Origin of the sequence: Marinitoga hydrogenitolerans DSM 16785, from assembly GCF_900129175.1 — a bacterium.
Taxonomy (GTDB): Bacteria; Thermotogota; Thermotogae; order Petrotogales; family Petrotogaceae; genus Marinitoga; species Marinitoga hydrogenitolerans.
In genome coordinates this window covers 1-57,671 of record NZ_FQUI01000004.1, presented here as the reverse complement: position 1 = coordinate 57,671, position 57,671 = coordinate 1, and the positions used below count along the sequence as shown (strand labels likewise).

Genomic DNA, 57,671 nt, shown 5'->3' with positions numbered 1-57,671 from the left:
TCAGGAGTATGTGCATAATCATCAACAACAAAAATATGACTGTTTTTAAATAATACATTAAAACGTCTATTAACCGAATTAAAAGTTTCAAATGCAAATTTAATTTTATCGAAGGAAATTCCAGCTTCTAAAGCATATGCAATTGCAGCAATTGCATCATATGCATAATGAACACCTGGTAAATTCATTTTAATTTGCCCAATAAATTTGTTTTTATAATTTACATCAAAGGTTTGGTAATATCCATAAGGGGTCCTGTTTGTAAAATAATATTCTGAACTATTTGTAGAACCAAATTTTATAACTAAATTATCATAAAAAGTATTTAATATAGAATCATCGCCATTTAATAATACAAAGTCTCTTGCATGAGAAGCATGTGTATATATTGAATCAATAAGATTTTCAAAAGAATTATTATAATGTTCCAAATGATCAGGTCTTAAATTTGTTATTATTGAAACATCTGAAATTGTATCTTTTATAAAACCATCACTTTCATCAACTTCGCTAATTATAGGGCCTGAGCCAACTCTGAAATTACCATCTTCTAAACTATCATGAATACCTCCTAAAAATACAGTTGGATCACATTTTGCAGTTTTTAATATATGAGATATCATAGCAGTAGTGGTTGTTTTGCCATCAGTTCCAGTAATTCCAACACTATAATTGCTCTTTAAGATATAATTCAAATATTCCATTCTATTTAAAATAGGTATATTCAAATCTTTAGCATGTTGAATTTCTGGATTTGAATCTTTTATAGCAGTACTTTTAATTATTAAATCGGCATTTGCGATGTTTTCCTTATTATGACCAATTTTAACATCTATATTTTTTGATTTTAAATATTTTGTTCTTTCTGATTCCAGGTTGTTTGATCCAATTACGTCAAAACCTTTATATTTTGTATAAAGTGCTAAGGAACTCATACCTATTCCGCCAATTCCGGAAAAAAAGTATTTCATTTTAGGCGCCTCCTAATGAGTCTAAAATTGTTTTTACAATAAATTTTGAAGGATTTTGTTTTTTTATAGTATAATTATTTTTTTTCTTTACATTATATATTATATCAATTATACTTTGTGGTTTTACGTCATTTTCGGTAAATATATGTATATTTTCTTTATTAATACCTTTTGCATTTAAAAATTGTTGATTTTCTGCAGAATTTCCCCATGGTATAATTATAGCAGGTATTTCAAAAAAATCAATCTCTGATAAACTTGTCGCACCTCCACGGCTAATAACCATATCGCTAATAGCGAGGTATTCTGTTAGATTGTCCAAATAATCAAATATTTTCACATTTTCCCATTTTGATTTTAGTTTTTTTGATATATGGATAAAATTGATATTTGTAATCTTATTATATACGTCTATCATTAAATTATCAATAAATTCAGAGCCAAGACTTCCGCCAAATATAGTAATCAAAGGCAAAGATTCATTAAAATCCAAATCATTCAATAATTTATTTCTATTTATATTTGAAGGTATTCTTAGAGGATTACCACTTGTTATACTTTTTTCAGGATATTTATTTCCTATTGTATTATTATACGTAAGAAAGATTTTTTTCGCATATTTGCTAAGAACTCTGTTGGCAACACCCATTATTTTATTTTGTTCAAGAATAAAAATAGGAATATTTAAATCTTTTGCTGCTAATCCCACAGGTACTGTCACATAGCCTCCTGTTAATATAATAAAGTTTGGAGTAATTTGTTTAAGAATTTTTTTAACCTTGATATAATTTATATATGTATTAATTAACACATTGATATTTTTTATTGAATACAAGGGTCTTATTAATCCTTTAACCTTTAATGGGATATGTTGAGCGTCAGGGAAATCTTTTGGCACCTTAAAATAATCTAATCTATTATATATAGTAAAATATGTTAATTCAACATCTATATTTTTTTCTAATTCTTTAATAACAGCGTAAGCTGGATAATAATGACCTCCAGTTCCACCGCCAGATACAACAATTTTATATTTCATCTGTGCTTTCCACCTTTTGTTCTATTTTGTCTATAACTTTTTCTTCAATTATTTCATAATAGATCATTCCCATAATATACCCAATAGAAATTAGTGTAATTAATAAAGATGAGTTTCCATAACTCATTAAAGGGAGAGTTACACCTGTTGTAGGCAACATACCAACAGAAACTCCGATATTAATAAAACTTTGAAAAAAAATCCAGAATGCAAATACAACCATAAAATTACGTGCAGCTGAATTTTTAATATAATTTGAAATTAAAATTAGCTCCCTAGATATTAAAAAATATAGAGTAATAACCATGAGAATTCCAAATTTTCCCCATTCTTCACCAATTACAGCTATAATGAAATCGCTATATGAATATGGAACCGTGTATTTTTCTTCACCAATAAATGTGCCAGATCCAAACAAACCTCCGCTTGTTATAGCGTCTAACGATTGTTGCAATTGATAGTTTTCTTCTTTATTTGAAAATTGTTCTAATCGTGATCTTTGATAATCTTGAAGGAAATTGGTATTTGCTATAATAAATAGTCCTGTTATTATTATCAAGATTATGGTTAAGTAAAAATGTATATTTTTTACTCCGTTAACATAGATAGTCAATATTGCAAGTATAAATATTAAGATTGATGAACTTAAGTCTGGTTCTAAAAATATTAAAGATATTTCTAGAAATATGATTATTAAAGGAATCACTATACCAAATGTAAATGTTGATTTTTTTTCTTTAATTTTATAATAATACCATGATAAATATAAAGGTAAAAATAATTTTATGAACTCTGATGGTTGTATTTGAATCCCCAAAATAGAAATCCATCGTTTAGTACCATTAATAGGTGATTGAGTTAGAGCTAAGACAAGCAATACTGTAAAAAACACAAAAAGTATATTCATAAAATGCCGGCTTTTTGTAATGCGTTTAGATAAGAAAAAAGCAATAAATCCTAAAAAAGAAGAAAATAAAATTGTGAATATGTGTTTTTGAAACATTTTATCTATTTGTACAGTTGAAAATGTATATTCCATAGCTTTTAAAGAACTATATACAAAAAATGTTCCAAGGATTAAAGCCATACCAACAGCACTTATAAATAAAATAGCCCTATTTCTTAAGATTTGAGACTTTTTCACTATACCATCTCCATAAGTTTATATACTTCTTTTTTAAATATTTTTCCGCGCTCTTTGTAATTTTTAAATAAATCGTAGCTTGCACCTGCAGGTGAAAATATAATATAGTAATTCTTTTTTGCCAGAGAAACAGCCTTTCTAATAGCTAATTCTAAATTTTCCTCTATAATGTAATTAGTAAAAAAGGGATATTTTTTTATTTCGTTAGCCATTTCTCCGAAAACAAGGGTCTTTTGTGCATTATTTTGTAATTCAATTAAAAAATCAGTCATATCTTCATTTTTAGGTCGGCCTGATAATAGAGCAATATATTTTTTCCCTTTAAAGGATTTATAAGCGGAAAATGCAGCGTGAACATTGGTTGCTTTTGAATCATTAAAAAATTTAATACCCCTATACTCACCGATATATTCTAATCTATGTTCTAGTGATTTAAATGATTTTATCTTTTTTTCAATTAATTCTTTAGATATATCAAGGTTTAATGCAACGGCAACTGCAGCTAATATATCTTCTCTGTATAAGTCTAAACTTAAAACTTCATTTTCTACTTTTATATTAATATTATTTTTTGTTTCTATCATGTTATTTTTCCACAAATAATCACCATTTTCCCCGAAAAAGAATAAATTTTTATTGTTGGAATTAATGTAGGATTTCAAATTTGAATTAACAAATCCAATACCTTTATTATCAATACTTTTAAGTATTAAATTTATTTTTGTATAATAATATTCATCAAGGGATGAATGCCAATCAAGGTGATCAGGCATTAGATTAATCAAAACAGAAAGCTCTGGGATAAACTTATTCCCCCAAAACAATTGAAAACTCGAAACTTCAGTGACATAAATTTCTTTGTTAAAATTAGCATTAGAAAGAGGTGTTCCAAGATTTCCACCTACAAAAATATTATAAGAATCTTCTAAGAGGTGGCCTATTAATTTTGTTGTTGTGGATTTACCATTTGTTCCTGTGATTGCTATGAACATTGCCTGAGGATTTTCTTTTTTGATTTTTTTCCATGTATATGCAATTTCTGTAGTATAAGGTATATTTTTTTCTTTTATTATTTGAATGGGTAAACTTGTTGGAGGAATGCCTGGGCTGATAATTGCTAAATCAGTATTTTTTAATAAATCTCCATGTCTGTCCTCATATAAAATACCATTATTTTCAAAAAAGATAATATCCTTGTTGGAAAAAGGCTTATTATTACTTACACTTATTTCAACATTTTCTTTAATTAAGATATTTTTAAGTAGCGCTTCATTGCTTAAACCATAACCTACAAGACAGATTTTCATAATATACCCCCAAGACCTATTAATGAAAATATAATATTGATTATAATAAACCTGAAAGTAATATTTTCTTCAGGCCACTTTTTTAATTCATAATGATGATGTATTGGAGACATTAAAAAGACCCTTTTACCTCTTAATTTAAAAGAAGAAACCTGAATAATAACACTAAGTGTTTCAACTACAAATATAAATCCTGTAAAAATTAAAAACAATTCTATATGATAATAAGAAGTTAAAGCAGCTAATATAGCTCCCAATGCAAGAGAGCCAGTATCTCCCATAAAAACTTTTGCTGGTTTGGCATTAAATAAAAGAAAAATAGAGACGGGTAATGTAATAGTAAACAATAAAAATACTGGTGTATGAAAAAATAATACACCAATTAATATTGTAAATATTGAGGATATTACAAATGTTCCGCCTGCTAAACCATCTAAACCATCTGTTAGGTTAGTGGCATTTGAAAAACCTGTGAAAAAGAAAATATAAAATAAAAAATATAATTTTACATTTACAGATAAAGCTGATTTAATAAATGGAATATAGAGATTAATATTATTATTTTCTTTAAAAAACGAAAAAAATAAAATCATTGAAAATAATATTTGAAGGAGTAATTTTCTTTTTGGAGTTAAACCCATAGCATCTTTTTTTAGAATAGAGCTAAAATCATCAAAAAAGCCTATAAATCCAAATAACAATGAGGAAATTGAAATGTATAAAAAAATAATATCTTTTAAAAAGAAATAAGCAACAATATTCATAACAACAATAGTCGGGATAAAAATGATTCCACCAGCAGTAGGAGTTCCCTGTTTATATCCGTGAAGATCTGGACCTTCTGGGCGAATATATTGACCGAATTGACGCTTTTTAGCCCACTTGATATATTTTGGATACAATAAAAATTCAGAAAAAATAATAATTAAAGAAAATAATAATAACATTTCTTCCTCCTTTTTCCAACCTATAAAAATCAAAATATGGTGAAAATTCATTTAGATGATTCTATAAATTCTTCAACAATTTTCCAGAGCCCAGTTCCATTTGACCCTTTTACGTAAATCAAAGAATTTTCTGATTTTAAAATTTTTATAATGTCATTTTTTTTATTTAAAAAAATAATATCTTTGAAATCAAATTTATTTTGAGGGTCATAAAAGTATATTTTATCAAAAATTTCACACGCTTTGTTGACAATTTCCTGATGATATTTTTGGGCAATATCACCAATTTCAAGAACCTCGGACATTAATAATATCTTTTTTTTGTTTATATTCATTTTTTTGATACTTTCAAAAGCACTAAAAAATGATTCTTTTGATGCGTTATAAGCATCATTTATAATTATACTCGATCCGACCTCTTTTAATTCAAAACGCTTTTCTGGTAAAGAAAAATTTGAAATGTAAAATGGGTCAAGTGGAATTTCAAAATACAATGAAACCATTAATGAGGCTAAAACATCAATTAATTGTCCTTTATTCCAAATTCCAGGTAAAGTAAGCATTAGATTTTCATTATAAATATTATAATAAACTCGTGTATTACCCTTTAAATATTCAAAATCCAATAAATAGCCATCATTATCGTTTTTTTCACCAAATCTAAAAACTTTAATATCTTTTGGATATTCTATATTTAACAATGGTTCATCACCATTAATGAATAATAATCCTGGTTTTTCAGCATATGAAATAATTTTTAATTTTTCTTCAGCGATCTTTTTTCTTGTTTTAAAAAATTCTATATGTGCTGTTCCAATATTAAGAATAATAGAAATATTTGGATTATAATATTTTGAAAGATATTCAATATCATTTTCTTTTCTAAGTCCCATTTCTAAAACAGAAACAGGTTGATTTTTAAAATTGTTTAATATACTTAAAGGGAGACCTATTTCAGTATTATAATTCTTTTCTGTTGTGAAAACATTAAACCCATATGATAATAAATGAAATAAAAAAAATTTTGTAGTGGTTTTTCCGTTTGATCCTGTTATACCTATTCTAATCTTTGATCTTTCTTTTAGCAGTTTAGAGGCTTTTTCATTTATATAGTCAATAACATTGTTTACCAAAATAACCTCTTTAATGTAATTTCTTTTTTCTTCAACAATAGCAGTTTTAGCGCCTTTCTTTAAAGCGTCATTTACAAAATCATGGCCATTGTTTTTTTCTCCTTTAATTGCGATAAAAATATCATTTTCTTTTATTTTTCTGGAATCTATCTCATAATGTGAGATATTCATCTTTTCAACACCTTTCTAAACTTTTGAACTATATCATATGCAATTTCATAGTCATTGAAAGGTATTTTTTTGCCATTTTCATATAATTGAAATTTTTCATGACCTCTACCAGCAATAATAACAATATCATCTCTTGAAGCAAAGCTAACAGCAGCTTTTATAGCAGTTTTTCTGTTTCTGATAACAATAAAGGTTTTTTCTTTATCTATACCTTCTAAAATATGTTCTATTATTTCTTCTGGGTCATCATCTTTTGGATCATCATCTGTTATGACTATTAAATCACTATATTTTGAAGCTATTTCACCCATTATTTTTCTTTTTCCTATATCAGCGGCTCCACCTGCACCAAAAACTAAAATTATCCTGCCTTTAGTAATTTTTCTTGCGCTTTTTAACACTTTTTCAAGTGCGTCTGGAGTGTGTGCGAAGTCTATATAAACCTTGTATTCAATATCTTTGGTGTTTTCAACAAGTTGGAAACGACCTGGGACACCATTGAAAGTTAAAAGACCATGTCTGATAATTTCATTGTCAATATTTAAGACTTTTAAAGCAATAAATGCAGCTGTTATATTTTGTGCATTATACTCACCTATTAAAAGTGTATGGATTTTATTTTCTGTACCATCAGGTTCGGTAATAATAAAACTCATTTGGGCATTGTTGTATTCAACATTCGAAATTACATAATCTGAATTTTCATTAAAACCGTATGTAATTATTTTATCTTTTTCTAATGGAACTTCTTTTATATTTATGCAGTCTAAATTTATGATTCCATATCCAGTCTTTTTTAATTGTTTAAATAATGAAAATTTGATTTGTTTGTATTCTTCAAATGATTTGTGATAATCAAGATGGTCACGAGTAATATTTGTTAAAATAGCAATTGAAAATGGGATTTTGTATACTCTTTTTTGATCCAGAGCATGTGAAGACACTTCAAGACATATATTTTTAATAGACCTTTCTTTTGAAAGGCTTAATATTTTTGCAATTTCATCTACACCTGGCGTAGTATTGTATGGTTCATAAAGAAGTTCATCATTTAGTTTAATACCAACAGTACTAATTAAAGAACTATTTTTTTCTCCTTGCGTCAAAATGTAGTGGATTAAAGAAATTACAGTGGTTTTTCCATTTGTTCCAGTAACACCTATGAAATTAAAATCATCAAAATTTATGTTATAATATGCATAATTGAGCAAAGCATAAGCTTTTTTTGTGTCGCTCACAAGAATGTAAGGGTGAGATAACGGGATTTTTTTGGGGTTTTCTCCAATGATTAAAGAAGCTTTAAACTCTATTGCTGTTTTTACAAAATCATGGCCATCGAAATAAGCACCTTTTATACAAACAAAAACCGATTCCGGTTTTATTTTGTTTGTATTATTTGTAAAGAATGTATAATTTTTTTCCAAAGGAAAATCATATTCAATTATCAAGTCCTTTAAAATTTCAATAATTTCATGGCCAGTCATAATATCACGCTCCCATATATCATTTCTTAACTAATTTTACACCAATAATTAATTTTTTACAACCCTTTTTTTATGTTATCATATAATTAGCACTCAAAAAAAAGGAGTGATAAAATGCCAAAAGAATTAAGTAATAGACAAAAGAAAATTTTATTTTCAATTATAGAAAATTTTATCAAAGAAAAAAAACCTATAAGTTCATCTGAAATATTAAGAAAGTCTAATTTAAATGTTAGTTCTGCAACTATAAGAAATGATATGCAGAAATTGCAACATTTAGACTTAATATTTCAACCGCATTCAAGTGCGGGAAGAATTCCAACAGATAAAGCTTTAAGATTATATTTTGAGGCTATAAAGGAAAGCTTTTCTGTAAAAGGTAAAAATATAGAATTACCGCAAGAATATAAATTTTATGATATAAATATTATGTTTGATAAATTTTCAAAAATGCTTGCAGAATTAACCGACAGCATTGTAATTTTAGAACTCCCGGATTCAAGATATATATTTATTACCAGGGCAGTTGTTGCAGATTTAACAAATAATTTTTATCAAATAACATTAATGACCAATCTTGGATTATCTATAACAAGGACTGTTGAAAAGTTTGGGTTTCCTTCACCTAAAGAGCTTGAAAAGATTTTAAATGAAGGGCTTGTTGGTAAAACCATGCATGAAATTATTAATTTAATAAAAACAAAAAGTATTGAAAAAGAACAGGATATTAGATTAATGAATTTATATAATCTGGTTTATTTATTAGCTGAAGAATTTTTTAGAAATAAATTTATTGTAAATGGTTTAGCGAGAATTATATCTCTAGGATATTTTAACACAAAAGAGATACTTTTCCTATCAAAGATTGTAGAAGAAGATAAAATAAAGGTTCAATTGCTTTCATTAAAATCTTTTGATATTGGTATAAAAGCTACTATTGGTAATGAATTTGGTATGAATGAATTAAAAAATTTTATTATGATTGAAACTTCATATTGCCATAATGCGAATCCTTTAGGAAAGGTTGTTTTGCTAACATTTAAATATAGTGATTATAAAAAAATATATTCGATTTTAAATGAATATACTTCTAGATTATCTAAAATCATATCAAAAAATTTGTAAGGAGGGATTTTAATGCCACAAAAGAAAAAACAAGAAAAAATAAAAGGAATAAAAAATAAAGAAAAGGCATTAGATAAAGATATGGAAGCTTTAAAAAAGGAAATAGAAGAATTAAAAAAAGAATTAGAAAGTCAAAAAGTTGAAAAAGAAAAGTTGATGGAAGAATATGAAAAAATAAAGAATTATGCAATTACATTAAAAATTGATTTTGAAAATTATAAAGATATAGTTCAAAAAGAAAAAATGAGAATAAAAAAAGAAACTAAAGAAGGAGTTATAAAGCAGTTATTACCAATATATAAGAACTTTTCAATCGTGATGAAAAATCAAGAAAATCTTAATATATTTGCAAAAGGTGTTGAAATGATTTATAAATCATTTGTAAAAACAATAGAAGATATTGGTATTGAATTTATTATGCCAGATAAAAATGATAAATTTGATCCGTTTGAACATGATGCAATAGAAAAAGTTGAAACAGATGAAGTTGAAGAGTATCATGTATATAGTTTGGAATCACCAGGAATAAAATTGGAAGGCAAAATAATTGAACCGGCAAAAGTAAAAGTAGCAATAAAACCGCAAAAAAAACAGGAAGAAGATAAAAAAGAAGATGAAAAAAAAGATGCAGAAAGGGGTGAATAATATTGAATCAAAGAAAAGATTATTATGAAATATTAGGAGTTTCAAGAAATGCAACACCAGAGGAAATTAAAAAGGCATATAGACAATTAGTTAAAAAATGGCATCCAGATAGACATCAAGAAAATAAAAATATAGCAGAGGAAAAATTTAAAGAAATACAGGAAGCTTATGAAGTATTAAGCGATCCTCAAAAGAAAGCATTATATGACAGATTTGGATTTGTTCCAGAAAACGGAATGCCACCACCTAATCAAGGTGGAGGAAGAGGAGGATTCGAAGATTTATTCGAAGATTTATTCGGCAATTTTGGTAATTTTGGAGGAACATTTTCTGATATTTTTGATATGTTTATGGGTGGAGGAAGCACGACATCACAAAGAAGACAGAGAACCTCTAAACCTCCTATTAAAGGAGAAGATAAGTTTTTCTCTATTTCTGTTGATTTAAAAGAAGTTTTAAATGATATAAAGAAACATATAGAATATGATAGATATGTGACATGTAAAGCATGTAATGGAACCGGAGCAAAAAACGGAACAAGTTTCACAACATGTCCAAGATGTAATGGCTCAGGGACTATAAAAGAAGAAGAAAGGACCTTCTTTGGTGTATTTGTAAGAAATTATCAATGTCCAACATGTCATGGCGAAGGTAAAATAATTAATGAGAGATGTAATGTTTGTCATGGAAGTGGGAAAAATATAGTTAGAGAAAAAATAGATATAACAATACCCGCAGGTGTGGAAGATGGTTATACTTTCAGAATTCCAAATAAAGGAAATGATGGTAAAAATGGGGGTTCTGCTGGAGATTTAATTATAAAAGTAAATGTTAGAAGGAATCCTAAATTCATCAGAAATGGTAATAATTTAGAAACAAGTATAGATATTGATTATGTTCAGGCTTTATTAGGTAGTACTGTTGAATTAGAATTACTAAATGGTAAGACTACAGTTAAAATTCCAGAAGGTACCAATCCCGGAACTGTGTTAGTTTTAAAAGGTCATGGTTTACCAGACTTTAGAACGGGGAAATACGGTGATTTATATGTTAAAATAAATGTGAAGTTTAAAAAACCAGGATTGAGGGAGAAAAGATTATTAAAAGAGATAGCAAAATTAAAAAAATTGGGGGAATAAGAATTGGAAAGACTTAAAAAAGAAAGTATTAATTATATACTAATAACAATAGGGACAATACTAACTGCCTTAGGAATAGTTCTTTTTCTTGACCCGTTTTCAATAGTTGCAGGTGGAGTTAGTGGATTAGCTATAGTTTTGAAAAATCTTTTTGGTTGGTGGTTAGGGTTACAAATGTTGATTTATAATGTAGTTTTATTTGCATTGGGATTCTGGCTTTTGGGTGTTGGATTTGGATTTAAAAGCATCTATGCCGCTTTATTGTTATCTTTTCTAATTGATTATTTTGAACAGGTATTGCATTTAGATACAATGATGAAAAATATTTTATTAAATACACAAATTCAAATAGATCCTTTGCTAATAAGTGCTATATATGGAGGAGTTTTAGCAGGAATTGGAATTGGATTAGTTATATGGCGTAATGCCTCGACAGGTGGAACAGACATTATAGCGATGATTATAAATAAATATTTTCATATTTCTACGGGAAAAGGACTTTTATTAGTAGATACATTAGTTACAATGTCAGCATTTTTGATTAATCCAATAGTTCCTATGTTTGGGGTTATAACCATTTTTGTTACATCTAAAATGATAGATACAGTTGTTGAAGGATTTGAAGCGACGAGAACGGTATTGGTAATAAGTGAAAAATATGATAAAATTAAAAAGGAAGTTTTTGAAAAGTTAGATAGAGGCGTAACTCTTCTAAATGGAAAAGGTGGGTATACATTAGAGGAGAAAAATATTTTAATGATTGTATTAACAAGAAGAGAAATAGGAGAACTCAGAAGAATTATAAAAAATATTGATGATAAAGCTTTCATAAGTATAATCCCAAATTCAGAAACACTTGGGTATGGATTTAAAAGGTTGAGATAGGAGGACTTAAAAGTGGAAGACCCCAGTAGTTATAAGCAAGTAATTATTATGATTTTACAAATAATATCTTTGTTGTTTTTATCAGCTTTTTTTTCGGCTTCTGAAACAGCATTAACATCAATGAGTCGATTAAAGGTTAAAGATTTAATTGAAAATGAGGATGATGAAAATACAAAAGAAAAATTGCATCACTTTCTTCATCATCCCAATCAACTATTAACCACAATCCTTGTAATGAATAATTTAGTAAATATATTGGTATCATCTTTAACTACAGCTTTTATTATTGAGCTTATTCCAGGAAATCCCGGAAGAGTAGTTGGAATCGTAACGGGAATATTAACTTTAATGATTTTAATCTTTGGTGAAATAACTCCAAAAGTTTATGCTAGAGAAAATACAGAGAAATTTTTTAATATAATATTTCCAGTTATTTCATTTTTAACATATATATTAAGACCTATAATTTGGTTGCTGGTAAATATTTCAAATTTTTTCATTAAACTTTTTGGTGGAGAAAAAATAAGCGAGGCACCATTTATTACAGAAGATGAAATAATGAATTATCTTGATATAGGCCATGAAGAAGGGGTAATCGAAAAAGATGAAAAATTTATAATGAAAAGAGGATTAGAATTAAAAGAAATTGCTGTTAAAGAAATAATGACACCAAGGGTTGATATTGTTGGCATTTCTGATGAAGATACATTGGAAAAATTAATCAAAATTATTAATGAAGAAGGATATTCCAGAATACCAATATATAAAGAATCAATAGATAATATTATAGGAGTATGTTATGCAAAAGATGTTTTTAAAATAATTGAAAAAGAAGGCATGAACAAATCAATTTTAGAAATAAACATAAAAAATTTAATGCATAAAGTTGAATACATACCGTTAACAATGAAGGTTAGAGATGTTTTAAAACTTTTTTTAGAAAAGCATACGCATATGGCAATTGTCGTTGATGAGTATGGTGGAACTGCAGGGTTGGTTACATTAGAAGATATATTAGAAGAATTAACTGGAGAAATATTGGATGAATATGACATTGTTTCTGAAGAAATAAACATTGTAAAACTCGGTAAAAACACATATTTGGTAAATGGAACGACACCATTAAATGATATTGAAAGAGAATTGGATTTAGAATTACCAGAAACAGATTTTGAAACTATAGGAGGTTTGTTGTTAGAAGAGTTTGAGAGATTCCCGAAAGCGGGAGAGAAGATTACATTAGAAGGAGTTATATTTGAAATTGTATCAGTATCGAAAAATAAAATAGATAAAGTTAAGATAACAGTTAAGGGGGAATTTAATGAAAACAAATCAGGAGAAAATTGAATTATTATACGGAAAAGCAAAAGAAGCTATGAAAAATTCATATTCACCATATTCCAAATTTAAAGTTGGAGCAGCATTGTTAACTAAAAGTGGGAAAATATATACAGGAACTAATATAGAAAATGCCTCATATGGATTGTCTATGTGTGCAGAAAGAATAGCTATATTTAAAGCTGTTTCTGAAGGTGAAACCGAATTTGAAACGTTGGTTGTAATAGGAGATACAGAAACTCCTATAAGTCCATGTGGAGCATGTAGGCAGGTAATTGCAGAATTTGGTGTTAATGAAGTTGTTTTAACAAATTTAAAAAAAGATTTAAAAAAAATGAGTGTTAAAGAGTTGCTTCCATATGGTTTTTCTGGAGAAGAATTAGATGGTAAAGATTCTAATAATAGATGAGAATGAAGATCATAGATTTTTTATAAAGTATATTTTTTCTAATGAGAATAAAGTTTTAAAAGATTTAGAATTTGATGAAAAATTTAAAATTTATGAGGCAAGAGATGGAATTGAGGGAGTGAAGATGGCTCAGTTATATGAGCCAAATATTGTTATACTGGAAGAAAATCTTCAGGAAATAGATGGAATTGTAGTTTGTGAAAAGATAAAAGCATTAAAACCAGATACTCCCATTATATTTTTAACTACGGTAAATGTATTAGAAATTAAAGAAAAGGCATTTCAAGTTGGAGCATCTGATTATATAATAAAACCTGCACACCCCTATGAAATCATAATGAGGATAAAAAAACATTTGGATTTTTATAATGCCCAGAAAAAATTAAAAAAAACTTTAGAAAGTTATGAAAAGGATTTAAAAATTGCTCGGAATGTTCAAAAAAATTTATTACCAAAAATAAAAAAAATTAATAATGTTATGTTTGATTATATATATATATCTTCACATAATACGTCTGGAGATATGATAGGTGTAGTCCCTATAGGTGATAATAGAGTTTTTGCGTATGAATATGATATATCTGGTCATGGCGTTACTTCGGCGCTTTTATCTATAATAGTACGTCAAGAAATTGAGCAGATAGTACAGGGTAATGAAATAATAGATTTAAAAGAAATAATATTAAAATTGGAAGAAAATACAAAAGAATATTTTTTTGATGGGATGTATTTTACTGGTATTTTCTCAATAATTTCAAAAGATAAAATAGAATATGCAAATTTAGCCCATAGAGAAATAATTTTTTTGAAAAAAGATAAAAAAATAGAATATGATTCAAGAACAGAATTTCCTATGGGAGTCGGTTTGATTGACAGAAACAATTTGAATATATATAATAAAACTATAGATAAAGATTCTTTTATAATTTATTATACAGATGGGATTTTGGAAATAGATAATTTTTCTGAAAAAAGATTATATGAATTTTTAACGTCAAAAAAATATAATCATCCTCAAGAAATTATAAATGACTTTAAAAAGAAGTTTGAAACATTATTGGATTTTAATTTTCCAGATGATGATATAACAGTGTTAGTGTTAAAACAGGAGGAATAAATATGAATTTTGAAGAGAGAGAATTGAATGAAGAACAGATTTTTAAAGGAGTATTATTGGATGTAAGAAAAAGTATTGTGGAACTACCAAATGGAAAAAAATCAACACGTGAATTTGTTGTACATCCTGGTGCTGTTGCAATACTTCCAGTTGAAGATGATTATGTATATTTAGTTGAGCAATATAGATTTCCTATCAAAAGGCATTTGTTAGAAATACCAGCAGGAAAATTTGACGAAATAGGTGAAGAGCCATTAGAATGTGGAAAAAGAGAATTAGAAGAAGAAATAGGAAAAAAAGCAAAAACATGGATCTATCTTGGATATATACACACAACACCGGGTTTTTCAAATGAATTAATTCATTTATATTTAGTTAAAGATTTTGAGGAATCAGAAATGAATTTAGATGAAGATGAATTTTTAGAAGTAAAAAAAATTAATATTAAAGAGTTTGAAAAAATGATTTTGAATAATGAAATAACAGATGCAAAAACCATAGCAGCATATACAAGAGCAAAACTAATAGGAGGGATATAGAAATGAGTGTTAGAGTAAGATTTGCACCAAGTCCAACAGGATTTTTACATGTGGGAGGTGCAAGAACAGCTTTATACAATTATCTTTTTGCAAAAAAACATAATGGAGTTTTTGTATTGAGAATTGAAGATACTGATATTGAAAGATCAACAAAAGAATCAGAAGATCAATTGATAGATGCTTTAACATGGTTGGGTTTAGACTGGGATGAAGGCCCGAATGTAAAAGGGGAATATGGACCATATAGGCAAAGTGAAAGAAAATATATATATAAAAAAATGGCAGAGAAATTGATAAATGAAGGTAAAGCATATTATTCTTATGTTTATCCTGAAGAAATGGAAGCGATAAAAGAAAAATTATCAAAAGAGGGAAAACCACCACATTATTCATATGAGTTATTAGAACCATATAACACAGAAGAAAGAAAAAAGGAATTTGAAGAAAAAGGATTAAAACCTGTAGTATTTTTTAAAATGCCAAGAAAAGCATTTTCTATTAACGATTTAATAAAAGGGCCCGTTACATTTGGCGAAGGAGCTATAGGAGATTTTATAATTATGCGAAGCAATGGATTACCAACATATAATTATGCAGTTGTAATTGATGATATGACAATGGAAATTACTCATGTGATAAGAGGAGATGATCATTTATCAAATACATTAAGACAGGTAGCATTATATGAGGCTTTTGGAGTAAAAATTCCAGAATTTGCACATGTTTCAATGATTTTAGGGCCGGATGGAAAAAAATTATCAAAAAGACATGGAGCAACATCTGTAGAAGAGTTTAGAAATAAAGGATATCTTCCAGAGGCTTTAGTTAATTATTTGGCATTATTGGGTTGGTCACATCCAGAAGGAAAAGAAATATTGACTTTAAACGAAATGATAGAAAATTTTGATTTAAACAGGGTAAATTCCAGTCCAGCAATATTTGATAATGAAAAATTAAAATGGATGAATGGTGTATATATAAGACAAGCAAATCTCGAAAGAATTGTAAAGCTTTCAAAACCTTTTATTCTTGAAAAAGGTTTGTTAACTGAAGAGCAATTTGAAAATAATAAAAAATGGGTAACTGAAGCTATAGATATAGTAAGAGAATCAGTAGAAGATTTGTCTCAAATTCCAGATAAATTAGAGACATTCTTGAAGGATTTTGAAGTAGATCTTGATAATGAAGAATTAACAGATTTCTTAAAGGCAGATGGAGTAAAATCAACAATAAAATTAATATACGAAAAAGTTTTAAATGACCCAGATTGGAAAGTAGAAACAATATTAAAAAATATAAAAGAAGCTATGAAAGAATCAAAACCAAAGAAAAAACCTTTTTATATGTCATTAAGAAAAATATTAACAGATTCTTTTGAAGGCCCAGATTTAGTAAAAACTATTCATTTAATTGGAAGGAGCAGAGTCCTTCAGAGATTGGAAAGAGTGGTGGCAAAATGGTAAAGGTAAAAATTTTTGACACGCTTAAAGGTGGATTAGTAGATTTTGAACCAATTGAAAAAAATCATGTTAGAATGTATGTATGTGGCCCAACTATATATAATCTAATTCATGTTGGTAATGCAAGACCTATGATAGTTTTTGATGCATTTAGAAGATTTTTAGAGTATATAGGGTATAAAGTAACAATGGTTCAAAACTTTACAGATATTGACGATAAAATTATAAATAAAGCTAACGAAGAAGGAGTTCCTTTTGAAGAAGTAGCAGAAAGATATATAGTAGAATATTGGAAAGATTCTTATTATTTAAGAATCAGACCAGCAAATTATCATCCAAAAACATCCAATTATGTTTCTGAAATAATTGAATTTATAGAAGATTTAATAAAAAAAGGTTTTGCATATGAATCACAAGGTGATGTGTATTTTGATGTAACAAGATTCGAAAAATATGGAGAATTGTCCCATAGAAATCCAAAGGACATGATTGCAGGATCAAGAATTGAAATATCTGAAAAGAAAAGAAATCCTTTGGATTTCACACTTTGGAAAAAGGCTAAAGAAGGAGAACCATATTGGGAAAGTCCATGGGGAAATGGAAGACCAGGATGGCATATTGAATGTTCTGTTATGTCCAATTGCCTTTTGGGGGATTCTTTTGATATACATGCAGGAGGAAATGATTTAGTATTTCCACATCATGAAAATGAAAAGGCACAATCTGAAGCAAGACATGGAAAAACATTTGCAAAGTATTGGATGCATAATGGAATGATAAAATTTTCTGGGGAAAAAATGTCGAAATCTATAGGTAATATATGGCTTGTAAGAGAATTAGTTAAGTCATATGATCCTGATACAATAAAAACATTTATTTTGTCTAAACATTATAGAACACCGCTTGACTTTACAGAAGAAGGGTTGAATGCACAGAAAAAATCTGTAAAAAGGGTTAATGAGGCATTGAAAAGAGTAGAAGAAAAATATAACGATCATGTTCCATATGTACCAAAATCAGAATATATGGAAGATAAGATTAATGAATTTATAGAAAATTTAGCTTTGGACTTTAATACTCCAAAAGCAATAGCGTTAATTTTTGAATTAACAAATGAATTGAATAAATCATTTGATGAAAATAATGAAAAAAGAGTTTTAGAAACATATCATTTAATTAGAAATGAGTTTGGTCCAATATTAGGAATATTTGAATTACCCACGAAAGAGGAAAAAACATTAAAAACAAAAGAATTGATGAATTTGATAATAAGTGTAAGAAATTCATTAAGGAAAGAGAAAAATTTTCAATTAAGTGATTATATTAGAGATACACTGAAAAATATAGGAATAGTACTAAAAGATACACCAGATGGAACAAAATACATAATAGAATAAAAAAACCGGGAAAAATCCCGGTTTTTTTATTATGAAAAATTCTTCATTTTATATTTGACAAGTGTAAAAAATGTGTTATAATTGTAAAGAAAAAGAAAAATGGAGGTAGGGTGATGAATTGCGAAAACGATATTTTATCTAATTTTGAACTAATGGCAGAACTTTCTTCTAGATTTACAGGGGAAGAAAACGAAAAGGAATTTATGGAGAAATTATTATCAGTTGCAATTGAAAGTATTCCAGAAGCAGAAGCTGGGTCAATTTGGTTGATAGACAATACTTTGTATAGGGCAGTAGCAGGATATAATTATAAAGAAGGAATTATTGAAAATCTTGTTGTTCCGTTGGAAGATGCTTATATACATAAATATCTTGATTCTATGGATATAATTGAGATAAATTCTTTTGAGGAATTTACAAGTCCATCAAAGTTATTTCAAGATAATGTAAAACTTATTCATGCGAAACACGAAACAATGATAACTTTGGCATATCCTTTAAAAGTTGGAAACAAAGTAAAAGGGCATATTTATATTGATAATTTCAAATTAAAAAGATTTAGTGAGACAGCAAAAAAATCATTAAAGATTTTTGGTAGTTTTGCATCAACATTTTTAACTTTGAAATCACTAAGAGATGAAGAAAAAAATGCAAATGAATTAAATAGTATATATTTAAGTTTTATAACGCATGAAGTTAGAACACCGTTAACGGCAATATTAGGATATGCAGAAAGTATTTTAAGAGGCAATAAAGATTTGACAAAGGATGAAATAATAGATTTGGTAAAAAGAATATATATGAGTTCAAGACATATGAACTCATTAATTACTGATCTTTCAACATTTAATAAGCTAAATAGAGAAGAAGAACTTAATATTTCAGAAGTTCATTTGAAATTTCTTATTTATGAATCAATTTCTATTGTTGAACCACAGTTATCTCCTGAAGTTGAATTAAATATCAAATTTGGAGAGAATATTCCTGAAATGATAGAAACAGATCCGATTAAAATGAAACAAATTTTGGTTAATATAGTTGGTAATGCTATAAAATATACAGATCAAGGGTATGTAAATGTCAGCATAGATTTTGATGAAAAAACAAAAGAATATATAATTATTGTAAAAGATAGTGGTCCAGGAATGCCTGAAGATAAGTTGGAAGATGTATTTAAGCCCTTTGTTAGATTAGCGAAAAATAAGCCTGGAAGCGGTTTGGGTTTAGCTATAGTAAAGAAATTAATAGAAAAGCTAAAAGGTAGAATACGTATCGATTCTAAAGTCGGAGAAGGGACAACTGTAGAGCTTAGATTTCCTCAAAAAATACATTAATAATAACAAAACTCCCCCATTTTTGGGGGAGTTTTGTTATTAATATTACCATTATGTTGTGGATTTGCAGAGTAAAAAGTAGAACGTTTAATGTTTTAACGATTAAGCAAATAATATAAAGATAAGCTAGGATATGGATTTTGCTATATCCAACATTTTATTAGTTATATTAAGTAATAATTTATAGATAAATTTAATTTTATATATAAAATATGAATAAAAATTTCAAATTTGACATTTAAAATATTATGGTATATAATTTTAGTATAATAAATTGTTAGAAATATTTATACTTGTGAGGTGTTATTATGTTAGTAGATTTTAGTTTTTACAATTTTAAATCCTTTGCAAAGAAAACGGAATTTTCAATGATAGCAGATGATAAAGAATCGAAACATTTTTTTAAAGCTGAAAAATTCAGATTATTAAAAACTGCAGCAATATATGGTCCAAATGCAGGAGGAAAAAGTAATTTACTTAAAGCTTTTAAATTTTATATATATCTTATTTTAAATTCAGCGATTTTTGGGTTTGAAATTCCTGATGAAAGGTTTAAGTTGAGTGAAAAGCTCGTAAATGAGCCTATGATATTTGAAGGAAGATTTATTATAAATAATGTTTATTATAGATATGGATTTTCAATAAAAGATAGTAAAATTGAAAGCGAGTGGCTTTATCACAGACCTAAAGGGCGTGAAGCAAGGATATTTGAAAGGGATTGGCAAGAATTCAAAAGAGGAAAATTTTCTGAAGGAAAAGGTGTTGAAGAAAAAACGAAAGAAAATACACTTTTTCTATCTTCTTTAGCTCAATGGAACAGCCAAATTGCAACTAGAATAGTGGAGTTTTTTAAAAATATAAACTTTATTACTCCGGATTTTCCTCCAGGAGTTACTTTAGATTTAATAGAAAAGGGTATAATTGATAAGGAAGAATTTTTAAATATATTAAAAAATGCCGATATAGGAATAAACGATTTTAAAAACGAAAGAATAGCATTAAAAATAGATGAAGAGTCTTCATTAAGTTCAAGAGATATTGGAATTATATCTATAAAAGATAAAAAGTTTTATTTGAATAAACTTGTGACATATCATCCATTTTTTGATGATGAAGATAATTATATAAAGAATGTTGAATTTAATTTTTTAAAGGAAGAATCGGATGGAACAAAAAAATATTTTAATATTTTAGGACCTGTATTAGCGACCCTAAAAAACGGGACTGTTTTATTTATAGATGAACTTGATACAAGAATTCATCCATTATTATTAAGAACAATAATAGAACTCTTTCATTCAGAAAAAAACAAAAAGAATGCACAGTTGATTTTTACAACACATAATACAATCATTTTAGATTCGGAATTATTTAGTAGAGATCAGATATGGTTTGTAAGTAAAGATAAATATGGAAAATCAGAGTTATATTCCCTCCTTGAAATAAAAGGTGTAAGAAAAAATGCGAATTTTGAAAGAGAATATTTAAATGGAAAATATGGTGCTATTCCATATCTAAAGAAAATCTTAAAAGGATTTGATATCAAATGAGTCGAAAAGGTTATTTTGGCAAAAAAGGCAAAAGAAGAAAAAATACAAGAGAAATTAAACCTTTGATTTTAATAGTATGCGAAGGTGAAAAAACAGAAAAATATTATTTTGATTCTTTTGAAGTATCAAATGCATATGTTAAAGTTGAAGGAGAAGGAAGAGGAGCAAATGTTTTATTAAAAGCAGCAAAGAAATATTTTAAAAAAGAAAAATTTGATCAGGTATGGCTTGTATTTGACAAAGATGAAATAGATGATCAAAAATTTGACGAATCTATAAAAGAAATTAAGAAAAAAGGTTATAATCCTATATATTCTAATCCATGTTTTGAATTATGGTATTTATTGCACTTTGTTTTTTATCAAACATCTTTGAGCAAAGAACATTGTTTGAGAAAATTAAAAGAAAAAATTCCTGAATATGAAAAAAATATTGGAGATATGTATGAAAGATTAAAAGATAAAATGAAATTAGCTATAAAGAATGCTGAAAATTTGGAAAAACAAAAGAAAGTTATAAATAGTTATTCTAAAAAGAATCCATATACAAATGTTTATAAATTGGTTGAAGAATTGAGAAAATATGAAAGATAATATATCTATAATTCTAAAAACTGAATACAAAATATAACACACAAAATTATGTATAAATGCAGCTTATTAATAAAATTTTTTACCTCGTAACTTTTGGAAAATACACCATAATTATATTATTTTTTGCTTCTCGAAGAAAAACTGCAAAAGTTCTCTAAAGTTTCTTAGTTCATATTTAGTTTTTTATTTTTTTAATGATAACTTTAATAATTTTATTTCTTTAGATCATTTTGTTGCAAATATTGGAGTTAAATATACAGTAAAACAAGAAAACCAATAAATAAAAACTCCCCCATTTTTGGGGGGAGTTTTTTTTATCCTTTTTTATCTAAGGCAAGTTTTTCCTCATTATTAGCATATCTTCTCATCCTTGTTTCATAATTATAAATTCCACGTTTGGAAGGATATTTTTCTGCATAACCTTTTTCATACCATAATTTATCAGCATAAGGTTTCCATCCTTCAGCTAATTTATCAATTTCTGGTGCTAATTCTGTTATAACTTTTTCACTACCAGGATGTTGAGGTATGGCGTTGAATTTTTTTACCATAGCTCTAAATACTTTTGGATTATCGATAATTGGACATGGTCTAAATAGGTTGTTTGAGTATGGTATAGTCTTTTTATAAGCTTCAAAGAACGGAGATTTTAAAATTTCAAGTATAGTTTTTTCTCTAATATTATCAACTGCGAATTGTTGGAAAACGCATGGTTCTGCATAACCTTTTGCATTAATATGTAAATATTTTGAACCTGCAGCTAAACAACCATGTGTTAAGAATCCGTGATTCCAGAAATCAGCTACAAAAGCAAAATCGCCACCAAGCCTCATTTTTTCTGTAATCTTAAATCTTTCGAATCTTTGTTCAGGTGTTGGTACCAAATCCATTGTAGGATCCATACCAACAGGCATAAATTGATATATCCAAACATAAGCAACATTATGATCTTTTAAGAAATTCCAAAAATCTTCACTCATAATTAAATTATGATTTTTTCTTGTAGCAGTAACTGAAGCTCCATAAATTACGCCATATTTTGTTAATAATTCATACGCATGCATGATTTTTTTGAATACACCTTTTCCTCTTCTCCAATCAGTCATTTCTTCAAAACCTTCAATAGATATTGAAAGTGTAGCATTTCCTAATTCGGCTAATTTTTTTGCTTTTTCTTCTGTCATCAATGTTCCGTTAGTATAAACCATGAAATAAGAGTCATTAAATTCTTCGAGCATTTCAAATAAATGAGGATATATAAAAGGTTCTCCACCTGTAATAACAAAGAAATATATTCCTAATTCATTAAATTGTCTAATTATACTAAATAACTCTTCTTTTGATAATTGATATTTATGTCCATACAAGCCAGCATAACATCCAACACAATTTAGATTACATGCATAAGTTGGACTAATAACAGCCAATTTTGGTAATACAACTTTATGTTCGTGCATTTTTTCCTGACGTACTTTTTCACCAACAGCAAACTCATTGATAATCAAATTGTTTATAATCTTTTCTACAACTTTAGGATTAGATCTTTTAAAAAGATTTGACCAGTTAACGAGCATAGGATCATGATTTTCTGCACCTTCAGCTAATTTTCTTAAACCACTTTTTGTTGGTTCTTTTGCTAAATTCGACAATGTTCTTAATAATCTTGCTAAATCTTCCACATCAGAGTTTCGTACAACATTAGTTACCAATTTTGAAGCTTGTTTCATCATCATGTTTTTCATACTGTCAAGGATTTTCATAAAAAACCCCTCCTTTTTATGCCATTAATTTTCCTATTATATATTCTAAAGATGAACAAAGTTCCTCTTCCTTAAATTCTACCCCAACTGATTTATAGATTCCAATTCCATCGATCATAGCCTGTAATATAATAGCTGTTGTTTTATTAGGTACGAATTCAGACCATAAATCAAACAACTGAGTATAATAATCATGGAATAAATTGCCAAGCTCTTTAAGTCTTTTTTTATCATGAATAGAATTTATCAATATCTCAAAAAGTCTTAATAAGTCATCAGAAGGGAATTCTTTTATTATTTTTGAATAAAGTTTAATGATGGCTTTTGCTTTTTCTTCTTTTGATGTTTCTTGAGGTAAAAGATTTGATAAATAGTATTTAAGTCGTTCTACAAGTATTCCAAAAGATGTGATTATCAAAGAATCTTTACTATCAAAATATAAATATAAAGTTCCCTTAGAAACTCCCGTTTCTTTAGCAACATCATCCATTGTAAAGTGAGATAATCCTTTACTTAAAATAAGATCTAAAGCATTTTCTGCAATTTTTCTTTTTTTTTGTTCTTTGTAATTAGATTTTTTTTCTGAAATATTACCTGCCATATAAAACACCTCTCATGACTGACTGGTTAGTCAATTATATTATAATACATTTAACAAACAGTTTCAAATATGACAAAATAAGTCATAAAATTGAACCGTCAGTTTATTAAGTTATAAAAGTAGCAATTAAACAAGTTTTTTTTATTTTAAAAAAATGACTGACTGGTTAGTCAAAGGTGTAAAAAAATATCAACCATATTGTTACTTTTAGTTAATGTTTTTTATTACTTGATTTTCATTATAAATAATGATATAATAAGCTTGTATAACCGCCGGGGGAGCTCCTATTCCGGAGCTGAGATTAAGGTGGAAGCCTTAGACCCCAGCACCTGATCCGGGTAATACCGGCGTAGGGAGAGCGGGAGTTAATAGAGTGTAATTTACGCCTTCCAATGCCGGAAGGCGTATTTTTTTATATAAAATTTTATTAAATTTTTAGGGAGGTGTAGTGTATGAAGAAAGTTTTGATGGTATTAATGAGCCTTTTTGTAATTGGGATAATCTTTTCTGATGCACTAACAGTTTATGTGTATGATAGTTTAGATTGGATTAAGAAAGGAACTGTCCAAAAATTTGAAAAAATGTATGGTATAGATGTAAACGTTGTTGTTTTAGGTGATGGGGGAAATGTTTTAGCAAGATTAAAACTTGAAAAGAATAATCCTAAAGCAGATGTTGTTATAGGACTTGATCAATCTTTGTCGGTATTAGCTATAAAAGAAAAACTTATTATTCCGTATAAACCTTTAAATATAAATAAGATAAAAAATATGGATTTGTTGTATGACAAAACTTATTATTTAACTCCTTATGATTATGGTGCAATTGCAATTGTTTATGATCCAGAAAAAATAAAAAGCATACCAGAAAGTTTTGAAGATTTGACAAAATTGAATAAAAAGCTTATTATTCAAGATCCAAGAACATCAAGCACAGGTCAGGCGTTTTTATTATGGACAATAGCTGTTTATAAAGAACAATGGAAAGATTTTTGGAAAAGATTAAAACCAGCAATTTTAACAGTAACGCCAGGATGGAGTGAAGCTTTTGCCAAGTTTGAGTCAGGAGAAGCACCAATGATGGTAAGTTATGCAACAGATGGAGCTTATTCATATTATTATTATAATTCAACAAAATACAAAGCATTTATTCCAAAAGAAGGGGCATATGTTCAGATAGAAGGAGCTGGAATTGTAAAAGGAACAAAACATTTGGAATTAGCTAAAAGGTTTATAGAATTTTTACTGTTCGATGATTTTCAAAAAGAAATTCCTTTAAATCAATGGATGTTTCCTGTTGTAAATACAGAATTACCAGAAGCTTTTAAGTATGCAATTATTCCAGATAAAGTAGTCACAGTAAAACCAGAAGAAATTGACAAAAATATGGAAAAATGGCTTGAAGAATGGGAAGAAATAATGTTGCAGTAAAAAAGAAAAATGTAGAAAGTAAAGAAATAATAAATATAAAAAATGGGGCTATGGCCTCATTTTTTATTACTAAAAATTAATGAGTTGATGTATAATATAGATACATGAATGGGGGAGATAGAATGATATTGAAAATTATTACTTTATTGATTTTCTTTTTTACTTATTATTTGATTATTTTTGGAAAAGGGAATAAGGCAGTAATTGCGTTTAGTATGGGATTGTTGATTTCTCTTTTAAAGGTTTCCGAAAATTTAAAAGTTGAAAATGTGGGAGATTTTATTGATTTTAATACATTAGGAATTTTATTTGGTATGATGATTATCGTTGGGATATTAAAAACAACAGGATTATTTCAGGCAATAGCTATATATATTGTAAGAAAGTCAAAAGGAAATGTAATTTCTATATTTATTTTTACACTTCTTGCTGTTGCTATCCTTTCAAGTGTTTTAGATAATGTAACAACGCTAATTCTATTTTCACCTGTTATAATATATATCTGTCAGGAAATAGAAATCAAACCAGAAATATTTCTTTTTCCAATGATTTTTGCAGCTAATATAGGTGGCACCGCAACAATGATAGGTGATCCTCCAAATATTTTAATTGGAAGTGCTTCTGGAAGTAGTTTTTTGGAGTTTTTAATGATTATGTCAATTCCTGCTTTGGCTACTCTTTTAATTTCTATATTTTATTTTGTTTCTAAACATAAAGAATTAAAAGAAGTGGAAAAAAAGAAATTAGAGACGTTGTTAAAAGCTGATCCAAAAAAAGCTATTGTCGATTATAACTTGCTAAAAAAAGGTCTTATAGTATTTACTCTTGTAATATTAGGTTTTTTTATACATGAATATTTGGATTATGAAGCGGCGTTAATAGCATTAACAGGTGGAGCTATAATGTTATTATTATCAAAAAAGGATTTTGATGAAATTTCTCATGAAATAGAATGGGATACGTTATTTTTCTTTGTTGGATTATTTGCTATTGTAAAAGCGCTGGAAGATGTACATGTTATAGAAGATGTAACAAATTTGATATATAATTTTATTTCACATCCATATGTATTATTGCTTATAGTATTATGGGGATCTGGAATTTTAGCCGCTTTTATGGGGGCTGTGCCTGTTGCAACAATTTTTATTCCTATAGTTCGTGGACTTATAGGAACGTTTCCCAATAGCGATTTATTATGGTGGGCATTGGCTTTAGGAGCAAGTTTTGGTGGAAATGGTACTATAAGTGGAGCTGCGTCTAATATGGTTATAGTAGGAATGATTGAAAGTAACTTTAACAGAAAAGTTGGATTTACGGATTTTATGAAACTTGGTATGAAGATAGCCGTTTTAGGCTTATTAATTTCGTCTTTATATTTATATATTTTATTAGAAATATAGAAGGGGTGATAGAATGGGTTATGTTGTTAACACAGATTTTGGAGTTGTTAAAATAAGTAAAGGGGAACAATTTTTTAAAGTTGCAGATATGCTTCAAAAAAATAATAAGCATACTATTCTTGCAATTAAATTTAATAATGAAATTAAGGAATTATGGAAGAAAGTACATGATAATGGTTTTGCAAAACCTGTAGATATAACTTCCAATGAAGGAATGAGGATATATAGAAGGGCATTGCTTTTTATTATTTATATTGCCTTAAAAAGAATGCATAAAAAATCAAAACTTGTAGTTCATCATGCCATTGGCCCAGGACTATATTTTGAAATAAGGGGAGTAAGAAATTCAGAAAAAAATATTGATAAGTTGAAGGAAGAAATGAAAAAAATAATAGATGAAAATATACTTTTTGAGAAAATAACATTGAGTAAATTTGATGCAATAAAATATTTTGAGGAATCAGAAGAGCATGATAAAGCCTTATTGTTCAAATATAGAAAAAAAACAACAGTAAAGGTTTATAAATGTGAAAAGTATATAAATTATTTTTATGAATATATGCCACCATCAACAGGATATATTGATAAATTTGATATAATAGCTTATGACAAAGGATTTATTTTATTGCATCCAACTAATATGAGTCCTGAAAATATTCCGGAATTTAAGCCATTGCCGAAACTTTCTTCAACATTTATAGAATATAAAAAGTGGTTGGATATTTTAAACATAAAAAGTGTTGGAGAGTTAAATGCTATAATAGCAAAAGGTGTGAGGAAAAGCGGTGAATTAATTAGAATTACAGAAGCATTACATGAGAAAAAATATGCAAATATTGCAGATGAAATTATAAAAAGAAAAAATGTAAGGTTAATATGTTTAGCCGGCCCATCATCATCTGGAAAAACAACTAGCGCTAAAAGAATATCTCTTGAATTAAAGGTTCATGGTAAAGAACCATTGCAGATATCATTGGACGATTATTATATGGATTATGAAAAAATTCCTTTAACAGATGAAGGGAAAAAAGATTTAGAATCTTTAAGAGCTTTAGATCTTGATCTGCTAAATAAAAATTTGAAAGATTTAATAGAGGGAAAAGAGGTGGAATTACCGAAATATAATTTTATTACTGGAAAAAGAGAATGGACAGGTAAAAAGGTCAGAGTGAAAAAGGATCAACCAATAATAATAGAAGGGATTCATGGTTTAAATGAGAAATTAACAGAAAGTATACCAAGAGATCAAAAGTTTAAAGTTTATGTCAGTGCTTTAATTCAAATGAATCTTGATGAGATGAATAGAATTCCGACAACAGATACAAGATTAATTAGAAGGATAGTTAGAGATTATAATTTTAGAGGAGCAACAGCATTAAGAACATTACAACTTTGGCCAGAAGTAAGAAAAGGTGAAGAAGAAAATATATTCCCATATCAGGAAGAAGCAGATGTTATGTTTAACTCTTATTTAGTGTATGAGCTTCCTATATTGAAATTATTTGCAGAACCATTATTATTAGAAATTGATAATACTTTACCAGAATATACAGAAGCAAAAAGATTATTAAGATTTTTGGATTATTTTTTGCCATTGCCTGCAATTAATGAAGTTCCAAAAATTTCCGTATTGCGAGAGTTTATTGGGGATAGCGCTTTTGAATATTGATAGGAGGTTTTCAAATGCCAGGATATGGAAGAGGACAGGGTAGATTTAGAAGAGGATGGATAGAATCTTTTGTGCTTTTAATTATAGCAGAAAAACCATCTCACGGATATGAAATTGCGAATAAATTATCTGATTTTGGAGTTATTTTAAATGGTATAGGTCAAATGGGTAATTTGTATAGAACATTATCAAAATTGGAAGATATGGGTTTGGTGGTTACAGAGTGGGATACAGCAGACACAGGTCCTTCAAAAAAAGTATATAAAATAACTCAAGATGGATTATCTTTTTTAAAAAACTCTAAAAAAGAGTTTGAAGAATTTAAAAATATAATAGATATTTTTATAGATAGAGCATCAAAGTTCTAAAAACCTCTGCAGAAATAGCGCAGAGGTTTTATTTTTATATATAGCACATAAATTATTGATAAAAATTAATTAAACAAAATTGACATATATAAATTTTTATGATATAATTCACTCAGTGAATGAAAATAAAATTATATAATGAATATAATGATTATGGAGGGATGGAAATGTCTTTAATGGAAAAGATTCAAAACAAAACAGCAAAAATAGGTGTAATAGGTCTTGGATATGTTGGATTGCCTTTAGCGGTGGAAAAAGCAAAAGCAGGTTATAATGTAATAGGGATTGATGTACAGGAAGAAAAGGTTAAAATGGTAAATAACGGAATTAATTATATTGGTGATGTTGTCAATGAAGAACTTGAAAATTTAGTGAAGGATGGAAAAATAGTAGCTACAACAAATTTTGATGAATTAAATAATTGTGATGCTATTATGATTTGTGTGCCAACACCACTTGATAAATTTAAACAACCAGATTTGCAATATGTTGTTGCTTCAACAAAAGAAGTAGCAAAAAGATTGCATAAAGATATGCTTATAACTTTAGAGAGTACAACATATCCCGGAACAACAGAAGAGGTTATGTTACCAATTTTGGAAGAAACAGGTTTAAAAGTTGGAAAAGATTTTTACTTAGCCTTTTCTCCAGAAAGAGTGGATCCGGGAAATTTAAGATATAAAACAAAAAATACACCAAAGGTAGTTGGTGGTGTAACATCTGAATGTACAAGACACGCAAAAATATTATATGAAAATGTTCTCGAAGCAGAAGTTTTTGCTGTATCTTCTCCCAAAGAGGCAGAAATGGCAAAAATACTTGAAAATACATTTAGAATAGTAAATATTGCTTTAATTAACGAAATGGCAGTTGTTGCAAAGAAATTAGGTATAAATATATGGGAAGTTATTGATGCAGCAGCAACAAAGCCATTTGGATTTATGCCCTTTTATCCCGGACCAGGTGTTGGCGGTCATTGTATTCCAATAGATCCATTTTATCTAACCTATAAAGCAAGGGCAGTTGATTATCATACAAGATTAATAGAAATGGCTGGGGAAATTAATGATGCAATGCCGGAATATGTTGTTTCAAGACTTCAGGATATTCTTAATGATAGAAGGAAATGTTTAAATGGGGCTAAAGTATTATTACTTGGTGTTGCTTATAAAAATGATATAGACGATTTAAGAGAATCTCCAGCATTAAAAGTTATTGAACATTTGGAGAAAAAACATGCAAATATTATTATACATGATCCATATATTCCTGAATTTAAACATAAAGGTAAAGAATATAAGAGTGTAGAATTGACGAAAGAATTATTAGAAAGTGTTGATGCAGTTGTTTTAACAACAGCACATTCAAATATTGATTATGAATTTGTATTAGAGTATGCTCCATTTTTATTTGATACGAAAAATAGAACAAAAAATATTCAAAAAAATAAAAATAAGGTGATATTGTTATGATTCGAATGGCTTTAATTGGTTGTGGACGAATTGCAACAAAAAAACATACAGAGGCTATTATAAAAAATAAAGATTTATTTGAACTTGTTGCTGTTGTAGATCCGGTTATTGAAAAGGCAGAAAATATAGCACGTATAATGGAAGAAGCTGGATTAAAAAAACCAGAAATATATACAGATTATAAAGAAGTTTTAAAAAGAGAAGATATAGATATGGTATCTATAGCAACAGAAAGTGGATATCATTATCAAATATCCATAGATGCTATGAATAATGGGAAACACGTGCTTGTTGAAAAACCAATGGCATTATCAACAAAAGCAATGGATCACATGATACAAATTTCAAATGAAAAAAATTTAAAGCTTGGGGTGTGTTTTCAAAATAGATTTAATCCACCAATTCAAGAATTAAGGAAAAAGCTTGAAAATGGGGATTTTGGAAAATTGTTGCACGGTCAGATTTCTATTCGCTGGAATAGAAATAAATCATATTATGAACAGGCTCCATGGCGAGGCACATGGGAACTTGATGGAGGTACATTGATGAATCAATGTACGCATGGCATAGACTTATTACAATGGACATTTGGAGAAATAGATGAAGTTACAGGAAAAATAGAAAATTTTAATCATCCATATATAGAAGCGGAAGATTTTGGTAGTGCAATTATAAAGTTTAAAAATGGTTCAGTTGGTATTATAGAAGGGACAGCAAATGTTTATCCAAGAAATCTTGAAGAAACTTTAGCGGTCTTTGGAGAAAAAGGAACGGTAGTTATAGGTGGATTAGCGGTAAACAAGATAGAAACGTGGAGATTTGAAAATGAGGACACACATCCATTCCAGAATTTACCAGATCCTGATACCGTATATGGAGCAGGACATGTACCTCTGTATAAAGATTTTTATGAAGCAATAATTGACGATAGGAAACCATATGTTTCTGGAGAAGATGGAAAAAAAGCTATAGAAATTGTATTGGCTATTTATAAATCATCAAAAGAAGGGAAACCTGTAAAATTTCCTTTCGAATTTTCTACAGAAGAAATGGAAAATTATTTTGAGAAGGTGAGAATATGATTTCTGAATATGCGAAAATCCATGATTCTGTAAAATTAGGTCATAATATCGAAATTGAAGAAAATGTTATTATAGAAGAAAATGTAAAAATAGGAAATAATGTTGTTATTAAAAAGGATACAATTATAAAAAAAGGATGCGTTATTGCAGATAACACAGTTTTAGGGAAAAAACCATTTAAAGCTTCAAATTCAGCAGTAACAAAAGAAAAAGAATTAAAACCTTTAATTATTGGTAATTATGTAACTATAGGGGCTAATTGCGTTATATATAGAGGAGTAAATTTGAATGATTTTGTTTTTGTAGGAGATTTAGCAAGTATTAGAGAGGATGTTGAAATAGGAGAATATACTATTATTGGTAGAGGTGTTGCGGTAGAAAATCAAACAAAAATAGGAAAAAAAGTAAAAATAGAAACAAATGCATATATAACGGCATTATCAACAATAGAGGATTATTGCTTTATTGCACCAGAAGTAACCTTTACCAATGATAATTTTTTGGGAAGAACAGAAGATAGAAAAAAATATTTTAAAGGAGCTACATTAAAAAAAGGAGCAAGAATAGGAGCAAATTCTACACTTTTACCTGGAATTGAAATAGGTGAAGATGCACTTGTTGCTGCTGGTTCTGTAGTTACAAAAAATGTTCCTTCAAAAAAGATTGTAATGGGAAATCCAGCTAAGATATATAAAGATGTTCCAGAAGAACAATTATTAAAAAATCAAAAATATTATAAAGAGGTATAAAATTATACGTAAATTATTAAAAAGAAAATCTATCAACAATTAAAAAGGTGTAATTTTACACCTTTTTTTTATATATTATAAGGAGTATAGTGTTCTATTATCCACGAAATTGTATCTTTTATTGTTTCATATAAAGGTCGAGGACTATAATCTAATTCTTTTTGAGCTTTTTTATGAGAAAATTTATAATATTTATGTAAAGCATGAATACTATAAGGACTTAAATATAATTTTTGTTCCAAATTATCAATAATATTTGTTATATTACTTTTAGTTGTAGAAAAGTGTTTTGCTAAATAGTTAAAAAATGAAGTATTTTTATTTAAAATTAATCGGATGGTATATCCATCCGATTAATTTAATTAAAAATAAGCTTCTTCTCCAAATTCTGATTTGTCGAGCCCTTCTATTTCTGCTTCACCACTAACTCTAATAGGAGTTGCTTTATTAATTAGCCATAATGCCCCATATGTAAAGATAAAAGCATAAATAGAAACAGCAGTCACAGCGATAAACTCTTTCCAAAAAAACGAAGCATTTCCATATAAAAAACCGTTAGCTCCATTAGCATTTACAGTTTTTGTGGCAAATAATCCTAATAGAATTATTCCAAGATATCCGCCAACTCCGTGAACTCCCCATACATCAAGAGCATCATCCCAACCTTTTTTGTTTTTATAATAAACAGCAGCATAACTTACAATTGAAGCTATTATTCCAATTAACATTGAAGATTGTATGGTAACATATCCAGCAGCTGGAGTAATAGTTGCTAATCCTGCAACAGCTCCTGTTAACATACCTAAAATTTTTGGTTTTTTTTCAAAAATCACAGCTAAAATTAGCCATGTTATAGCAGCAAAAGATGCTGCAACATCAGTATTTAAAAAGGCATTTGCAGTAACTGCATCAACTCTTAGTTCACTACCAGCATTAAATCCATACCATCCAAACCATAAAAGTCCTGTACCTAAAGCGACAAGGGGAATACTATGAGGTTTTGTATTTGCATTTTTCCTTTTTCCTATAAAAAAAACCGAAGCTAAAGCAGCAGCACCAGCACTTGCATGAACTACAATACCCCCAGCAAAATCTAAAACACCCCACTTTTGAAATAATCCTCCACCCCAAACCATGTGGACTAATGGGAAATATACAAAAATTAACCAGATAGTTAAAAATATCATATAAGCTTTAAATTTTACTCTATCGGCAAAAGCACCAGTAATAAGAGCAGGAGTTATAATAGCAAACATCATTTGGTAAGCAACAAATACAATCATTGGAATACCGGTGTTAGCTCCAAATGGTGTTGTAACGGAAATACCATGAAGAAATAAATATTTTGAATTACCAATTATTCCACCAATATCATTTCCAAAACTCATTGTAAATCCAAATGTTACCCATAAAATAGTAGTCCATCCCATTGAGACAAAGCTTTGCATCATAATGGTTAAAACATTTTTTCGACTAACCAACCCTCCATAGAAAAATGCAAGACCAGGTGTCATAAGCATTACTAAACTTGTAGCAAGTAACATAAAAGCAGTGTTTCCAGTATCAAACATTTTTTTCACCTCTTTTTTTTAGAATTTTTTGTGAATAATATAGCATACATAAATATTATAGCTCATATAATTAATCAATATCAATGAATAAAATAAAAAATTTTTATTACTATTTGAATCACAATATCTTAGAAAATAATATAGTTATATATATATGTGTGTAATATCTATTTTCTTGATAAATATTAATGTATATTTTTTGTAAATTACTATTTTTAAAAAAATATTACTAATACTATATAGTTTTATCAATGGAATTTTATGTGTATTTTTAAAGTTTGGTTAAATAAAGTCGATTTTATATAAAGTAATGGACTTACTATAGTTTTATATGATAAAATAGAATAAAAAGATAAAAACACAAGTGAAAATTCTATAGTCGGGGGTGGTTGTAGTGCGTAAAGTTGGTATTTTGGTATTTTTGATTATGAGTATTGTTATATTGGCAGTGAATTCTCCAAAACAGCCGGTTTTGTTTTTCAGGATTGACGATTCTATAAGAGATTTGCCAAATAACATAAGTTATTTACTGAATTTGGCATTATATGAAAATGTAGATTCTGAAACGAATTTTTCTTTTTTTGATTCGAGATTTTCATATGATTTTTATCCTGAAGATAATGTTTATGCAGTTGAAGTTGCAGTCTCTGCAGCAAGAATTTTAGGGTTAGAAAAAGAAATTTTGGAAAAATATTCATTATCTTCACCTGCTTTTAATGATATTAAAACAAAGTTAGAAAAATCATATGTTCAAAAAGGATATGATTTTTCAAGAAATTTTGGATATTTAGAGTATATGAATAAATATTTTATTAGTAAAATAGGATTACCATTATTGGATACAAATAATCCTTTAAATAAATTAAAAAAAATAGATGTAATAAAAGTTATAATAAAAATTTTTACTGTTGAATCATTAAATAAGGGTTGGAATTTTGGATATTATATTCCTATGACAAATACGAATAATTTAGTTAGTTATTCAGAAAAGTTGAATGCCAGGTTAAACATAAATACAGGAATAAATACACCTGAAGATGTAGGATATTTATCTGTTTTTGAAAGGTATTTTTTAATAAAAGTTGAAGGTAAAATTATTCCGGTGATAAAATTACCGTATTTTGAAGGGGATAATATCTTCGATGGTAATGAATACATAAATAGAAAATATTTCTATTCATTATTGGCTATTATTTTCGGGAAAGATCCAGAACAAGTTCCTGATAAAGATTTAATACCAGTAAGGACATTAAATAATATGATTTCATATTTGCCAAAATCATCATTAAAAGGAGAACCGGCTTTATTTGAAATAAAGAAACCGTATATTTCAAAAATAAAATCAATAGAACCATATACATTTTCAAATGATGTTGTGAAATTTGATATAGAAAATGGAGAGTTAATTACTTTAGATAATTCTAAGATTACAGTAAAGACAAATTACTATATTGAAAATATTATTGAAAATACTTCACAAACCAAAACGTTAAAAAGACAAAAAGAAGAATATTTTAATGGAAAAACATTTTCGATGAATTATAAATATTTAGATAAAAAAGATTTTCATAAAGAATCATTTGAGTTTTTGAGTTCAGGAACTATTAAGAAGAATAATAATGAAGTGTGGATAATAAATGTAAATCATGAATATAATCCAAAAATAAAAATACCAAATAACTTAGTATTAGCAGATAAATTTAAGATTGATGCAAATAATATAAAAGTAAAATGGTATTCTGTAGACGTTGAAACAATCTCTAAAATGAGACATTTGATAAAAAGAAGACTTTCAGAAATTCCAGAAAAGTATAAAAAATTGCATAAAGAAGTAAGTGCAGAAGAGATTCCAGATGCTATAGGGGTTCTCTTTAAAACTAACGTAGATTATATTTATAGAACAAAAATAATAAAATCTGATTATATAAATGCAGATGTGGAATATTTCAAAGTAATAGATAGATTAAATGCAGAAAAAAAATATGCAACATTATCATCATTAAATACTTTTTTAAGTAATTATAACAACTATTTTGAAGCTGTAAATAAAGATGAAGAGCATACGTTTATTTCATATTGGAAAGATGTAAGGAATAAATTAAATGAAATGAAAGTATTGAATGAAGCATATTTTGTACCAGAAGCAAATGTAAAAATTGATTTAACAGAAGAAAAGTTTATTCAAAGGCCGAAGGATATGACAATGTATTTCTGGACATTTTATGGTGGGAAGTTAGTTTCTTTTGAGCCAGCAACATATAGATTATTCACACAGAAATTTGTTGAACCATTTAAATTTAGTCCGGATGCTTTTTTGTATGTTAAATATAAGGATGGAACAATAAAAAGTGGTAAGATGAGTAAAGAGGGTAAAAAATTATTATATAATGATAGTGAAGAATATTTAAGAGATATGTTGCTCTGGTTTCAGATAGCTTTAAAAGTTGATGAATATGGGAATCAATATATGGAAATAGTTTATGTTATAGCTGAAGAAATATAATTAAAGGGGCTAATGCCCCTTTTTGGAGGTAAATATGAAGAAAATACACATTTTTTGGAGTGTAGTTATAATCATAATTGCATTATTTCTTTTTTTAAAACCAGTTAAAATTCAGATCACATTAGAAGTTCCAGATAGTTTAAAAGGTTTAAATTATGTAATAAAAATAAAAAACAGGGAATATAAAAACTCCGCAGAATTATGGATATTCCCTGGAAAATACAATGTAGAAGTAGAATTGAGTGATAACAAAATAATAAGGGAACTTAAAGTTCCCTATTTTGTGTTTTCTAAAAGAAAATTCCAAATTTCATTAGAAAAGCCTATTATAAATGTAGATTATGAAAGAAAAGATTATGATGAAATTTGGATATATTTAAACTGTGAAAACTATAAATTGGATTATTGGAAGATATATTTTGATGGTAAAGAATATCAAACATCGTTAGCGGTTTATAAGTTATTTGTATCACCTTATGTGAATGGTAACTTGAAAGTTAAAGGATATATTCAAAACAAGATAATACATGAAAAAGATTTCAATTTACAAGCACCACTGTCAGAAATAAAAGATTATAAAATAAAAATAGATGATTATATAAATATATCCTTAGAAATAAATCATAAAATGATAGATCCTATAAAATATGAAATATATAAAAATAATGAATTTATTGAATCTATTAACAAAAAGATATATAAGGACAAGTTTACATATGATGAAGTTTTATATAAAATAATACCTGTGTATCCATCTGGATATAAAGGGGAAGAAATAAAAATTATAAAACCAAAATTACCAGAAATACCAGAGAAAATAAATAAAAAAGAAGTTAAAATAGATATAGGAAATATAATATTAAATGGAAAAGAATATAATTCTGAAAACTTTGTTGAAGGTGAAAATAATTTAATCATAAAAATAAATAATAAAGTTTCATGGTATAAAAAAATATTTCTTGATACAACTCCACCAAAATTAGAAAGATTTTCATTAAAGTATAATAAAACATATAACTTAAGTTTATTTTCGAATGAAAAAGCAAAATATAAATTAATTACCAAAGAAAGTACATATACTTTCGAAGGAAATACATTTGATTTTATATCTTTGGGTAAAGAAGCAACTTTATTGGTATATGATGAATTGAATAATGTATCAAAGCCAATATTACTAAAATTAAATCCTTTTCCAGAATATACAATAAAGGAGTTTGATAACAGTGTATCTCTAAAATTCGAAAAAAATTTTGTATCGGAATTTTGTGAATTGCGAATTTTAGATGAAGCGAATACATTAATTACTAGAATAAATATAAAAAAATTGAATGAATTTTCATTTTCAAACTTTTTACCCGGGAAAGAATATAAATTTGTATTATATATAGATGAAAAGTTTAATAAAGAAATCTATAATAAAATATTGCCACCCATATTACCTGTGGTAAAAAGTATTGAAAATAAGGAAGTGGGAATTTTTGAAATATCATTCTTGGATGATTATAAATACAATTTTTATAAAGTTGAGTTTAAAAATTATACAGATAAAGGAAATTTTTCCGGTAAAACTTTGAAATTAAAAATACCTCTTGAAATTCTCACTAATGAAGGAACATTAATTTTATGGCGAGAATTTAAAGGGTTAAAAACAGAAGAACTTAAATTTAATATAAAGGATAACTTTTTATTTGGGAAAAAATTATATACTTCATTGAAAACAGTAAATTCATATAATTCGCCATATATAATTTCTAATGATATAAACATTGAAAAGTTAGATGTAGAAGGTGTAGTAAGAATATATGTTTTTCCCGAAAAAAGTATTATAATAAATGGGTCAATAAAATTTAAAGATAATAATTCCAAATTGATAATAAGGCCTGTAAAAGATACTTTTGAAAGCATAATATTAAATTCAGGTAATTTAAAAAACACAGAGATATATAATGCAAATGTGGGAATTGTTATTAATAATACATTCAATTTATATAATCTAGTCATAAAAAATTGCAAAACCGGCATTTATGAAAAAGGTTTTTCTGGAGAAGCATATAATGTAATAATTTCTGATAATAGAACAGGTATGGAAATTGTTGATGGGGATATAGAAATAAAGAACTCATTGTTTTTTGATAATGAAACGACATTTAGAATTTATAATTCAAAGGCTTATTTATACAATCTGTCTGTGGCAGACTCTAAGCTCGATATAGATTTGTATAATTCGGATTTAAAAATAAAAACGTCTGATTTTTTAAATAGTATTGAGTCAATAAACAGTGCTTATAGTAATTTATATATTAACACAACAACATTTAAAAATAATGATAGGACAATAAAATCCAGAGAAGATAAAAGTTTATTAATCCAAAAAGTGGAATTTATTAATAATAAAATTTCTTTAGATATATTTAAGTCACCATTTAATATAGACTCGTCAAAGTTTGTTAATAATGAAAAAAGTTTAAATGTTTTTAATTCAAATAATGATAAGAAATTTTTAATAAAAAATACCCTTTTTGAGAATAATAAAATAGATATATATATCGAAGGTAGTAATGATGTATATTTGGAGAATACCAAAGTAACAAATTTTTATGATGGGAATATTGAGTCAACATGGATTAATGAGAGAGGTAAAATACTAAATAGAGGGAAAATTATATTTAAAGGAGGAACGAAATGAAAGCAATAATTTTAGCAGGTGGTTCAGGTGAAAGATTCTGGCCATTAAGCACATCTAAAAAACCAAAACAATTTTTAAAAATTTTTTCAGAGAAGTCTTTAATTAGAGAAACGTTTGAAAGATTAAATTATAAATTAGAACCAAAAGATATTTATGTAGTAACAGCTGAAAATTATAAGGAAGAAACATTAAATGAAATACCAGAATTAAACGAAAAAAATGTATTATTGGAACCAGTTGCAAGAAACACAGCTCCCGCATGTTTTTTAGGAACATTAGTTGCGGATGAAAATGAGGTTGTTTTTATTTTACCTGCAGATCATTATATACCAAATAAAGAAAAATTCTGGAAAACAGTTGAAAGTGGGATTTTAGCTGCTAAAAAATATAATGGATTGATTACAATGGGAATTAATCCAACAAGACCAGAAACAGGATATGGTTATATAGAAGCAGAAAATGAATTGGGAAATAGTATAATGAAAGTAAGAAATTTTAAAGAAAAACCGGATTTTAATACTGCTTTAAAATATTTAAAAGAGGGAAATTATTATTGGAACAGCGGTATGTTTTTTTGGAAAAAAGAAGTATTTTTAGATGAAATGAAAACATATAATGAAGATATATATAAAGATATGAAAGATTTAGATCCAAATAATATTGAATTATTACATAAAAAATATCAAAGTATCAGAAAAATAAGCATTGATTATGCATTAATGGAAAAATCAAATAGAGTATATATGGTGAAAGCGGAATATGAATGGTCAGATGTGGGTAATTGGGTTTCGGTAAGAGAAATGGAAGGTTATTCTGATAACAATGAAAACGTGCATCTGGTTGATAGTAAAAATGTATATGTCAAAACGGATAAAAATGTAGGAATAGTAGGATTAAAGAATATTATAGTAATAGACACAGAAAATGGATTATTAATAGCAAAAGAGGATAAGATAAATGATATAAGGGAAATTGTAAAGCAATTAAGAGAAAAAAAAGAATTCTAAAATTATAAAAATATCTAAAATTTAGAAGCATGGATTTTTTAAATCCATGCTTTTTTGATATAATTTTTTTGTAATAAATAATTAAAAAAAGATATTTATAATTTTTAGTAAAAGTAAGCTTTAAATGGTAAATAAAAAAAGTAGAAATGGACATCAGAAAAAGGAGGGAAAAATGATGAGTATAAAAACAAAAGTATGGATATTAGTAGGAGTTTTATTAATATTTCAGTTGACTATGTTTTTAATAAGTAACTATTCCTTTTCTAATATTTTGAACAATGAAAAACAAATAGGAGAAAAATATGTAGTAAATATGAAAAATATAGGTATATATGCAACAGAATTTATGGAAGCAAGAAAATTGGTAGCTGAATATCTCGCATTTAATAATGAAAAATTAAAATTGGATGCTGAAAATAAAATGCAGGAAACAGTACAAAAAATTTCTAATATGATGTTAGATAATGATTTAAAAGATATAAAGAAAAAGGCAATAGAAGATATGTCATCATATTTGAATTTATTAAAAAGTTATAAATCTATAGATGATATAAAAAAAGATGCAAAAAATTTTAAAACTATTGGAGAAAATGCTATAAATTCTTTTAATGTTCTTCAAAAAGAGATTGATAATAAAACCAATGAAATAATTAATTCTAATTTTATATTGATAAAAAAATCTAAAACAATGGGAATTATAGTTATGATATCATCTTTAATTATAGGAATATTAGCTTCAATGATTTTAATAAATGCTATTATGAAAACATTAAATATATTAATGAGATATGCAAAAAAATTATCAGAAAAAGATTATACTGTAAAAATCCCTGAAGTAAAAAGCAATGACGAATTTGGGCAATTAATTAGAATATTTAAAGAAATGCATAGACAATTAATAAAAGATATGAAACAGTTAAAAAGTGAAAGTGTTACCTTAACATCATCAATGCACGAAATAGTTAATGAGATGAATGTTTCATCTGAATCTTTACAGGATACAACTTCTGCAGTAAATAATATTTCAACAGAAATGGAGAATATGACAGCAGCTATTGAAGAAACAACAGCATCTGTTCAAGAGATATCTTCTGCGACAAAATTAATTGCAGATAATGCAACAGAAGCAGCAGAATTCGGACATGTATCTACAGAAAAAGCAGAAAAAGCAGGTAATATAGTAAGAGAAGCTATAAATAAAATGGTTGAGATAACGGAAATAACTAGGGAAATAGAAGAAGTGGTTTCCCGTTTTAATGTAAGTGCAAAAAAGATAAATGATTTTGTTGATACTGTAGCAAATATTGCAGAACAAACGAATTTATTAGCGTTAAATGCAGCAATAGAAGCAGCAAGAGCAGGTGATGCAGGTAAAGGATTTGCGGTTGTTGCAGATGAGGTTAGGGTATTGGCGGAGGAAAGTAGAAAAGCTGCAGATGAAATAAGAGAAGTTGTTGAAGGAATACAAACAGTTTCAAATGAGGCAATGGATGTATCTAATATTATTAATGAAAAAGTTAAGGAAGGTTCTGAACTTTCAGAAGATGCAGGAGAAAATCTTGAAGGAATATTAAAAGCTATAAAAGATATAACAACTAGATTAGAAAGTATTGCTGCAAGTGTCGAAGAGCAGACAGCATCAGTTGATGAAATTGCTACCGCAATGACAGAATTATCAGAAAATGCCACAAAAATAAACGCATCAGTTCAAGAAATAAATGCAGCAACGGAGGAACAAACTGCAAATATTGAAAATGTTACAGCTGAAGCGAATAGTATGATAGAACTTTCAAATAGATTGATGGATATTGTTGAGCAATTTAAATTAGAATAATATTTAATTAGAATAATATTTAACGTAATAAAAATATAAATAATAAAATTTTGGTGGTGGGACTTTGATAAAAAAAATAATGTTGTTAGTTGTTTTGTTATTAGTGTCAATAATGTTTCCAATAAAAATAGGAATATATTATAACCCGCCTAAAATAATAGATGGAAAGACAGGAATTTTTCCAGAAATATTAAATTACATATTTAAAAAAGAAAATATTGAATACAAATATGTTTTTGATACATTCTCTAACCTGTTTAAAAAGCTTGATAACAACGAAATTGATGCAATTGCATGTGTTGGATACTCTATTTGGAGAGAAGAAAAATATGAATTTAATAATGAAGCATTTATGTCGGATTGGGCTGTAGTTTATATTAATAAAAATAGTAAAATAACAAATATTTTCGATCTTAAAGGTAAAAAAATAGGTGTGTTAAAAAAAGATATATATTATGAAGATGATGAATATGGAATAAAAAAGAAATTGGAAAATTTTGGTATAAAAGCAAAATTTATAGAATATTATACATATGATGCAATTTTTAATGCCCTTTTTAAAAATGAAATAGATGCCGGTGTTGTAAATAGAACATATGGATTATTAAATGAACAAAAATACCATCTTATACCAACTGATATAGTTTTTTCTCCAATAAAAGTTTTAATGCTGCTTAGAAAAAATTATAAAGAAAAGGATAGAATAATAAAATTAATAGATTCTAATCTTAAAAATTTAAAAGAAAATAGAGATTCAATATATTATGAAATATTAAACAAATATTTATATGTGGAAAAAATTTTTAAAATTCCAGAATGGATAAAGATGTCTATGTATCTGGTATTATTTGTGTTAATAGTGTTTATTGTTGATCATTATATATTGGTAAAGTTAGTTGAAAAGAGGACAAAAGAATTAAGGAGAATGAACATACTTCTTAGTGTGAAAAATGATGAGTTAAAATCGTTAAATGAGGAGATTGCTGCCCAAAATGAAGAATTAGAAAGTTTATATATAAACAATGAGAAGTTAAAAGATTCTTTAAAATTATTAATAAGACTTATGTCTGATATTGGAAAGAGTGAATATATTTCAGAAGAAATATATATAACTAAATTAATAGAAGCTTTTAGATTTATTAACCCATATGTTGAATATATTAAATTCGAAAAAATAGATGAAAAAAATGTATTATTAAAAATTGGAGAATTAAATGATGATTTAGAAATAATAAAATTAGATTTAGATTTTGATGATGAGCTAGATTATTATATTGAACTAGGTTTTAGAAAAGAAAAAACTGGATCTGAGTATGCTTATGAAATTTTAGAATCATTTAAAACATTGGCTTATGCATTTTATAAAATAAGAAATGAAGCAAAAATAGAAGAGAAATTCAGAGAAGATATTATTAAATCATTAGTGTCTTTTTTAGAATTACATGATGAGTATACAAAAAATCATTCACAAAAAGTAGCGGAATTATCTAAAAGGATAGCAGAAAAAATGAATTTAGATAAAGAAATGCAAAAAAAGATATATTTAACAGCTTTATTACATGATATAGGAAAATTAATTATTCCTCTTGATATATTAAATAAGAAAGCTAAGTTGTCTGATGAGGAATATAATCAAATAAAAATGCATCCAATATATGGATATAACGCTCTAGTAAAGATTGAAAGTTTAAAAGAAATAGCTATCGGAATTCGTCATCATCATGAAAGGTGGGATGGGAAAGGATACCCAGATGGATTAAAAGAGGATGAAATTCCGCTTGTTTCACAAGTAATTGCTTTAGCGGATGCATGGGATGCTATGAATTCAAAAAGAGCATACAGAGATGTTTTAAAAAAAGAGGTGGCTATTGAAGAAATAAAAAAGAATTTAGGAAAGCAGTTTTCTCCAAGAATAGGAAAGATTTTTTTGAAAATTATAGCGGAGGAATAATTTCCTCCGCTATATTATAGTTCTTTTCCAGTTGCCAAAATGAACAAATGCCCATGCAAGTATCATCGCAAGAATATTGCTAATAATCATAGCGTAAAAAATTCCCATGAATCCCCAATTATTTGCCATAATAGCGATTAATGGTATTCTTATTCCCCATAATCTTGTAATATTAATTATCATAGATTGTCCTGTTCTTCCTGCGCCGACAAGTGTGTTTACAAATACACTCATAGACGAGAAAAAGGGCAGAGAAAAAGAAACATAGGTAAAGAAAATATTTCCTATATTTATAACTTCAGGATCATTTATGAAAAATTTAGTTAAATGTCCCCCAAAGAAAAAAGTTAAGGTGCTTAAAATAGAAATTATGCTAAAGTTAATAATAAAAGCAATTTTAACGGTTTTTTCGGCGTTTTTAATATCATTAGCACCCAAAAATTGACCAATCATAGTTGTAACAGCAGCACTAATACCAAAAGATATCATAGTAATTAAATTGATTATTCTATTTCCAATACCATATGCACTAACAACAGTTGGTCCAAAAGTAGAAACGAATTTCATAATAACAGCAAAACCTATAGAGGTAATAGTGAAACTCATCGACCCTGGAAAACCAATAGATAATATTTTTCTTATTAAAAAAGGGTCATATTTCAAATCGTGAACATGAACTTTGAAACCTCTTTCTCCTTTAAATACCAAATAAGAAGATACAAGGCCAATAAAAATACGTGAAATTGTGGTAGCCCATGCAGCACCAACAACCCCCATTTTTGGAATTGGTCCTAATCCAAATATCATAATAGGATCTAAAATTGTATTTATTATTGTGGAATAAAACATCATATGCATTGAAAATTTCGAATCGCCCCACCCTCTTAAAATTGCACCAGATATATTAAATAAAAAAGCGAAAGGCATTCCTAACATAATAACATTAAAATATTTAATAGCATATGGTACGACATTTTTACTATTTTCACCAGCTATAGAAGTTATAATAGGAGATGAAGACAAAATTCCGGATAGTGCTAAAGCTATACCTAAAATAATAGAAATCAAATAAGCTTGCCCTGCAGTTTTTTGAGACATTTTTTTATTTTTTGCACCGGTATACTGTGAAACTAATGCAACTGTTGCATTAGAAAACCCAATAGTAAAAGAGATAAATACAAAAATGATAGGCCATGTAATTGTAGTAGCTGAAAATTCAATTTTCCCCAATTTTCCTAGGAAATAAGCATCAACTATGTTATACATAGTTTGCATTAAATTAGAAATAATCATAGGCCATCCTAAAAGAAAAAGAGACATAATAATAGAATTATTAAAAATATCAACTTTGTTATTATTTTTATTGTTGGCCATGGTATCCTCCTTGGTTCGTCTTGCTAACTAATTATAACATAAAATAGGTTAAGTGTCAATAAGAGCCATAATGGTCGTCATTCTTCCTGTATTTCCTTCTTTTCTATATGAAAAAAACAGATCAGTATTTGAATAAGTATCTATATTTGATATTAATATATTTTCTTTTTTTATACCAACCTCTATTAGAGAAATTTCAATAGCTTTCCAAATATTAATAAGGAATTTTTCTTCATTTTTTGGTTTGATAACCTCTTTCCCGAATTTTTTTTCAAATAATGTTTTAACATCTTTTCTTACTTCAAAACTTTCGGGACCAATAGAAGGACCTAAGGCAATTAAAATGTTTTCTGGTTGAGAATTAAAGACACTTTTCATTTTTAGAATAGTTTTTTTTCCAATTTCTTTAATTGTACCCTTCCATCCAGAGTGCGACACCCCAATGACCTCGTTTATTGGGTCATAAAAATATATTGGGGTACAATCAGCATATAATGTAAATAAAAATATATTCTTTTTGTTAGTTATTAAGCCGTCTGCATTTTTTACCTTTTTGTCAAATAAAAAATTTCTAGATTTATATGAGTCATTAACAATTAATATATTATCTTCATGAACTTGATCTGAAAGAACAATATTTTTTGTATTTATATTTAGAATTCTACATAATTTTAAATAATTTTTATATACTTCTTCTAAAGATGTGGGAGTATTAATTCCAAGATTTAAATCTTTGCCATTATATCCAGTTTTTCTCGTAGTGAATAAATGAAATAAATTCCTATATTTCTCAAATATAGGAATAGTTAAATAACAAATATCCTCTTTTTGTTTTAAAACAAAATTACCTAAATTCATATTATCACCTATACGAATTATACCATTAAAATTGTATTTTTTAAATATTGTTAACAAAACTAACTATTTTTTGTTGTATAATATTGTTTGTAAAACAAACAAATGGAGTGATAAAATGAGAAAATTGTTATATTATACACTTTTAAGTAGTATTGCACAATCTATATATAGAATTGTTTTTAATCTTTTTTTAAGAGATATAGGATTTAATAATGCATTTATTAGCCATATAACCTCTTTAGAAATGGTTGGATCAGCATTTTTAGGATTGTTAATCGGAGTACTGGGAGATAAATTTGGTAAAAAGTTAATGTTAATTATTTCTTCTGTAACTTTTGCAATTATAACTTTTTTAAGAATTTCAATACCAACAGAATCTATATTAATTTACACAGCATTGATAAATGGTGGAGTATTAACTTCAAGAATGATATTACTTAATTCATTAATTGTTGATATTACAACACATGAAAATAGAGGAAAGTATTTTGGATATAATTTTGGACTTTTTATGGGAAGTGGATTAATAGGGAACTTGATAGGTGGGGCATTAGGTGAAATAGTCGGATTTAATGTGGCATTATTAATAACTGGGATTACACATTTGGCTTCTAATTTCTTTCTATTATTGGTTCACGAAAACAAACAGCATCACTCTCAAGTGTCAATTAAAGAAATTTTTAATCTCAAAGAATTTAATAAATTACAGGGCCATATAATAAAAATACATTTGATTAGAACGTTTTTAATAGGATTTGGAGCCGGGCTATTTGTTAATTTTGGAAATATTATTTTTAAAGATCTGTTTAATATGCAGCCAACTATTATAGGGGTAGCTCTAGCTATTGCTCAGTTTGGAGCTTCATTAGGTTCAATATTTTCATCGAAACTTTCAAAAAAGTTTGGAGCATATCAATTTACTTTTTTATTAAATATGCTTGTTATACCATTAATAATATCATTTGCTTATGTAAGGGATCCATATTTATTTACTGTTCTTTATGCTTTAAGGTTTTCTTTTATGAATATGACAAATCCGGTTTCTACAACTATTATAATGAGTTATATACCTCAGAATAAAATAACAACTATAAGCAGTATCAGGAATTTTCTTAATTTCATAGCTAGATCATTTGCTGCTCTAATATTTGGATATATAACCTCATTTTCCGGAGGGTATACATACTTGTTTTTAATTAGTGCATTATTTTATTTTATTTCATTGTTACTTTTAAGAAATTTATTTAAACCTATTTTAAAAGACGAAGTATTCCTAAAGTTATATGAAAAGCCAATAAAATAATTATATATCTTCTTTTTCTATTATTTCTATAAATGCGGATACAACCTTCCCATCAAATTGTTTCATTGATAAGCGCTTTAATTCAAAGATAGCTTCTTTTTTTGTAAGTGGTTTTTTATAAGGTCTTTTGCTGATCATTGCATCAAAGCTATCAGCAACAGCTAATATTCTTGACTCTAAAGGAATATTTTCTCTGAGCAAACCATCTGGATATCCTGTTCCATCCCATCTTTCATGATGGTGGCGTATGATTTTTGAAATATCCGCCATTTCTTCAACTTTATCAATTAATTCTTCTCCTTTTACAGGATGAAGTTTTATTTTTTCATATTCTTCTGGAGTCAATCTTCCGGACTTATTTAATATAGTTTGAGGAATAAAAATTTTTCCTATATCATGTAACACGCCAGCCCAATATATTCTTTCTATTTTTTCTTTATCCATATTCATTTTTTCAGCAACCAACGAAGCCCAATTTGCAACTCTTTCAGAATGACCTCTAGTATAATCATCGTAATATTCCAAAGCTTTTACCAGAGTCAATGCAATATCTTTATGGAATTTTCCTTCTTGTTTTATAAAATTTAGCATTTTTAAAAAACCCGCAAAAGTTTTACCAAAATAATCCATAATTTTTGTATGATAATCTTCAAATCTTTTTGTAGACTCGTTTTTGTGAATATCTAAAGTTATAATACCAAAGGTTTCACTATTAAAGATAATAGGAGTAATAAGAGTTTCTTTTAAATTTCCACCTAATTTATGAAATTCATTAAATAAATCTTCAGACATTCTATATTTATTAACATTATGAATTTCTTTTATTATTTTAGATTTTTCGGGAACAATAAGATCCTGCTTTTTTAACTTTAATTCATTAATTTTATTATAATCATAACCTCTGGCATAAACCATTTTTGCATTATCATCGTTAAATAAAAATATTGAGCCATTTTTTGCAGGTTCTATTATTTCAATAGCTAAATCTAAAACTTTTTTTTCAAAATCTTTCTCCATTAATTTTGGTGCAGCAAAGAATGAAGACAATTCAAGGATTTTTATTATAGAAGAATTTAATTTTTCTATTTTTTTATAAGAATCTTCTAACTCTTTATTAGCACTGTCTAAGTCTAAATTTAAACCTTTTAATTCATTTTCTTTTTCTAAATATTTCTTCTTTAAGGTTTTTCTGTCAATAAAGAGTGTAATAATAATAGAAGTTACGACAAGTAAAAATAAAAGGATATAATAAAAGATCCCATTTTGAAATGAGATTGTTTTATCTATATTATTTCCAAATATAGTGATATTAAAAAACACAACTGCGACTATGAGAGTATCTTTTTTCATCAATCCACCAACCTTTATAAAAAAAGGGGGGATACCCCTTATTGATTTAAATCAACACTATTTAAAGTAAAAACAGCAGAATTTTGAGTTATATTTGTAGAATCGGTACCATCTAAAGGTCCTCCAAAAGTAATTGATGAGAATAATATAACAAACAAGAAGGTTAAAATAACTATTGTTTTAGTAATTTTTTTCATAGTATCACGCTCCTTTCAAAGTTTTCAATTATATTATACATGATTCCATATGATTTTCAAGTTCATATGGTTTTGAAAGATAGAGTATAAGTTGTTTTTAACAACTTAAAAATATGCTATTTTGTAACATTTATATTTTTTATTTAATAACTTCCCATATTCGGAAAAATATAGTATAATAGTAAAAAAAGGAGTTGAAGTATGAGAAAGAAAAATCAGGAAATTTTCCATATTTTAGCATATTATGGGTCATTTGCAAAACCTTTTTTAAACTTAATGATATTAAAAACTACTCACGATGGTTGGCATCACCTTTTTAAAAGTTTGGAATATGACTGGAAACGAAATAGAAAAGAAGCTTTAATAGAAATAGAAAAGGGTTTAATACATAATAATTCAAAAACATTACATTATATACTTTTAGCAAAAAAGTTATCTTATCTATTTTTAATAAAAGACTATGATAATGCTAAAAATCTTTATTTTTATCTAAAAGAAAATTATTCGAAGATTCCAAAAAATTCCAGAAAAATAGTTTCTTCTGTTTTGATTAATATAGAAAATATAATGGAATGGAATGAAAAAACAAGACTTTGGGGTAAAATATATGAATCTGATCCTTCAACAGAAGCATTTATTTATTTGGGAAAGGCGAGAAAGAAAATAAAAGGAAAAGAATATGAAGATGCATGGAAATATTTTGAAAAATCATATAAATTATCAAAAGAAATTCCTCATAGAGTTGGAATAATTAATTCTTTAAATGATTGGTCATGGTATTTAAAGTCATTTGACTTAGAAAAAGCGATATATCTTTCAAAAAAATTGATGTATTATACTGGATATTATTTTGAAAATAACATGAATTATTTTGATATTTTCGATACATTTTTTGAAGTGAATAATGAAAATATTGGGAAATTATACTCATATGCTCCAATAATCTCTTATTATTGGGGAAGGTTGCCAGAAAAAGGAAAAAGGAATTCAAAAGAAAATTATGTTTCAATGTTTAATTATTTAAAAAAGTTTGTAGTTACAAAAGAATCTTCATATAAAATTACTGAAGAATTGAGAACTTTTATTAAAAATTATATAGTTAATATATCAGAAGTATCAAAAAAAATAAATATTTCGAGGAAAAGTCTTTCAGCTATTATAAACGGAAAAGTAAAAGAGATAAAAGGAAATACAATTAGGAAACTTATTGTAGGTTTGAATATTACACCAGATATATTTTCACCTTTTGCAATAATAAATGAATATGGTAAATTATATTTTGAAAAAGAATTCAATAAAGTTGTGATAAAATTAAAAGAAATGGATTTTGAAAAAAGAAAAAGACTTTTTGTTCATATGTATATAGCAAGCTTAAATAAACCAAATGTAATATTAAGTGATATAAAAGATTTAACCTTTAGCGATGACTTTTATGTGAAATGGTTTATAATAGAAATGTTAAAAGGTAATGAATTTATAAATGCAAGAAAAGAATTAGCAAGGCATTTCTTTGAAAGAATGAAAAAGTCCAGTTATAATGAATTTATAGCTAACTATTTTAATTTAAATAAAAAAGAAAAGAAGTTGATGGATATATTTGTAAGAAATTATTCTAGATATGATATCAAGTGGAATATCAGAATAGAATTACCAGAATTTTTAATAAGGATTGTTGAAAAATATTCTTTAAAAAAAATGCCGACAACTCTTTCGTATTGGTATTATGAAAATGGTGCTGATAGAAGAAAATTATTAAATATTTTAACCAAATTTTAGGAGGGAGCAAGCATGGGAGTAAAGATTGGTATTATAGGGGCTGGTAGTGCAGTATTTTCTATGAGGTTAGTTGCTGATATTTGTAAAACTCCAGAATTATCAGGAAGTGTTATTAGCTTAATGGATATTGATGAAGAAAGGTTAAATGCAGTTCATTTGCTGGCAAGTAAAATTGTAGAAGAATATGGTTCTGATATAAGATTTGAGAAAACAACAAGTCTTGAAAATACAATTAAAGATTCTGATTTTGTAATAAATACAGCTATGGTTGGTGGACATGATTATCTGGAAAAAGCGAGGAAAATTGGCGAAAAATATGGATATTATAGAGGTATAGACACACAAGAGTTTAACATGGTTTCAGATTATTATACAATATCAAATTATAATCAATTAAATTTTGCATTTAATGTGGCCAAACTAATAGAAAAACTTTCTCCTAATGCATGGCTTATCCAAGGAGCAAATCCTGTTTTTGAAATTACAACATTAATTTCAAGAGAAGTTCCAATAAAAATGATTGGAGTATGTCATGGGCATTATGGTGTAAATGAAATTATAGAAAAGTTAGGATTAGATTATAAATTAACCGATTGGCAGGTTGCAGGATTTAATCATGCAATTTGGTTGAATAAATTTGAATATAAAGGCGAAGATGCATATCCATTGTTGGATAAATGGATAGAACAAAATAAAGAATTTAACCCTCGAGACCCGTTTAATGATCAATTGAGTCATGCGGCAATAGATATGTATAAATTTTATGGTATGTTTCCTATTGGAGATACAGTTAGAAATAGTTCATGGAAATATCATTATAATTTAGAGGAAAAGAAAAAATGGTATGGTGAACCATGGGGAGGAGCAGATTCTGAAATAGGATGGAAATGGTATCAAAATATGTTAACTGAAGTTACTAAAATAATTAAAGATTTTGCAAAATTAGTGTATGAGAATCAAGATAAAAAGCTTTCAGAACTTTTTGAATTATCTTTATCAGGAAACGCTTTAGAAGGGCATTTTGAAGAAGAAATAAGAAAAATATTAGATCCAGATAAATTTAGCGGAGAACAGCATATTCCATTTATTAATGCTATAGTTAATGATAAGAAAGTAAAATTAGTTTTGAATATAATGAATTCTGATATTATAAATGAAATACCCGGAGATGTTGCTGTTGAAGTGCCAGTATTAGTTGATAAAAATGGTATTCATCACGAAGAAATTTATCCCAAATTAAATCGTAGAATAATTAAATATTATCTTTACCCTAGGATGATACGAATGGAAATGGCATTAGAAGCATTTTTAAGTGGAGATATAAAAATACTTGAAGAGTTTTTAATCAGAGATAGAAGAACTACTTCATATGATCAAGTGAAATCAGTGTTAAAAGAAATTATGGAATTACCAGAAAATGCTGAAATGAAAAAACATTATCGTGGAATTTGAGGTGGAAATTATGAATGAAGTATTGATAAGTTCTCCTATTTTTGTTGAGAAGGTTTGGGGAGATAAAAAATTAAATGAATTGTTTAAAAAGAATGGCATGGATAAAATAGGTGAAGTGTGGTTATTTTCTGGTGTTGAAAAATATGAAACTGAATTAATAGGCTTAAAGAGTGGAAAAAGTTATGGTAGGCCATCTAAAATGATAAAAGAATTATTGGGGAAAGATTTCCCTCGTATTCCATTATTGCTAAAGTTAATATCAACAACCCAATGGTTATCGATTCAGGTTCATCCAGACGATAAGTTTGCTAATGAAATTGAGAATGAGCCATGGGGAAAAACAGAAGCATGGTATTTTTTAAATGAGAAAAATGAAATATTTATTTCTAATGATATTAAAAAGAATATTAAAGCAATAGAAGAACAAAAATGGGAAGAGATTTTTAAACCAACTATTTTAAATAAGAATGATTTATTATTTATACCAGCAGGGGTTGTTCATACATTAGGTCCAAATTCTATGTTGCTAGAAATACAACAAACATCTGATTTAACATATAGATTGTATGATTGGGGAAGACCTAGAGAAGTTCATATAGAAAAGGGTAAAAAATTTTTAAAAGATAGTCCATTTGTTATAGCAAATTCACCTGAAGAATTTAAAACACAATATTTTAATATTAAAAAGGTTAAAAATGAAATAATAAAAGGTTTTGGTATTTTCGTGTCTTTCAAAGATTTTAAAACAATAGTTATTCCAAAAGGATTAGATTATAAGGTTGAAGAATTTGGATTGTTATTTTTTCTTTAAATTTGAAAATATCGAACTAAATGCGATTAGATATAAAGTAAGGCGTTAAAGCCTTACTTTTTTTACTTTACCTTAATATAATTAGTTGAAATACTGCTTGAATTATTGCCAATAAAGTTTTATAATTACTTTGAATAAATTTGCAAGGAGGACAAAAAAATGGATTTTTCTAATTTTATAGCTTTTTTTTCTAATAGTGGGTTTGCGTTTTTTACATGGCAACATCTGTTGATGATTGTTATTGGTTCTATTTTAATTTATATAGCAATAGTGAAACACGCCGAACCATTATTATTAATACCAATTGGATTTGGCATTATTTTAGCAAACATACCGCCTGAAGTTACAGGGATATTGACACCTCCATCAGGGGATCAAGTGGGAGGTCTGTTATGGTATATACAAAAAGGTATGTTTTTAGGTATCTATCCACCTTTAATTTTTCTTGGTATAGGAGCTTTAACGGATTTTTCATATTTAATAGCAGATCCAAGATTAATTTTTTTAGGTGCAGCAGCACAAGTTGGAATTTTTGGTACATTTATTGTTGCAAATTTAATGGGCTTTGATATAAAAAGTGCAGCATCAATTGCAATTATTGGTGGTGCTGACGGACCAACATCAATATATCTTGCTTCTAAATTTTCTCCCGAATTATTGGCTGTTATAGCTATTGCTGCGTATTCATATATAGCGTTAATACCAATATTACAACCTCCTGTTTCAAAATTATTAACTACAAAAGAAGAAAGAAAAATAAGAATGAAAAAAATGAGACACGTTACTCAAAAAGAAAAGATAATATTCCCCATTGCTACAACAATAGTTGTTGCATTGTTAGTGCCAAAAGCTTTATCTTTGGTAGGTTTATTAATGTTAGGTAATTTATTAAAAGAATCTGGAGTAACAAAAAGGTTAGCTGAAGCAGCATCTAGGTTTATATTAGATTCTGTAACAATACTTTTAATGCTTTCGGTAGGAAGTACTGCAAGGGCAGATATTTTCTTAAAACCAGCCAGTTTAAAGATATTTTTATTAGGAGCAGTAGCTTTTATTATTGCGATGGTATCTGGGATTTTGTTTGCGAAGTTAATAAATGTATTTACGAAGGATAAAATAAATCCATTAATAGGTGCTGCAGGTGTATCGGCTGTACCTGATTCAGCGAGGGTTGCACATACGATAGCGCAATCAGAAGATGCAGGTAATTTTATTTTAATGCATGCTATGGGACCAAATGTTGCCGGAGTTATTGGTTCTGCTGTTGCAGCAGGTGTATTCTTGTCGATACTTTCATAACGAGGTGGAATTTAAATGGCTAAAAAAAGTTATAAAGTAGAAATTAATTACTCTTTTTGTAAAAATTGTGGTATATGTTATAATGTCTGTCCAACTAAAACTTTGGGTTCTGCTGAATTGGGGAAACCAATTGTGGTAGACATAAATAAATGTATCGGTTGTTTGATGTGTGAAAGGTTATGTCCTGATATAGCGATTAATGTTGAGGAAGTTGAAAAGGTGGTTGAAACTAATGGGTAGAATAGTTTTTATGCAGGGAAATGAAGCAGTAGCATTAGCAGCTATTAAAGCGGGTTGTAGATTTTTTGCGGGATATCCTATAACACCTTCAACTGAGGTTGCCGAAACAATGGCAAGAGAATTACCAAAAGTTGGTGGGAAGTTCATTCAAATGGAAGATGAGATAGCGAGTGCTGCAGCAATAATAGGTGCATCTTTAGCGGGTGTGAAATCTATGACAGCAACGAGTGGTCCAGGTTTTAGTTTAATGCAAGAAGCATTGGGATACGCTACGATGACAGAAACTCCTTGCGTGTTTGTTGATGTTATGAGAGGTGGTCCGAGTACAGGATTACCTACAAAACCATCTCAAGGTGATTTAATGCAAATTAGATGGGGAAGACATGGTGATCAACAAATAATAGCATTATATCCATCAACAGTGGAAGAAGCTTATAAATATACAATAAAAGCATTTAATTATGCAGAAACATATAGAACACCTGTTGTTTTGGTTATGGATGAAACATTAGGACATATGAGAGAAAGTTTTTATTTGAGCGATGAAGACGAAAATCCTGAAATTATTCAAAAAATGACAGAATCAGAGATAAAAGAAGAAGACTTATTTCATCCATTTGGATTTCAAGAGGAAAGTTATCCTGTTAACCCATTAATAGAAATGGGTAAAGCAAGATTCCATGTTTCCGGTCTTGTTCATGATGAAACAGGATTTCCAGTTGGTTCAACACATGTAGCGGATAAGGTAATAAAACATCTTGATTCTAAAATTAGATTATATGCTGAAGAAATTGCTATATATGATGAATATATGACAGATGATGCAGAAATAATTGTTGTTGCGTATGGGACTGTAGCAAGAAGTGCCATGAAAGCTGTAAAGATGGCGAGAGAAGATAGAATCCCTGTTGGATTATTTAAACCAATTTCAATATGGCCTTTTCCAGTTTCAAAAATGAAAAATATATTGAGAAAATCTCAAGCTGTAATAATTGCTGAAATGAACCTTGGACAAATGGCTTTGGAAATTTCTAGGGTTAATAAATTTGGTAAACACCTTGAATTAGTTAATAAAGTAGATGGCAATTTAATCAGTCCAAGGGAAATTTTAAATTCCATAACAGCAGTTTGGAGAAGAATAATAGAGTTTTAATAAATACCCTGCGTTAATGCGGGGTATTTTTTTAAATACAAATAAAAAAAATATATAAGCATTTGAAAAAATAAAAGTTTTATGGTAAAATATCTTTAGAAAACGAAATAAAGGGGGCTGAACTATCCATGGAAGTTTTAAAAGTTGGACATTCTTCATCACCAAACAAAGTAGCTGGTGCTATAGCAGGTGTTTTAAGTAAAACAGATGAAGTTGAAATTCAAGCAATTGGGGCGGGAGCTGTAAATCAAGCAGTTAAAGCTATTGCTATTGCGAGAAGATTTGTTGAAACTCGTGGAAAAAAACTTTTTGTGGTTCCAGGATTTGTAGAAGTAATAGTTGGTGAAGAAAAAAGAACAGGTATAAAATTTAGAGTATTTGCTGAAATTTCTGAGGAAAAAGCGGAAGCTTAATAGAGGAGAAGCCTGTAAGTGATAGATAATAAAGTTATTAATGAAATAGTTACCGCGTGTATAAAAGACGCGCGGATTTTTTCTATAGTTAAAGATATAGCAAAATTGAATAAAAGTGAGAGGTTAAAGTTGAGAAGAAAAGCTTCGATGATTTTAAAAAAAGAAAAAACAGTAGATAAAGAAGCTTTAACTTTTTATTTTGTGATAACTGAAGGTGAAGTAGTAGAGGAGATTTTAAGGAGGATAAAAGATGGAGAAAAAGAAAATGCCTAAATATGTAGGTGGTCAGGCTGTTATAGAAGGTGTAATGATGAAAGGTATAAATACTGTTGTTGCAGTAAGAAGAACAGATGGGAAGATTCAGGTAAAAAGATTGAAAGAAAATTCTTTTGGGTGGCTTGAAAAAATTCCTTTTATAAGAGGTTTTTTTGTTTTGTTAAAAGCTATGATTATAGGTATGGAAGCATTATCGTATTCTGCAAATGTCTCTGGTGAGGAAGAAATAACCAAAAAAGATATGATAATTTCAATCTTATTGGCTTTTTTGTTTGCGATTGGTGGATTTGGTGTAGGACCAATGCTTGTAACCAAATTATTTAATATTCAAAATGAATTTTGGTTTTCACTTATAGAAGGTATAGTTAGAGCTTTCTTTGTTATATTATATATATGGGTAATTTCTTTATTTAAAGATATAAAACGTGTATTTGAATATCATGGTGCTGAGCATAAAACTGTATATAATTATGAAGATGGTAAAGAATTAAATGTTCAAAATGCAAAACAATATACAACGCTACATCCAAGATGCGGTACGAGTTTTTTAATAATAACAGTATTTGCTTCTATAGTTGTTTTTTCTATTACTGGAGCATTAGGATTTACAACGATATGGGAAAAAGTTTTAACAAGAATTATATTATTGCCAGTAGTGGCTGGTTTTGCATATGAATTTCAAAGATTTACTGCAAAAATAATTCATACAAGATTTGGTAGAATTTTGGCCTGGCCAGGTTTGGCTTTACAAAATATTACAACATCAGAACCAGATGAAAAACAGTTGGAAGTTGCAATTGTTTCTTTAAAATATGCATTGAAAGAAGAATTTGATGGTGAAGAAATTGTTGAAGTTTAAAATATTATCAATTGATTTTTAACAAAATATATATTATAATATAAATACCTTGGCTCAGATAATGGAGTAAACCTTATCTTGGCCAAAGGAATATGAATGCGGAGGTAGAGGAATATGTCAAGAGGATTAGACCCAGAAATCAAAAACAAAGTTATTGAAGAATTCAAAATTAATGAAAAAGACACAGGTTCAGTTGAAGTTCAAATTGCATTATTAACTGCAAGAATCAGACATTTAACAGAACATTTAAAAACACATTCCAAAGATTTTCATTCAAGAAGAGGTCTTATGAAAATGGTTGGTAAAAGAAGAAAAATGTTAAAATATTTAAAGAAAGAAAGACCAGAAGTTTATAAGGAATTAATTTCAAAATTAGGAATTAGAGGATAAAAAACAGCCTGCTAACGCGGGCTGTCTTTTTACTTCCAACTATTTAAATATGCAATTTGTTCTGGAGTTAATTCGTCAATTTCTATTCCCATTGTTTTTAATTTGATTTT

The 57,671-nt window shown here is 27.6% G+C and carries 50 protein-coding genes and 1 riboswitch (1 of these 51 running past the window's edge); of the genes, 36 read left to right on the top strand and 14 right to left on the bottom strand.

Going from position 1 to position 57,671, the window contains the following annotated elements:
* The 7 genes in view from murC to BUA62_RS02075 are tightly spaced (at most 47 nt apart) and all read right to left on the bottom strand, a layout consistent with a single transcriptional unit that may run on beyond the window.
* Window positions 1–971: the 5' portion of a UDP-N-acetylmuramate--L-alanine ligase gene (gene murC / locus BUA62_RS02105; protein WP_072862958.1), read on the bottom strand. 373 nt of this gene lie to the left of the window's left edge; only the first 971 of its 1,344 coding nucleotides appear in the window; it begins with the start codon at window positions 969–971; its stop codon lies beyond the left edge, outside the window.
* Window position 972: 1 nt separating this feature from the next.
* On the bottom strand, window positions 973–2,010 hold the full coding sequence (locus BUA62_RS02100) for a UDP-N-acetylglucosamine--N-acetylmuramyl-(pentapeptide) pyrophosphoryl-undecaprenol N-acetylglucosamine transferase (RefSeq protein WP_072862956.1): 1,038 nt from the start codon (window positions 2,008–2,010) through the stop codon (window positions 973–975).
* Window positions 2,000–3,154 carry an FtsW/RodA/SpoVE family cell cycle protein gene (locus tag BUA62_RS02095; protein WP_072862954.1) on the bottom strand — a complete coding sequence of 385 codons (1,155 nt, stop codon included), beginning with the start codon at window positions 3,152–3,154 and terminating at the stop codon, window positions 2,000–2,002. The genes BUA62_RS02100 and BUA62_RS02095 overlap by 11 nt, the downstream gene beginning before the upstream one ends.
* The gene (murD, locus tag BUA62_RS02090) at window positions 3,154–4,461 is read right to left on the bottom strand and encodes a UDP-N-acetylmuramoyl-L-alanine--D-glutamate ligase (RefSeq protein ID WP_072862952.1); all 1,308 of its coding nucleotides are present in this window, start codon (window positions 4,459–4,461) and stop codon (window positions 3,154–3,156) included. Before murD ends, BUA62_RS02095 begins: the two co-directional genes overlap by 1 nt.
* Window positions 4,458–5,408: a phospho-N-acetylmuramoyl-pentapeptide-transferase gene (mraY, locus tag BUA62_RS02085; RefSeq protein ID WP_072862950.1), complete on the bottom strand. Its 951-nt coding sequence runs from the start codon at window positions 5,406–5,408 to the stop codon at window positions 4,458–4,460. Before mraY ends, murD begins: the two co-directional genes overlap by 4 nt.
* A gap of 47 nt (window positions 5,409–5,455) precedes the next feature.
* Window positions 5,456–6,712, bottom strand: coding sequence for a UDP-N-acetylmuramoyl-tripeptide--D-alanyl-D-alanine ligase (locus BUA62_RS02080; RefSeq protein ID WP_072862948.1), 1,257 nt, complete (start codon window positions 6,710–6,712; stop codon window positions 5,456–5,458).
* The gene (locus tag BUA62_RS02075; protein WP_072862946.1) at window positions 6,709–8,196 is read right to left on the bottom strand and encodes a UDP-N-acetylmuramoyl-L-alanyl-D-glutamate--2,6-diaminopimelate ligase; all 1,488 of its coding nucleotides are present in this window, start codon (window positions 8,194–8,196) and stop codon (window positions 6,709–6,711) included. The genes BUA62_RS02080 and BUA62_RS02075 overlap by 4 nt, the downstream gene beginning before the upstream one ends.
* A 114-nt stretch (window positions 8,197–8,310) precedes the next feature.
* Here BUA62_RS02075 and BUA62_RS02070 point away from each other — a divergent pair, with 114 nt between their 5' ends.
* The 13 genes from BUA62_RS02070 (at window position 8,311) to BUA62_RS02010 (ending at window position 21,727) form a co-directional block, all read left to right on the top strand.
* Window positions 8,311–9,321: an HrcA family transcriptional regulator gene (locus tag BUA62_RS02070; RefSeq protein WP_072862944.1), complete on the top strand. Its 1,011-nt coding sequence runs from the start codon at window positions 8,311–8,313 to the stop codon at window positions 9,319–9,321.
* Between the two features lie 12 nt (window positions 9,322–9,333).
* Window positions 9,334–9,966: a nucleotide exchange factor GrpE gene (locus tag BUA62_RS02065; protein WP_084670656.1), complete on the top strand. Its 633-nt coding sequence runs from the start codon at window positions 9,334–9,336 to the stop codon at window positions 9,964–9,966.
* A gap of 2 nt (window positions 9,967–9,968) precedes the next feature.
* Window positions 9,969–11,105, top strand: coding sequence for a molecular chaperone DnaJ (gene dnaJ, locus BUA62_RS02060; RefSeq protein WP_072862942.1), 1,137 nt, complete (start codon window positions 9,969–9,971; stop codon window positions 11,103–11,105).
* A gap of 3 nt (window positions 11,106–11,108) precedes the next feature.
* On the top strand, window positions 11,109–11,990 hold the full coding sequence (locus BUA62_RS02055) for a YitT family protein (protein ID WP_072862940.1): 882 nt from the start codon (window positions 11,109–11,111) through the stop codon (window positions 11,988–11,990).
* Between the two features lie 12 nt (window positions 11,991–12,002).
* The gene (locus tag BUA62_RS02050; RefSeq protein ID WP_072862938.1) at window positions 12,003–13,337 is read left to right on the top strand and encodes a hemolysin family protein; all 1,335 of its coding nucleotides are present in this window, start codon (window positions 12,003–12,005) and stop codon (window positions 13,335–13,337) included.
* Window positions 13,312–13,737, top strand: a complete 426-nt coding sequence (locus BUA62_RS02045; RefSeq protein WP_072862936.1) for a cytidine deaminase — start codon at window positions 13,312–13,314, stop codon at window positions 13,735–13,737. Before BUA62_RS02050 ends, BUA62_RS02045 begins: the two co-directional genes overlap by 26 nt.
* Window positions 13,712–14,854, top strand: coding sequence for a SpoIIE family protein phosphatase (locus BUA62_RS02040; RefSeq protein ID WP_072862935.1), 1,143 nt, complete (start codon window positions 13,712–13,714; stop codon window positions 14,852–14,854). The genes BUA62_RS02045 and BUA62_RS02040 overlap by 26 nt, the downstream gene beginning before the upstream one ends.
* 2 nt (window positions 14,855–14,856) lie before the next feature.
* Window positions 14,857–15,393, top strand: a complete 537-nt coding sequence (locus BUA62_RS02035; protein WP_072862933.1) for an NUDIX domain-containing protein — start codon at window positions 14,857–14,859, stop codon at window positions 15,391–15,393.
* A 2-nt stretch (window positions 15,394–15,395) separates the two neighbouring features.
* Entirely contained in the window at window positions 15,396–16,856 is a 1,461-nt protein-coding gene (gene gltX / locus BUA62_RS02030; RefSeq protein WP_072862930.1) for a glutamate--tRNA ligase, read from the top strand.
* A complete protein-coding gene (gene cysS / locus BUA62_RS02025) occupies window positions 16,850–18,250 on the top strand; it encodes a cysteine--tRNA ligase (RefSeq protein ID WP_072862928.1) in 1,401 nt (466 codons plus the stop codon). The genes gltX and cysS overlap by 7 nt, the downstream gene beginning before the upstream one ends.
* A gap of 113 nt (window positions 18,251–18,363) precedes the next feature.
* Window positions 18,364–19,584: a GAF domain-containing sensor histidine kinase gene (locus BUA62_RS02020; RefSeq protein WP_072862926.1), complete on the top strand. Its 1,221-nt coding sequence runs from the start codon at window positions 18,364–18,366 to the stop codon at window positions 19,582–19,584.
* Between the two features lie 308 nt (window positions 19,585–19,892).
* Window positions 19,893–21,134, top strand: a complete 1,242-nt coding sequence (locus tag BUA62_RS02015; RefSeq protein ID WP_072862924.1) for an AAA family ATPase — start codon at window positions 19,893–19,895, stop codon at window positions 21,132–21,134.
* Entirely contained in the window at window positions 21,131–21,727 is a 597-nt protein-coding gene (locus BUA62_RS02010) for an RloB family protein (protein WP_072862922.1), read from the top strand. The genes BUA62_RS02015 and BUA62_RS02010 overlap by 4 nt, the downstream gene beginning before the upstream one ends.
* A 314-nt stretch (window positions 21,728–22,041) precedes the next feature.
* Here the strand turns inward: BUA62_RS02010 and BUA62_RS02005 are convergent, their stop codons facing one another.
* Both BUA62_RS02005 and BUA62_RS02000 read right to left on the bottom strand, forming a co-directional pair.
* A complete protein-coding gene (locus BUA62_RS02005) occupies window positions 22,042–23,487 on the bottom strand; it encodes a radical SAM/SPASM domain-containing protein (RefSeq protein WP_072862920.1) in 1,446 nt (481 codons plus the stop codon).
* A gap of 16 nt (window positions 23,488–23,503) precedes the next feature.
* The gene (locus BUA62_RS02000; protein WP_072862918.1) at window positions 23,504–24,088 is read right to left on the bottom strand and encodes a TetR/AcrR family transcriptional regulator; all 585 of its coding nucleotides are present in this window, start codon (window positions 24,086–24,088) and stop codon (window positions 23,504–23,506) included.
* A gap of 264 nt (window positions 24,089–24,352) precedes the next feature.
* Window positions 24,353–24,462: riboswitch (TPP riboswitch) on the top strand.
* A gap of 78 nt (window positions 24,463–24,540) precedes the next feature.
* Between BUA62_RS02000 and BUA62_RS01995 the strand changes: the two genes are divergently transcribed.
* The 7 genes from BUA62_RS01995 (at window position 24,541) to BUA62_RS01965 (ending at window position 32,258) form a co-directional block, all read left to right on the top strand.
* On the top strand, window positions 24,541–25,518 hold the full coding sequence (locus BUA62_RS01995) for a thiamine ABC transporter substrate-binding protein (protein WP_072862916.1): 978 nt from the start codon (window positions 24,541–24,543) through the stop codon (window positions 25,516–25,518).
* Window positions 25,519–25,640: 122 nt separating this feature from the next.
* The gene (locus tag BUA62_RS01990) at window positions 25,641–26,918 is read left to right on the top strand and encodes an ArsB/NhaD family transporter (protein WP_072862914.1); all 1,278 of its coding nucleotides are present in this window, start codon (window positions 25,641–25,643) and stop codon (window positions 26,916–26,918) included.
* A gap of 13 nt (window positions 26,919–26,931) precedes the next feature.
* The gene (locus tag BUA62_RS01985; protein WP_072862911.1) at window positions 26,932–28,587 is read left to right on the top strand and encodes a nucleoside kinase; all 1,656 of its coding nucleotides are present in this window, start codon (window positions 26,932–26,934) and stop codon (window positions 28,585–28,587) included.
* A gap of 14 nt (window positions 28,588–28,601) precedes the next feature.
* Window positions 28,602–28,955 carry a PadR family transcriptional regulator gene (locus BUA62_RS01980; protein ID WP_072862909.1) on the top strand — a complete coding sequence of 118 codons (354 nt, stop codon included), beginning with the start codon at window positions 28,602–28,604 and terminating at the stop codon, window positions 28,953–28,955.
* Window positions 28,956–29,122: 167 nt separating this feature from the next.
* Window positions 29,123–30,427 carry a nucleotide sugar dehydrogenase gene (locus BUA62_RS01975; RefSeq protein WP_072862907.1) on the top strand — a complete coding sequence of 435 codons (1,305 nt, stop codon included), beginning with the start codon at window positions 29,123–29,125 and terminating at the stop codon, window positions 30,425–30,427.
* Window positions 30,424–31,509: a Gfo/Idh/MocA family protein gene (locus BUA62_RS01970; protein ID WP_072862905.1), complete on the top strand. Its 1,086-nt coding sequence runs from the start codon at window positions 30,424–30,426 to the stop codon at window positions 31,507–31,509. Before BUA62_RS01975 ends, BUA62_RS01970 begins: the two co-directional genes overlap by 4 nt.
* Entirely contained in the window at window positions 31,506–32,258 is a 753-nt protein-coding gene (locus BUA62_RS01965) for an N-acetyltransferase (RefSeq protein WP_072862903.1), read from the top strand. The genes BUA62_RS01970 and BUA62_RS01965 overlap by 4 nt, the downstream gene beginning before the upstream one ends.
* A gap of 362 nt (window positions 32,259–32,620) precedes the next feature.
* Here BUA62_RS01965 and BUA62_RS01960 read toward each other — a convergent pair whose 3' ends face one another.
* The gene (locus BUA62_RS01960) at window positions 32,621–33,829 is read right to left on the bottom strand and encodes an ammonium transporter (RefSeq protein ID WP_072862901.1); all 1,209 of its coding nucleotides are present in this window, start codon (window positions 33,827–33,829) and stop codon (window positions 32,621–32,623) included.
* Window positions 33,830–34,223: 394 nt separating this feature from the next.
* Between BUA62_RS01960 and BUA62_RS01955 the strand changes: the two genes are divergently transcribed.
* The 5 genes from BUA62_RS01955 (at window position 34,224) to BUA62_RS01935 (ending at window position 43,810) form a co-directional block, all read left to right on the top strand.
* A complete protein-coding gene (locus tag BUA62_RS01955) occupies window positions 34,224–36,332 on the top strand; it encodes a hypothetical protein (RefSeq protein ID WP_072862898.1) in 2,109 nt (702 codons plus the stop codon).
* 34 nt (window positions 36,333–36,366) lie between these two features.
* Window positions 36,367–39,018 (top strand): hypothetical protein, encoded by a 2,652-nt coding sequence (locus BUA62_RS01950; protein ID WP_072862896.1) that lies wholly within the window; start codon window positions 36,367–36,369, stop codon window positions 39,016–39,018.
* On the top strand, window positions 39,015–40,025 hold the full coding sequence (locus BUA62_RS01945; RefSeq protein WP_072862894.1) for a mannose-1-phosphate guanylyltransferase: 1,011 nt from the start codon (window positions 39,015–39,017) through the stop codon (window positions 40,023–40,025). The genes BUA62_RS01950 and BUA62_RS01945 overlap by 4 nt, the downstream gene beginning before the upstream one ends.
* Before the next feature lie 175 nt (window positions 40,026–40,200).
* Window positions 40,201–41,859, top strand: coding sequence for a methyl-accepting chemotaxis protein (locus BUA62_RS01940; protein ID WP_072862892.1), 1,659 nt, complete (start codon window positions 40,201–40,203; stop codon window positions 41,857–41,859).
* Between the two features lie 64 nt (window positions 41,860–41,923).
* Window positions 41,924–43,810 (top strand): HD domain-containing phosphohydrolase, encoded by a 1,887-nt coding sequence (locus tag BUA62_RS01935; RefSeq protein ID WP_072862890.1) that lies wholly within the window; start codon window positions 41,924–41,926, stop codon window positions 43,808–43,810.
* A gap of 9 nt (window positions 43,811–43,819) precedes the next feature.
* Here the strand turns inward: BUA62_RS01935 and BUA62_RS01930 are convergent, their stop codons facing one another.
* Together BUA62_RS01930 and pgeF are read right to left on the bottom strand one after the other, a co-directional pair.
* Window positions 43,820–45,184, bottom strand: a complete 1,365-nt coding sequence (locus BUA62_RS01930; protein ID WP_072862888.1) for an MATE family efflux transporter — start codon at window positions 45,182–45,184, stop codon at window positions 43,820–43,822.
* Between the two features lie 48 nt (window positions 45,185–45,232).
* The gene (pgeF, locus tag BUA62_RS01925; RefSeq protein ID WP_072862885.1) at window positions 45,233–46,042 is read right to left on the bottom strand and encodes a peptidoglycan editing factor PgeF; all 810 of its coding nucleotides are present in this window, start codon (window positions 46,040–46,042) and stop codon (window positions 45,233–45,235) included.
* 115 nt (window positions 46,043–46,157) lie between these two features.
* Here pgeF and BUA62_RS01920 point away from each other — a divergent pair, with 115 nt between their 5' ends.
* On the top strand, window positions 46,158–47,345 hold the full coding sequence (locus tag BUA62_RS01920; protein ID WP_072862883.1) for an MFS transporter: 1,188 nt from the start codon (window positions 46,158–46,160) through the stop codon (window positions 47,343–47,345).
* On the opposite strand, the gene BUA62_RS01915 is transcribed toward BUA62_RS01920, so the two are convergent.
* The gene (locus tag BUA62_RS01915) at window positions 47,346–48,695 is read right to left on the bottom strand and encodes an HD-GYP domain-containing protein (protein ID WP_072862882.1); all 1,350 of its coding nucleotides are present in this window, start codon (window positions 48,693–48,695) and stop codon (window positions 47,346–47,348) included.
* Between the two features lie 38 nt (window positions 48,696–48,733).
* Window positions 48,734–48,892, bottom strand: coding sequence for a hypothetical protein (locus tag BUA62_RS11430; protein WP_159429487.1), 159 nt, complete (start codon window positions 48,890–48,892; stop codon window positions 48,734–48,736).
* Window positions 48,893–49,093: 201 nt separating this feature from the next.
* On the opposite strand from BUA62_RS11430, the gene BUA62_RS01910 reads away from it, so the two are divergent.
* The 10 genes from BUA62_RS01910 (at window position 49,094) to rpsO (ending at window position 57,561) form a co-directional block, all read left to right on the top strand.
* Window positions 49,094–50,668, top strand: coding sequence for a helix-turn-helix domain-containing protein (locus tag BUA62_RS01910; RefSeq protein WP_072862880.1), 1,575 nt, complete (start codon window positions 49,094–49,096; stop codon window positions 50,666–50,668).
* A 12-nt stretch (window positions 50,669–50,680) separates the two neighbouring features.
* On the top strand, window positions 50,681–52,120 hold the full coding sequence (gene aglA / locus BUA62_RS01905; RefSeq protein ID WP_072862878.1) for an alpha-glucosidase AglA: 1,440 nt from the start codon (window positions 50,681–50,683) through the stop codon (window positions 52,118–52,120).
* 10 nt (window positions 52,121–52,130) lie between these two features.
* A complete protein-coding gene (locus BUA62_RS01900) occupies window positions 52,131–52,931 on the top strand; it encodes a type I phosphomannose isomerase catalytic subunit (RefSeq protein ID WP_072862877.1) in 801 nt (266 codons plus the stop codon).
* 159 nt (window positions 52,932–53,090) lie between these two features.
* Complete coding sequence (locus BUA62_RS01895) at window positions 53,091–54,230, top strand: sodium ion-translocating decarboxylase subunit beta (protein WP_072862875.1); 1,140 nt, start codon at window positions 53,091–53,093, stop codon at window positions 54,228–54,230.
* A gap of 15 nt (window positions 54,231–54,245) precedes the next feature.
* Complete coding sequence (locus BUA62_RS01890) at window positions 54,246–54,470, top strand: 4Fe-4S dicluster domain-containing protein (protein ID WP_072862873.1); 225 nt, start codon at window positions 54,246–54,248, stop codon at window positions 54,468–54,470.
* Window positions 54,463–55,623 carry a 2-oxoacid:acceptor oxidoreductase subunit alpha gene (locus BUA62_RS01885; RefSeq protein WP_072862871.1) on the top strand — a complete coding sequence of 387 codons (1,161 nt, stop codon included), beginning with the start codon at window positions 54,463–54,465 and terminating at the stop codon, window positions 55,621–55,623. The genes BUA62_RS01890 and BUA62_RS01885 overlap by 8 nt, the downstream gene beginning before the upstream one ends.
* 128 nt (window positions 55,624–55,751) lie before the next feature.
* The gene (locus tag BUA62_RS01880) at window positions 55,752–56,036 is read left to right on the top strand and encodes a stage V sporulation protein S (protein WP_072862869.1); all 285 of its coding nucleotides are present in this window, start codon (window positions 55,752–55,754) and stop codon (window positions 56,034–56,036) included.
* Between the two features lie 18 nt (window positions 56,037–56,054).
* A complete protein-coding gene (locus BUA62_RS01875; protein WP_072862868.1) occupies window positions 56,055–56,309 on the top strand; it encodes a hypothetical protein in 255 nt (84 codons plus the stop codon).
* Entirely contained in the window at window positions 56,287–57,171 is an 885-nt protein-coding gene (locus BUA62_RS01870; RefSeq protein ID WP_072862866.1) for a DUF1385 domain-containing protein, read from the top strand. Before BUA62_RS01875 ends, BUA62_RS01870 begins: the two co-directional genes overlap by 23 nt.
* A 114-nt stretch (window positions 57,172–57,285) precedes the next feature.
* Complete coding sequence (gene rpsO, locus BUA62_RS01865) at window positions 57,286–57,561, top strand: 30S ribosomal protein S15 (RefSeq protein ID WP_072862863.1); 276 nt, start codon at window positions 57,286–57,288, stop codon at window positions 57,559–57,561.
* Window positions 57,562–57,671: the final 110 nt, after the last annotated feature.

Coding starts and splice junctions, on each gene's coding strand:
- BUA62_RS02075 (WP_072862946.1), bottom strand. CDS start 8,196: ATGACTGGCCATGAAATTATTGAAATTTTAAAGGACTTGATAATTGAA.
- BUA62_RS01975 (WP_072862907.1), top strand. CDS start 29,123: ATGTCTTTAATGGAAAAGATTCAAAACAAAACAGCAAAAATAGGTGTA.
- BUA62_RS02065 (WP_084670656.1), top strand. CDS start 9,334: ATGCCACAAAAGAAAAAACAAGAAAAAATAAAAGGAATAAAAAATAAA.
- cysS (WP_072862928.1), top strand. CDS start 16,850: ATGGTAAAGGTAAAAATTTTTGACACGCTTAAAGGTGGATTAGTAGAT.
- BUA62_RS02080 (WP_072862948.1), bottom strand. CDS start 6,712: ATGAATATCTCACATTATGAGATAGATTCCAGAAAAATAAAAGAAAAT.
- BUA62_RS01995 (WP_072862916.1), top strand. CDS start 24,541: ATGAAGAAAGTTTTGATGGTATTAATGAGCCTTTTTGTAATTGGGATA.
- BUA62_RS01870 (WP_072862866.1), top strand. CDS start 56,287: ATGGAGAAAAAGAAAATGCCTAAATATGTAGGTGGTCAGGCTGTTATA.
- BUA62_RS01930 (WP_072862888.1), bottom strand. CDS start 45,184: ATGGCCAACAATAAAAATAATAACAAAGTTGATATTTTTAATAATTCT.
- BUA62_RS01945 (WP_072862894.1), top strand. CDS start 39,015: ATGAAAGCAATAATTTTAGCAGGTGGTTCAGGTGAAAGATTCTGGCCA.
- BUA62_RS01990 (WP_072862914.1), top strand. CDS start 25,641: ATGATATTGAAAATTATTACTTTATTGATTTTCTTTTTTACTTATTAT.
- mraY (WP_072862950.1), bottom strand. CDS start 5,408: ATGTTATTATTATTTTCTTTAATTATTATTTTTTCTGAATTTTTATTG.
- BUA62_RS02010 (WP_072862922.1), top strand. CDS start 21,131: ATGAGTCGAAAAGGTTATTTTGGCAAAAAAGGCAAAAGAAGAAAAAAT.
- BUA62_RS01910 (WP_072862880.1), top strand. CDS start 49,094: ATGAGAAAGAAAAATCAGGAAATTTTCCATATTTTAGCATATTATGGG.
- BUA62_RS01915 (WP_072862882.1), bottom strand. CDS start 48,695: ATGAAAAAAGATACTCTCATAGTCGCAGTTGTGTTTTTTAATATCACT.
- BUA62_RS11430 (WP_159429487.1), bottom strand. CDS start 48,892: ATGAAAAAAATTACTAAAACAATAGTTATTTTAACCTTCTTGTTTGTT.
- aglA (WP_072862878.1), top strand. CDS start 50,681: ATGGGAGTAAAGATTGGTATTATAGGGGCTGGTAGTGCAGTATTTTCT.
- BUA62_RS02035 (WP_072862933.1), top strand. CDS start 14,857: ATGAATTTTGAAGAGAGAGAATTGAATGAAGAACAGATTTTTAAAGGA.
- BUA62_RS01885 (WP_072862871.1), top strand. CDS start 54,463: ATGGGTAGAATAGTTTTTATGCAGGGAAATGAAGCAGTAGCATTAGCA.
- BUA62_RS01895 (WP_072862875.1), top strand. CDS start 53,091: ATGGATTTTTCTAATTTTATAGCTTTTTTTTCTAATAGTGGGTTTGCG.
- BUA62_RS01965 (WP_072862903.1), top strand. CDS start 31,506: ATGATTTCTGAATATGCGAAAATCCATGATTCTGTAAAATTAGGTCAT.
- rpsO (WP_072862863.1), top strand. CDS start 57,286: ATGTCAAGAGGATTAGACCCAGAAATCAAAAACAAAGTTATTGAAGAA.
- BUA62_RS01920 (WP_072862883.1), top strand. CDS start 46,158: ATGAGAAAATTGTTATATTATACACTTTTAAGTAGTATTGCACAATCT.
- BUA62_RS02070 (WP_072862944.1), top strand. CDS start 8,311: ATGCCAAAAGAATTAAGTAATAGACAAAAGAAAATTTTATTTTCAATT.
- BUA62_RS02040 (WP_072862935.1), top strand. CDS start 13,712: ATGGTAAAGATTCTAATAATAGATGAGAATGAAGATCATAGATTTTTT.
- BUA62_RS02045 (WP_072862936.1), top strand. CDS start 13,312: ATGAAAACAAATCAGGAGAAAATTGAATTATTATACGGAAAAGCAAAA.
- BUA62_RS01950 (WP_072862896.1), top strand. CDS start 36,367: ATGAAGAAAATACACATTTTTTGGAGTGTAGTTATAATCATAATTGCA.
- BUA62_RS02015 (WP_072862924.1), top strand. CDS start 19,893: ATGTTAGTAGATTTTAGTTTTTACAATTTTAAATCCTTTGCAAAGAAA.
- BUA62_RS02005 (WP_072862920.1), bottom strand. CDS start 23,487: ATGAAAATCCTTGACAGTATGAAAAACATGATGATGAAACAAGCTTCA.
- BUA62_RS01900 (WP_072862877.1), top strand. CDS start 52,131: ATGAATGAAGTATTGATAAGTTCTCCTATTTTTGTTGAGAAGGTTTGG.
- gltX (WP_072862930.1), top strand. CDS start 15,396: ATGAGTGTTAGAGTAAGATTTGCACCAAGTCCAACAGGATTTTTACAT.
- BUA62_RS01970 (WP_072862905.1), top strand. CDS start 30,424: ATGATTCGAATGGCTTTAATTGGTTGTGGACGAATTGCAACAAAAAAA.
- BUA62_RS02100 (WP_072862956.1), bottom strand. CDS start 2,010: ATGAAATATAAAATTGTTGTATCTGGCGGTGGAACTGGAGGTCATTAT.
- pgeF (WP_072862885.1), bottom strand. CDS start 46,042: ATGAATTTAGGTAATTTTGTTTTAAAACAAAAAGAGGATATTTGTTAT.
- BUA62_RS01880 (WP_072862869.1), top strand. CDS start 55,752: ATGGAAGTTTTAAAAGTTGGACATTCTTCATCACCAAACAAAGTAGCT.
- BUA62_RS01960 (WP_072862901.1), bottom strand. CDS start 33,829: ATGTTTGATACTGGAAACACTGCTTTTATGTTACTTGCTACAAGTTTA.
- BUA62_RS02000 (WP_072862918.1), bottom strand. CDS start 24,088: ATGGCAGGTAATATTTCAGAAAAAAAATCTAATTACAAAGAACAAAAA.
- BUA62_RS02020 (WP_072862926.1), top strand. CDS start 18,364: ATGAATTGCGAAAACGATATTTTATCTAATTTTGAACTAATGGCAGAA.
- BUA62_RS01940 (WP_072862892.1), top strand. CDS start 40,201: ATGAGTATAAAAACAAAAGTATGGATATTAGTAGGAGTTTTATTAATA.
- murD (WP_072862952.1), bottom strand. CDS start 4,461: ATGAAAATCTGTCTTGTAGGTTATGGTTTAAGCAATGAAGCGCTACTT.
- BUA62_RS01890 (WP_072862873.1), top strand. CDS start 54,246: ATGGCTAAAAAAAGTTATAAAGTAGAAATTAATTACTCTTTTTGTAAA.
- BUA62_RS01985 (WP_072862911.1), top strand. CDS start 26,932: ATGGGTTATGTTGTTAACACAGATTTTGGAGTTGTTAAAATAAGTAAA.
- BUA62_RS01980 (WP_072862909.1), top strand. CDS start 28,602: ATGCCAGGATATGGAAGAGGACAGGGTAGATTTAGAAGAGGATGGATA.